This is a genomic window from Flavobacterium tegetincola DSM 22377 (assembly GCF_000425485.1).
GTDB classification, from domain to species: Bacteria; Bacteroidota; Bacteroidia; order Flavobacteriales; family Flavobacteriaceae; genus Flavobacterium; species Flavobacterium tegetincola.
The window spans coordinates 1-57,671 of record NZ_AUDN01000020.1; the positions used below are offsets into that span (position 1 = coordinate 1).

Sequence of the window (57,671 nt, forward strand, 5' to 3'; positions counted from 1 at the left end):
AAGGTGTTTTGGAACGTTTTTGGAGCGTATACAAGTATTCTTGGACTTGCTCTACATCCAATTCGGTTGGGATTTTACCAAAGTGCAATGCTATTGATGCAACATGTTGGGCATAATTCCTGTAGGTACTGTCGCTCCTGCCTAAAATGGACATCGCTCGTTCAAATCGGTGAAGTAATTCTGCAAATTCAGGAACTTGAGCAACGGCTCGACTCAGAATTGTGTTGGATCCAACTAACTCATCTGCTTTTTTTTGTCATTGTAATTAATTTTTAATTAGTTTTACAAAGGACTAACATTTTCAGGTAATACGCTACCGAAGGTTTAGTTCAACACGTGCACTAGACAAGTCGCAGACTTTAATTTCTTGTACAAGCGCCATCATTCTTCCGTGCAGCGTGCCGTCAATACTGTGCAATAAATACTCTTGCAAAGACAAGCGAAGCAATTTTTTAACACGAGAAGCGGCGCCAAATTCGCTGCCATTCTCGCGCACGCGTACCATCGAAGTCTTACTTTTTATCGCTTTTCCATTGAAACCGCCACCACTTTTTCGCGCCACAGCAACACCTTTTCGCATATAAAAATTGATACCGCCCAAAGTGCCTTCCAACTGAATGATTCCTTTTTGCTTTGCCATACTTGTCGAATTTTATTACAGGAACTAAGTTACTACTAAATAGTGATGTAAGATACTTTTATAGCGTATATATAGCGTCTTTATAACATGTGTGGAATGTTAATGCTTAATAGCAACTACTCAATAGCATACCAGATGTCAACCTGAAATTCTTTAACGTTCCTTAAACAACTGTTTGTTTCCACACTTCGTATTTTTGCAAAAGGAACTGCAGAACCACTGCGGCAGTGTCAAGCGATAGCAACCTGAAAATCGTCCGATAGAATGGTGTTCTGACCAAATCCCAAACGTTGTTTAATTAAAATTTACAAACAAAAATGAATTCAAGTACTAAAAATATCCTTTCGCCTTTTACTTTTCCTGTTTCAGGTATTGAAATAACGAGTCGCATTGTAATGGCTCCAATGACCACCTATTCCGGAAACGACGACGGGACAACCAACGATGCAGAAATTGAGTATTACCGCGAACGCAACCAGACGGCTGGATTATTACTTACCGCTTGTGCGTACGTAACTAAACAAGGAAAAGCATTTCACGGCCAGATCGGAGTAGATACGGATGTAATGATTCCTAGTTTACAACGAATCGCAACGACTTTAAAAGAAAACGGCAACAAAGCCGTACTCCAAATCCACCACGGAGGACGAATGTCGGCTCCCGAAGAATTGGCGGACGGCCAATCCATCAGTGCTAGTGCGGTTGCTGCAGAACGCGAAGACGCTCAAGTACCAAGAGAAATGACATCGACTGAAATTGAGGAAACAATTGCCGCTTATGGAGAAGCCACGCGTCGTGCAATCGCGGCCGGTTTTGACGGTGTGGAAATCCACGGTGCGAATACCTATTTAATTCAGCAATTCTTTTCGCCGCATTCCAACCTTAGAACCGACAAATGGGGTGGAAGCTTACAAAACCGAATGAATTTCCCACTAGCGGTAACAGATGCTGTTTTAAAAGCAGCAGCACTTGCGCCACGACCATTTTTGGTGGGGTACCGTATTTCGCCAGAAGAAGCGGAAAATCCAGGCATTACAATCAAGGATACACTGCAATTGGTGGAAGCGCTTGCAATGAAAAAACTAGATTATCTGCATGTTTCGGTAATGGATTTCTGGGGAGGTTCAATACGGGACACGACTGATGCAACGCCTAGAACACAGCTTATCGCAGCGCAAGTGGGTGCCAAACTTCCGGTGATTGGTGTTGGAAATATCCACACACCAGAAGAAGTAACCCGCGTTTTGCATACTGGAATTCCTTTAGTTGCAATGGCAAGAGAATTGTTGATGGACCCAAAATGGTTAATAAAAGTAGAAAACAATACAACGGATCAGATAAAAACCGAATTGGATCTCAACGACCAATCGGCACTTAAAATTCCAGATCCACTTTGGGAGCGACTCATTTCCAACGGAGATTGGATGCCAATTAAAAAATAATGCAGTAATTCCTGTCTCATTCATGCGACCTTTCATGTTTCTAAGATCGGTACCGCAGTGCCATGCATTGTAATGGTGTATCATTTTAAAAATTTTGCAGTTTCGCATCAATTTTTAAAATGAAAATACAGTGTTATTTTGCGTATTTTTAACGCAGGCTCACGTCTCTTTTTGCAACAAAAAACAGCACTAATTTTTGTGAACAGTACACATAAATAATCCATACGGTCAGTCACTTACTTCTGGCCGTATGTTTTTAGTTTTGAAAATCATATGAGAATAATTTGAAGTGAAGTGGAGCAACTGTTGACGCAAACGCTCATCCATTTCATTTTTTCTTTGTCAAATTATTTTAGCTTTTGCATTTGCAACTTTCGTATGATTTGTAACACTTCAATAAATCTTTAAGTAAAGTATTGGATACGAACATGTTAATTTTTGAAAACCAATATTTTAGAGTTGCACTATTTCACGGCACCGTTTATAATTCCGGATGGATTACATTTATACCACAACCTAGTAGAACGGGAAAAAACTTTCAAAAAGGAGGTTCTCTATTTTTCACGCTTTACATTTATTTGATGATCTCCATATAGTTTTCAAACTTGTAAGATCTATTAGAAATTACATACAATTTAACGGGCTAAATTTCGTAAATTCGTGAAACGGTACTGTCTAAATATTTTTTACAGATTACTGACCTTTTTGCAACATAATTTTAGCCTACATATTTAAAGTTATCCTTGTGAAATTTCTACAGGAATTGTTTTAAAATAGTCTTCACTACCAAAGAAACAAGCGTCAAATTAGACACTTTTCTACAAAATCGAATTATAAACACAAAATAAATACTACAAGATGAACTACAAAAATATTACAGTCGCAGGAAGTGGCGTTTTGGGATTTCAAATTGCCTTCCAAACCGCTTTTCATGGTTTTCAAGTCACAGTTTATGATATTAATGACGCCGCTTTAGAACGTGCCAAAGCTAAATTTGACGGTCTGAGCAAGGAATTTACCAAAGATTTGAATGCGACACCAGAACAATTAAAGCAAACATTTGATAATTTAACTTATTCGTCAGATTTAGCGGAAGCGGTAAAAAATGCCGACTTACTGATTGAATCGGTGCCTGAAAATCCAACGATCAAAATTGGCTTTTACGAAAAACTAGCAAAGGTCGCTCCTGCAAAAACGGTATTTGTAACCAATTCTTCTACCATGTTGCCTAGTGAATTTGCAGACGCAACGGGAAGACCTTCGCAATTTCTTGCATTGCACTTTGCCAACAGTATTTGGAAACACAATACCGCAGAAATTATGGGACATCCCGGGACCGACCCAAAAGTTTTTGAGGATATTGTTGCGTTCTCCAAAGCTATTGGAATGCTGGCTTTGCCTCTAAAAAAGGAACAACCGGGTTACATCATCAACTCAATGTTGGTGCCTTTCTTTTATTCCGCTACGGATTTACTATTAAGCGAAGTGGCCGATGCGCACACAATTGATAAAACATGGATGAAAGCAACCGGCGCTCCTGCAGGTCCATTTGGAATGGTAGACGTCGTTGGGATTACTACTTTATACAATGTTATAAAAATGAATGCCGAAAAAACAAAGGACCCAATTAGAATCAAAACGGTAGCCTTTTTAAAGGAAAACTTTATAGATACCAATAAACTCGGCGTTGCCACCGGTGAAGGATTTTATCAGTATCCAAATCCTGCCTACAAAGAGGAAGCATTTTTGAAATAATAGAAGAAACAAATACGGTCAAACTGCAAAGTGTTGACCGTATTTGTTTCCTTATATGGTTAAGCAGCTGGTGTTGAGGTTGCAATGCTTAACTGATTTTTTAATGAAGTAGTAAAGCATTAAAATGAATTGCCGCTTTACTTTTTATAAATTTACGTAAGAATTATAAATTGCTATTTGTTATGCAAATAAAATTACTTTCAACAAGCCGACTTTTTCTCTTCTTTTCGTTCTTTACGACTTCGGTGGTATGTTCCCAACAATTAGACCCCGAATTAAAAAAATTGATTACAAAAGGTTTGGAAAAAAGCCATAATGTGCAAATTAAAAATTTTGACGCTGCTCAAGCGCGAATCGACCAGACCAAAGCGAAATCGGTATTCCTTCCCAAAGTAACGTTCAACGGAAGTTACACCCGACTGGACGACGACATCACCTTTGACGACAATACTCAAAATCTTTTATTGGCAACCCAGAAGCTATTGATTAAAGAAGCCACCGGTATACCGTTTAACAGTGCTTTTCCAGATGGATTTCCGCTAGAAGCTGTTCCCAATTTGCAGAACAAAGACATTTTAAAATCATCTGTTGATGTGGACTGGGTTTTATTCACGGGACTGGAAGCACGTAATGCATTCAAAGCAAGTAAATCCAAAGAGGCATCGTTGCAGTATTTGGCTTTGGCCGAAAAGGATAAAATTGCACTGAATATTATTGAAACTTACGACAAACTGGCTTTAGTATATGCATCAAAAAAAGTACTGACGACTTCTGAAAACTATCTAAAAGAGCAAGAGTTTTATGTCAAAAAAGCAATTGAAAACGGATTGGCAACACCTATTGGTCGTAAGAAAATAGAATTGGCACAATTGCAACTCGCAGGTAAAATGTTAGAATTCAATCAGAACAAACAGTTGCTTATTGAAGTCTTGCACCAACTTACCAATGAAAGTAAAGAAACGCTGATGCTGCTTGAACCAACTTTGCAACCCTTCGCTATTGAAGGTTCTGGCAAAACAGAGAAAAGAAATGAAATTAAAGCATTGGAGGAAGCTGAAAAGGCAACGTTATTTAAGTCCAAGATGGAAAAAAGCAGTTTCATTCCCAAATTAGCACTAAAAGGACATTATGAATTTCTAGAAAACGATTTATCGTTGTTTGACCCCAGATGGTACATTGGTGTCGGCATCAAGTGGAATGTTTTTGATGCAAACGAATCGCGGCTGAAAAGCCAACAGTCGTTGATTGAAGGCCAGAAATACCGCCAACAAGTAGAAGAAGCAGATGAAATGATTGCTTTAAGCGTGGTCAAAGCCCAATTGGAATACGAAGCAGCGTTACAAAATACGGACATGATTCAAAAAGAAATTGAGTTAGCAGAAGAAACCTACGAAATGGTAGACAAGCAATACCGCAATGCATTGACGTCAATAAAAGAAGTTTTAGATGCGTTAAATGAAGTGGAAAAAGCCCACTTTAAATTGCAGCAATCTTATTTTGAGCAAAGAAGAGCGGTTGCCAATCTTCTTTTTGCAAAAGGAGTTCTCGCGTATTAATCACCTGAAAAAAGTTTAAAAATGAAAGCTATTCTAAAAATAATTCCTTTGACCATCCTAATAGGACTTGCAACTTCATGTGGAAAAGAAACCATAACAGGTTATCAGGGAAAAGTAAAGTTTGAAACCATTGCCGTAAGTAGCAAACTTGCCGGTAGAGTTAGTAAATTGTACGTAAAAGAAGGCCAAACCGTTCAAAAAGGAGATACGCTTGCTTTTATAGATATTCCCGAAGTCAACGCGAAAATGATGCAGGCGGAAGGGGCAATTACTTCGGCTCAAGGCCAATTGAATATGGCGAGTAAAGGTGCCACGGCAGAACAGTTGAGTCAAATTGACGGTCAGATTGACGCCGGAAAAGCCCAATTGAATTTTGCGCAAGAATCCTTCAACCGACTGAATGCAATGTACAAAGATTCACTCGTTAGTTTACAGCAATTGGACGAAGTAAAAATGAAACTGGAAATGGCAAAAGCACAAGTTTCCTCATTGAATGCCAAAAGAAAAGAAATAGGTTCAAGTGCTCGAAGCGAACAACTAGACCAGGCCAAGGGACAATTGAACCGTGCCGTTGGGGCAAAAGAGGAAGTGCTTTCTGCGGAAAGTGAAAAGTATTTGATTGCTCCAGCTGACATGACCATCGAAACAATCTCCTTGCATGTGGGCGAACTTTTAACGCCAGGTTTCACACTCTTCAATGGGTATGAAAAAAACAGCATGTACTTTAGATTTACCATTCCCGAATCAAAAATATATGATTTTAAGGTAGGGAATAAGGTTACGTTGGTCAATCCATATACCAAAACAGAAACGGCAGGCGAAGTAGTAGTCATCAAGCAAATTGCAGCGTATGCCGATGTAACAAGCACTGCTCCTTTGTATGATTTATCAGAATCCATTTATGAATTAAAGATACTTCCTACGTCAAAAATAACCGACCAGTCGTTCTTTCTAAACGCCACTATTCTTCTAAAATAATAACAGTATGAATGATTTTATCAGATTAGTCCGGGTCGAATTTTCACGCATTTTTTCCAATAATGTCTTGCTTGCCATCTTTATTGGAGCGCCTATTTTTTATGGAATCATATTTGGATATGTGTACCAACAAGGAAAAGTGGTTGATTTGCCTATTGTGATTGTGGACCAAGACCGCAGCCCGACTTCTGATAAAATCATTGACGCGTTTTCAGACAATGAAGTCTTGTATGTAAGCGATATTCGATATTCGCCGGGAAATATCCTAGCAGATATGCCTGTAAAAGAATATGCCGCGGTAATCACCGTACCTTCTAATTTTGAAGCAGATATCTTCCAAAAACGGCATCCCGAAATACGCGTTGATTTGAATATGGCCAATATCGTAAACGCCAACACAGCGAGTAAAGGGATTCAATCAGTACTGATGACCCTAAATGCTGGTATTGAAATCGAAGGATTAAAAAAATCAGGTATTCCTGCTGTAAAAGCCGCCGCTACTTACGAAAGTTTTAAGATTAATTTCAATAAACTCTATAATTCTAGTGGCAACTATGTTACTTTTATGCTACCGGGAATGCTTGCGGCAATCATGCAGCAAATTATCTTTCTAGCCATGGCACTGGTTTTTGCCCGAGATTTTGAAGACAATTATTTTGGCAGTTTGGTGCAGGAAAGCAAACTTTCATTATACCATATTGCTGTAAAAGCGACGCCGTTTTTCATCATGATTCCAATCATGTGGGGGATTGTAAGTAGTTTTATTCCCTATTTTAAAATTGAAGCAGACGTATTCAATTTCCCCATGCTGCTTTTGGTGTTCCTGTTGACTTTGGCATCAATGTGTATTGGAATGCTGTTTTCGTTGGCCATTCCAAGCCAGTTGAAAGCAACGGAACTTTTGATGGTCATTTCAACTCCCGCATTTGTACTAAGCGGATTTACATGGCCCACATCAGCGTTTCCAAGTGCAATTGCGAATGTGGCCCAATTTATTCCGCTGACGCAATTTTTAAGTGGATTCAGAAAAATTGCTTTTTACGGCGGTAATGTGGCTTCCATAATGCCCGAAATCAATAAATTATTGCTGATTATTGCGATAACTTTTATCGCGATGGTAACTTTACTACAATTTAAAATAAATAAACATACCAAGAAGTTGCAAGTAGTGGAAGAACCAATAGAGGAGCAGCAACGCTAAATAAAAAGATAATGGACACCTTGCAACTTGATGTATTTCAGTTTCAAAAGTGTACCACAAAGTCACGCATTTCCCGATGTTAAAGTTAGGTTACTTTTTTAAAATCGTTTTTATTGTAGCATTTATCGTATATATTTGAAAAATCAATAGCGACAAACAGATAATTTTTCTAAAGCTGAAGGGCATGAAAAATGATTAATTTTAATTTACAAAGCATCCATAAATGAGAATCTATTTACTACTTGGCATCGTATCCACATTTACTATCCTTTCTTGTAAAGAAAACCCATCAGAAAAAGCGACGGAATCGGTTGTTACTGTAACGGAAGAAGCTGCGCCAACTTTTCAAAATAAAGCGCATCAATTGGTATACGATATGACTCAGAAAGTAGGAGATTACATGCAACTTAGGGATAAGAAAGATGTGGTGTATACTTACTCTTATAAAACGCCGGATGGTATGGAAGATGTAGTAAAAGAACAATACCTCTTTGACGGAGAATTATCATATGGTGCTTATCAAAAACACGAGCGAACGCTGACTCAATATCCTGGACTTATAGAGCAAGGTTACGATGGAACTACCTATTGGCTAAAGCATGAAGGCGTAGCTATTACAGATGCTGAAGCTTTGAAAAAAGTGGCCTTTAATCGTCCGACCAATTTTTATTGGTTTACAATGATGCAGAAATTGACGGACCCCGGACTACAATACGAATATATAAAAGAACAAAAAATAGGTGATGCTACGTACGATGTGGTCAAAGTGAGTTTTGAAGCAAAGGACAACAAGCCTACAGATATTTACCAATTGTACATCAATAAAAAGACCCAGTTAGTGGACCAGTTTCTTTTTACCGTTATGGATTTCGGAAAGGCTGACCCATTATTGATGGAGCTAGAATACGAGAATATCGAAGGGTTGTTATTGCCTACAAAACGCAGATACAAAGCCTCCAACTGGGATGCAATGGTAACTGCTGAGCCTTGGATAGTAGTAAATTGGTCCAATGTGAAATTTAATAACGGATTACAAAAAGCAGATTTTATGCAATAAATGGTTGATGCAATTTGAGCATTTGGCTTGTATCGTTAAATACATTTTAGCGCAGACTAGACTATGAATTGCTCAATTGTTTTTAAAATTGACAGCAAGATTAATCGAAATTCGCAATTAAGAAGAACAGTTATTAGCTGCAGTGTTAATACTTGTATTTTGAAATAAAAGACCCGCTTTTTAGTAGAGTTTTGCTTACAAAATAGTTATCTCTAATTCAGATTTTATAGTGGAAGATTGTATTTTACTAAATTCCGCATTGCTTACTTGCGCATCTGTATAGAAATGTCCTTTTAAAAATGCACTGAATACTCTTCAGTTAAAGGAAACAGTTTACAAGTGTCAAATATCAATCAATGGAATTACAACACTATTTTTCTGTGAAATTGACCATCAATTCTAGTTTGAACAAATTAAATTTCTTACATTTAAAGATAGAAGTCGCTGCTGTAGTAGAGGTGGATTCGTGTACGTTTGTAGTACAGATAATTAGGTCCATTACCGAATACATTGCAATCTTACAGAAGCATTAAATATATTTAAATGAAAAATAATCTCGGAACTATTTCACTAATTATCGCCTTTTCGGGATTGGTGTTGCTTGAAATACTGTTGCATTTTCAATTTTTAGTACATCCAGGTTGGAACATTGCACGAGCTGGTTTTGAAGCGGCAACCATTGGTGGTGTAGCCGACTGGTTTGCAGTTCGGGCATTATTCCATGAAATTAAAATCCCATATATCAGAAAGCATACCAATATTATTGTCAAGAACAGAACTAAATTGACCGAAGGTATTGTGGATTTGGTAACCAATAAATGGCTTTCTCCCGAAGTAATAACGGAAAAATTAAGTGAAGTAGACGTGGCTTCGGCCATTTTAGAATTTTTGCAAAACCCAAACAGTCAGCAAAAAACGGTAAGTTTTATTCGTGAAATGGCGTTGAAATTGACTGCAGAAATGGACAGTCCCGAATTTGTAAATGCCGTTCAAAAAATAATCAACAAACAAATTGCAGCCATTGATTTGGCACCTACTATGGGCGCTTTTTTGGAAAAATCAATTCACAATGGCGACCATAACAAGTTGTGGGAATTGGTCATTGAAGCCAGCGAAAAATCATTGAATAACGTAGAAAGCAAGGAATTAATTCTCTCAAAATTAGAAGAAGCCATTCAAGAATACGGTGAAGAAGGTTTCTTTAAGAAAGCAACTTTATTTCTGGCAAAGAAAACCGGTGGCATCGATCTTGATAAAATTACCGCTGAACTACTGTTTAAAACAAGCGAATTATTAACCGAAGCCAAAGAAAATCCACAACATCCGATCCGAATTAAATTTGACACTTGGATGCTTGAATTTGCACAAAAATTATCGGAAGGCGACGAAAGTGCCATCAGCATCATTGACACACTCAAACTAAAATTGATTGCTTACTTGGAGACCGAAAATACGCTGGCACACTTGATGTCCAATTGGAAAAAGTCCATTTCCAAACAACTGGAAAATAATGAAACCGGTTTAATGCAGTTTTTAATAACCCATTTAAACCGCATGATAATAGACTTGCAACAAGACAAGGAAGCGCAAGATAAGATCAACCATTGGATTACCGAATCGGTTTCAGAACTGCTGACAAAATTTCATGGCGAGATTGGAAATATGGTGCGTACGAGTTTAATCAAACTGGATAATGAAGAACTAGTTGCTCAAATTGAAGGCAAAGTGGGTAGCGATTTGCAATACATCCGACTCAATGGTGCCGTGGTTGGCGGATTAGTTGGGATCATAATTGCTTCTATAAAATTACTGCTGAATTAAAAGGCCGAAATCAAAAAGTATAAGGTATTCTGAAATAGATTGTAATTTCATTCAAACTGTAGTAAGTTGGCAGTCTCAAAATGCACTAAAATTGCCAGCAATGAAAAAAGTATCTGTTCTGTTCTTATTTTTTACATTCGCAGTGCTGCAAGCGCAAGTGGTATTTGAAACAGCGCTGGAAACTGCTTTTCAAAAACGCAACAGCAAAACAAACCCGTATTCATTGAATATTTTAATTCAGATTGTTCGGTATGCAAGCGTTTGGGGAAATTGCTTCGCGAAGATAGCGAAGTGAGCGAATACTACAATGCGAATTACATTAGTTATGCGATGAACACCTATAACGAATTGCCTGCGCAGGAGCACGCTTTTTTGAAGAATGCGCATCTTAATTTTAACAGTGTTCCGGTGTTATTGTACTTCGACAAAGATAAAAAGTTCTTGCATTATAGTACTCCAGAAATCAATGCCGAATTTATAATTTCGGAAGGGAAAAAAGCGTTATTTCCAGCCTTTAACGCTGCAGGCTTAAAGTCGAAATACGAGGCAGGAGATCGAACCGTTCGTACACTGTACGCGTTCAGTAGTTTTTTGGTCATCCAAGAAAATACGCAACTTCTTAATAAAGTGACCCAAGAATTATACGACTCTTTTCGTAAAGGAGAATTGCCAACCAAGAAAAGTTACATCATCTTGAAAAACGTGGTACAATCTTCAGATAATGGGTTTTTTCAATATTGGATCAACAATTTGAGTGGGTTAACTGGTTTTGAAAGCGGAATTAAATCGGGTACAGAATTCAGTTATTTGCAAACCATTGTTTTAAAAGAGGTAAGCGATCCAAATAGTAAAAACTGGGACGAGGCAAAGAAAAATAAATACAAAGAGTACATTGTCAAGTTGAAAATGTCTGAAAATCCTGATGTGTTTTTTGAAATTCTTTAAGGAAAGAATTCAACCTTCAGTATGATGTAATTCTATCAAATTCATGCGGTACTAAAACACTTTATAGTAGGAAATCGATGCAATACAAGTTCATCAGTTGGAAAAATGGATGGGTACCTTATAAGTTATTTCAGAAAAGGTATAAGACAGTCACAGGGTGATTGTTATTATATTGCAGTTGGTAGAAATAGTTGTAAATAGGTCTAATTAGAAGCTTTTTCACAACTATTTTCACACTAAAAAAGTTTAAAAAACACCTGACCGAATACAATTATGAAAAAGATATTACTGAAGTTTAGCGCTATTTTATTAGTCGCTGTGACTTCTTGCAAAGATAAAACAACAGACGGCGCTGCGAAAGTAGACAAGGAAAATACCAAAGTTGTGCTTCCCGAAAGAGTGGAACCTAAAGATCCGACTTTTGTAATGGCGTTTACTAAGGATTGGCTCGCGGCAAATAAGGACGATTCACAGAAAATGAACTTAGTGTTAGCTGCCAACCGTACGGACGCTAAAAATATTACTACGATGGATTCTATTATAATTCCAAAGGATTTTTCGGGTGATATTGCTTACTATATGCCGTTTCCGCTTGAAGTGAAAGCATTGCAAAGTGTAGATAAAATTATATTTTTCTCCTATCCATCGCAGACTTTTGCAACGTATGAAAAGGGTGCATTGATCCACACTGGGCCAACCAATATGGGAAGCAAGAAACATAAAACGCCAACGGGACTGTTTTTCAGCAACTGGAAAGCAGAAGAAACCATCAGCACGTTTGACGACGAATGGAAATTAAAGTGGAATTTTAATGTCGAAAATTTAGAAGGAGTGGGATGGCATGAATATTCGTTACCTGGATACCCAGCTTCACACTCGTGCATGAGATTGCAGGAAAAAGATGCAAAAATACTGTACGATTGGGCAGATCAATGGGTATTGGCTGATGCAGAAACCGTAAAGGTGAAGGGAACGCCCACTGTAATATTTGGTTCGTATGATTTTGAGGCTCCAAAACCTTGGCTCAAATTAGTTGAGGATCCAAAAGCTTTGACCATTACAGCAGAAGAACTGGAAGAAGTAGTTTCACCCTTCCTGACTGAAATTAAAGCGGCTCAGACCAATAGAAAAGCACAAAAAGAAGTCGCAACTAATAAATAATGTTCTACCTAACAAGAAGCCTTTCAGTTGAGAGGCTTTTTTTTTAAGTTACCTTTTGTTCAGGATTGTGTAAGTAAATTGTATACCTTAGAGCTCTTTTTAATAGAATAACTACTCCAAAAGCATTTTTAAAAATGTCTGAAATAATAGAGGACCGTCAGATTTTTTCACTTTTAGAAGTCGCCAAGAGTGTTCAGAAAACCATAACTGAACGCTATACATCGGCCTTTTGGATCAAAGCTGAATTAAACAAGCTGAATTATTACAGTCATTCAGGACATTGTTATCCTGAATTGGTAGAGAAAAGAGACGGAAAGGTAATTGCACAAATCAAGTCCATCTTGTGGCGAGACGATTTCTATAAGGTCAATCAAAATTTTTTGAAGGTGCTTCAAGAACCTTTGAAAGAAGGAATTAAAATTTTGTTTTTGGCTAAAATCAGTTTTGATGCAACCTATGGACTATCCTTACAAATTATAGATATCGATCCCAGCTTTACGTTAGGCGATTTGAATCGTGAAAAACAGGAAACGATTGACAGGCTAAAATTAGAAGGGATTTTCGAGTTAAATAAAACAAGAAAAATGCCTTTGTTGTGCAAGCGCATTGCCATAATTTCCGTTGAAACGAGTAAAGGATATGCTGATTTTTTAACTATTTTGGACCATAATGAATGGAATTATAACTTCTTTCATTTACTTTTTCCTTCCATTTTGCAAGGTGAAAAGGCGGTTGCTGGAATTTCTGCACAATTGAAGCGCATTGAGAAGGTCTTACCTCACTTTGATGCGGTAGTAATTATTCGAGGCGGCGGTGCAGATATAGGATTGTCGTGTTTTAATAATTATCAGTTGGCGAAAGCCATAGCTACGTTTCCAATTCCCGTTTTAACAGGTATTGGTCACGCGACAAATCTGACGGTGAGTGAAATGGTTTCGTATCAAAATGCAATTACTCCTTCAAAAATAGCGGAGTTTTTAATTCAGAAATTCCATCATTTTTCGGAACCACTAAAGAGAGCACGGCAAACTATTGTGGATAAAGCAAAATATTTGATTATTTTGGAACGATCCAAATTGCAATCTGAGCTTAAAATGCTTCGTGCGGTAGCGCAAAATAAAGTCGTTCAAAATCAGCAAGCAATTTTGGTTTTCAAAAATCAGATATTGTTGCAGAGTGATGTGCTTCTTAAAGCAAATAATCAAAAGTTGGATTCCATCCAAGAAAAAATTATAACAACGGCCCAATTTCGTATTGCAGAAAACACGCAAATTTTGAAGCAAGCAACTCTAAAATTAGAAGTGGCAACCCAATTAAAAATAGAAAAAGAGCGTTTGTACCTAGCCAATTTTACACAAACAATGCTGTTGTTGGATCCTTTAAATATCTTGAAAAGAGGGTACAGCATCACGAGACTCAATGGAAAAATCATAAGCAATGTTGCAGGTTTAGAGGAAGGCGCTCGTATTGAAACGCAATTGCAACAAGGCACACTAATAAGTACTGTAAATACAAGTAAAAATGACTGAAACACCCAATTACACAGCAGCTTTTGAGGAACTGAAATCCATCGTTTCTGAAATGGAAAGTGGTGCAATTTCCATAGACGAATTGTCGGACAAATTAAAGCGGGCTACAGAATTAATTAAAATTTGCAACGCAAAATTGACAGCAACTGAAGGCGATGTAAAAACGATCTTGAAGGAATTGGAACAATAAGATTTTAAGGAATTAGAATTATCTTTAAAATCCGCGACTGGTGTGAAAATGAATCAACCTTGTAGCCAGTGTAAAATTACACAAGTTGCATGATACACATTTAGGAAGGTTTTGAGCTTAAAAATAGGTAGAAAATTAGTAGTACTTTTTTGTTTATTTCTTTAGTGCAATCAAATCGTTTTCTACTGTACATAGCATTGGATATGCTCACGGTATTTGGGGATTTTTAGTAAAGGATCATGCGATTTATACTTGACATGTTATCGCATACATCAAGCAAGATGTTTGCCGAGATGAAAGTGTATCGGTCTGTTTAAAATAGTTGGATGCAATACATAAAATCCATGAACAGAGTCAAGTAGTGCAAAAAAAATAGGGCTTGCTTTAATTAAAAAGCAAAACCCTATTTCACAACAATAAATAACCAACTTTATTTTATGGACGGGAGTTTATTTCCAACCACCTCCAAGTGATTTGTACAGGTTCACATGTGCCAAAAGTTGTTCTTTTTTAGTTTCAACCAATTCTAATTTGGACTCTAATGCATCGCGTTGCGTTAGTAATACCTCCATATAATCAGCTCGAGCCGACAGGAATAGTTTATTGGTAATGGCAATAGAATTGGTTAGCGCTTCCACTTGCTTTTCCTTCTGGTCGTAGCTCTTAGCTAGATTTGCAATTTTAGACATGCCATTCAAAACTTCGATATGTGCGTTTAAGATGGTTTTTTCATAGTCGAAAATAGCTTGCAATTGTTTGTCATTTGCATTGTAATAGGTCGCTTTAATAGCGTTTCTGTTAATTAACGGTGCTACCATATCGCCGGCTAAACCATACATTACAGAAGCAGGAGTCTCTGTAATGTATTTTAAATTAAAGGATTCTAAACCTAATCCTGCTTTAAGTGTAAAATTGGGATAGAAATTAGCGCGAGCTGACTTGGTATCTAATTTACGGGCTTGCAATTCAAATTCCGCTTGTCTGATGTCTGGACGATTTGCCAATAACTGTGAAGGAATACCCACATTGATGTCATCGATTTTCTTTTCGATGAAAGTATCGGAATTGCGAACGATGGGTTGCGGCATTCTACCTAATAGAAAATTGAGTTGGTTTTGCACCTCCACAATTTCCTGTTCAACAGCATACAATTCGCCCGTATTTTTATATACTTCTGCTTCTAAACGTTGTACACCTAATTCAGTAGCTTTTGCAGCTTCTTTTTGCAAGCGAATCGTTCGTAAACCGGTATTTTGAAGCTCTAAATTTTGTTTTAAGATAGAAAGTTTACTGTCTAACGCTTGAAGTTCGTAATACGAATTGGCAATTTCAGCAATCAAGTTGGTAACCATAAAGTTTTTTCCTTCCACAGAAGAAAGGTATTCCATGGCGGCTGCTTTCTTAGCATTTCGTAATTTTTTCCAAACATCTAATTCCCAAGTTGCAAATGCACCTACTTTGTAATTCGTCAAAGGTTCTGGAAATTCTTTTCCGTCTTTGATTTCAGTAGTAGCATCGTTGGCACCTTGGCTGGTGTATCTTCCCACTTTTTCAACTTCACCTGCCGCTTGAATGCCTAGAAAAGGAAGGTATTCACCCTTTCTGGTTTTTATTTCATTTCGCGCTATGTCTACTTGTTGCAACATGATGTTTAGCTCTTGGTTGCGTACCAATGCAGAGTCAATTAAAGTAGTGAGGTCCTCATCGTTAAAGAAGGATTTCCATTGAATTAATGCAGTGCTTGTTGTATCGTTTGTTGTAGCATTTGAAAACGTATCGGGTAAATCTGTTTTTTCACTTCGAATAGTCCGTGTTGGAACACAACTTTGTAATACGGAAACCGCAAGCAACACTGCAAGTGCAGACTGCGGTATTTTATAATTGAAAATCGGTTTAATCATTTTCATTTTTTTTCAGTAATTGTTTAATTTGTTTGTTCATTGCTTTAAGTTTGGCTTTTAACGAACCTTCTCCATCACTTTTTCGCATCAGTTCTTCTGAAACGGGTTCAAATTTTTCATCTTTGATTAAGCTTTTACCTTCAGACATTTTTGCAAATACATAATAGAGTCCTGGAATGAGGATGACACCAAATAAAGTTCCTATCAACATACCTCCAAGTGCCGAACCACCAATAGTACGGTTACCAATAGCACCTGCTCCAGTAGCCATAACCAGCGGAATTAATCCTGCAATAAAAGCAAAAGAAGTCATCAAAATAGGACGGAAACGCATTTTAGCACCTTCAATAGCGGCTTCTAAAATTGTGGCGCCTTGATTTTGTTTTTGAACGGCGACTTCCACAATAAGAACGGCATTTTTACCTAAAAGTCCGACGAGCATAATGACACCAATTTGGGCATACACATCATTTGACAGTCCCATGAGTTGCAAAAGCAAGAAGGAACCAAAAACGCCCACAGGTAAAGAAAGTAGTACTGCAAACGGAAGTAAAAAACTTTCGTATTGAGCAGCAAGTACGAAGTAAACAAAGATAAGTACGATTCCAAAAACATATAACGCATCGTTACCTCGGTTGGCTTCATCATACGATAAACCTTCCCATGCAATGTCATAACCATGAGGTAATTTCTCTTTGGCGACTTCTTTAATCGCTTCAATCGCATCGGCACTTGTAAAACCTTTAGCAGGAAGTCCACGGATAGAAGCCGAATTGTACAAATTGTACCGCGTAATTTCATTAGGACCTAAGGTTTTTTCCATGGTCATGAAAGAAGAATACGGAACCATTTCTCCAGCTTCATTTTTCACAAATAATTGTTCTAAATCAGAAGGGAGTTTGCGGTATTCTGGAGCGGCTTGGGTATATACTTTAAAGAAATAACCATATTTAATGTACCCTTGTTCATAGGTACTACCAATTAAAATATTTAAATTTTCCATGGCACTTCCAATAGAAACGCCTTTTTGCATGGCGGCTTTATTGTCAATATCTAATTTGTACTGCGGATAATTGGCAGAATAAAAAGTAAAAACACCAGAAAGTTCTTTTCTTTTGGCTAGCTCGGCAAGGAAATCATTGTTGATTTTATCAAACTCGTGGTAATCTGTTCCGTTGGTTTTATCTAACAAACGCAATGAGAAACCACCAGATGAACCAAAACCAGGTACTGCAGGTGGTTCGAAATATTCAATTACAGCTCCTAAGTCTTTGGATTTTTCTTCCAATTCTTCCATGATTTCATGAACCGTATGTTTTCTATCGGACCATGATTTTAAGTTAATCAAACAAGTACCTGCATTAGAACCACGTCCTTCCGTCATGATTTCATATCCGGCAAGAGACGACACTGACTCTACTCCTTCTACTTTTTCACAAACTGCTTGCAATCTTTTGGCTACATCATTTGTTCTTTCCAAAGTAGCTCCTGGAGGTGTTTGAATAATGGCATAAATCATTCCTTGGTCTTCACTAGGAATAAATCCTGCAGGCAAAGTGGCATTGGTAACATAAGTTCCGACACAAAAAGCAATTAAGATTCCAAAAGTAATTACACGACGGCTGACTATGTATTTTAATAACCCAACATAGCGGTTGGTAAGTACGTCAAATTTTCCGTTGAACCAATCAATAAATCGGTTGATAGGCGTTTTTTTACGCGGTTTTCCATGCGGATTTTGAAGCAACATAGCACACAAAACAGGTGTAAGCGTCAAAGCTACTACAGCAGAAATGATAATAGAACCTGCCATTGTGATGGAGAATTGTCTATAAAAAACACCAACCGGACCCGACATAAACGAAATAGGAATGAAAACAGAAACCATCACCAAAGTTATTGCGATAATGGCACCACCAATTTCACCAAGGACTTCTTGAGAAGCTTTGAAAGGGGAGAGGTGTTCCTCGTGCATCTTGACGTGGACTGCCTCGACGACGACAATGGCATTATCGACCACAATACCAATAGCCAATACAAGCGCGAATAGGGTAATTAAATTGATAGAAAGTCCAAACATTTGCATGATGAAAAAGGAACCAATTAACGAAACGGGAACGGCAATAATTGGGATTAAAGTCGAGCGCCAGTCACCCAAAAATAAGAATACAACAATAGCCACTAAGATAAAAGCATCTCGCAAAGTATGCAGTACTTGTTCAATCGAAGCATCCAAGAAATTGGAAACATCGTAACTCACTTTATATTCTACTCCTGGAGGTAAGTCTTTACCAAGGTCGGCTAGTTTTTCTTTTACTTCTTTAATTACATCGCTACCGTTACTTCCAAATGTCTGTTTTAAAACGATTGAAGCGGAAGGATTTCCATCTAAATTAGAATAAATATCATAAAATTCACTCCCTAATTCTACATCAGCAATGTCGCCTAAAGTAATGGTTTCTCCTTCGGAGTTTGCTTTGATAATGATACTTTTATATTCATCAGGTTCACTAAAACGGTCGCGGTACGTAAGCACGTATTCTAAAGATTGCGACTTTTTACCGGAACTTTGTCCTAAACGACCTGGACGTGCCAAGATACTTTGTTCTTGCATGGCTTCCATGACTTCGGTGGCCGAGATTTTATAGGCTCTCATTCGATCTGGTTTCAACCAAACCCGCATCGCATATTTTCTACTTCCTAGAATCTGGGCACTTGCTACACCTTTAAGACGCTGAATTTCAGGAATCATTTTAGTATAAGCGTAGTTGTACAAGAATTTTTCGTCGTTGTTTTTGTTTTTACTGAACAAGTTGATGTACATTAACATACTTGGCTGAACAGGAGTGATTACAACTCCTTCTCTTTGAACCAAATCAGGCAGTAAAGGCATCACTTGATCGACCCTAGTTTTGACCCTAACCACAGCGTCATTTGGGTCGGTTCCTGGTTCGAAAATGATACGTAAAGTTCCTTCACCAGCACTTGTAGCATCTGAAGCAATGTACCGCATTCCTTCCACACCGTTAATGGCCGTCTCAAGAGGAATTAAAGTAGATTTAACAAGTACATCTGAACTCGAACCTGGATAAGCAATGAAAATATTAACGGTTGTAGGGGCAATCTCGGGAAACTGTGAAATAGGCAATTGTTTGATTGCTAACAACCCCATGAATACGATTATGACCGAAATAACAATTGCTAAGACGGGTCTTTGTATAAATTTTTTAAACATGATTTATTTTTTTAAAGGGTAATTTACTCAGCATAAACATCTAAACGCGCCATTACTTTTTTAGGGTCTTCGAGTTTGTATTTAATGATGTCTTTGTCTTTTACCAAGCGAATTCCTTCTAGTAAAATTTTATCTCCTGTTTTTAAGCCGTTTTGCACAACAAATAAGTTAGGTAAACTGGTACCAACTGTAATTTCTGTTTGATGTACCGCATTTTTACTGTCAATTACAAATACATAACGTTTGTTAAGCACTTCAAAAGTCGCTTTTTGTGGAATAATCATAACATTTTTTAACGGCACCGTCATCAAAATTGTTCCTGTTTCTCCGTGACGCAATATGTTTTGTGGATTGGGAAACGAAGCTCTAAAAGCGATATTTCCTGTTTCGTTATTAAATTCTCCTTCAATAGTTTCTACGGTTCCCGTTTGATTAAAAACCTGACTGTTGGCCATCAATAATTTCACTTTTTCTTTTTCACCTTTTTTAGCAAGCATCATATAATTAAGATATTCTGCTTCAGAAACATTGTAGTACACCCACATTTGACTGTTGTCTGATAAAGTGGTAAGTAGTTCGCCTTCTTCTAAGATGCTTCCTTCTCGTGCTAACAAATGATCCACTACACCATTAAAAGGTGCTTTAATGTTGGTAAAACCCAAGTGTGTTTGTGCCAATAAAACTTCGGCTTTTGCTTTGTTGACTTTCGCTTTTGAAAGTGCCAATTCATTTTCCGAAACTACTTTGCTATCGGCTAATAGTTTAGTGTTTTTGTATTCAATGGTAGTAGCATCCTCTTCTGCCTTAGCTTTATCTAGTTCAGCTTGATAGATATTACCCATAATTTTGAAGAGATTTTGGCCTTTCTGAACTTTTTGACCTTCATCTACAGCTATATGTTCTAAATATCCTCGTTCCATTGAACGCACTTCAATATGGCGAATGGAGTGTATTTGACATACATATTCTTTGGTAATTAAAGTATCCATTACAATTGGAGTAGATACTTCAAAAATGCGTTCTTCTTTTTTTTCTTCTTGGTGTTCCTTACAACTAAGGATAGATAATGAGGCCATAAGACCTATGAAAATTGATATTTTTTTCATGATTGCTTTTGCTTTTTAAAACGAAATTTTTGGATTTTATCAAGTGTAGATTAAAAATCAACACAAAAATTTTACCTAGATAAAGAGTTATCGTGAGGATAATACTCTTTAAAAGGTGCATTTTAATACTTTAAAATGGCTGCAAAGCAATCAATCAAATTCTGAATACCTCGAAAATAAGGTACAGCGAAGAAGCTGTTTTTGATTGAAAAAAAATAGGGTGTAAAGCGGAAGTACAGCTTTTTGGTACAGGTAAGATTAATTGCAGTCGCTGTTTATGGTATGAGCATGCAACATTAATTAAAGTTGAAATTTTCTTACTGCTGAAATGCTCCGTGTCATCTTCATCATTTTCAGATAAAAATTCATTTTTAACGAACTGATCTCCCGATGAATTATTTTTAGAATACACATTTTCTACTGCTTTACTGGACTGAAAGTTACTGAAGTTAGCAGCTGTAATGGCAAGAAATGGTGCAGTTGAAACCGCTTGCGTAGAAACATTCGCCAATAGTGAATTGCAGCAAATAAGGAGTGCAATAACCAACAAAGCTATATGTTTAGACGGTTTTTCCATAAAGGATGCAAAACTATGTACTGGAATCAGTATCAACAAACACTTACTACTAAATGTTTGTTAAAGTGAAAGAGGTTTTGGTAACGGGTGGAGAAATGGATACTATTTTATTTTTAAGACGAGGTCATTCTATTAGAACCAAGAATTTATTTTAGATGGAAAGGATAGTGTATTTAAACATTTTTTTAATGGGACAGTGCAATTGGCATTAATATAAACATAACATCGTTTAATAAATACTGCTCCTTCGCAGACTTCCAATCCCTGCGAGGGTTAATACCGAAAATAATAACGGATTGTAGTCCTGTAATCATAAGCACTTCCAACTTTAGTAGTAAAATTTCTTTCTTAATTATAGCAAATTATGCGAACGACCATTCCAGTACTATGAATACTCAAGAAATACTAATCTCTCAAAACGGAGATGAAACTCTCAAAATAGATGCAGTTTAAAAGAAGAAAGGGTTTGATAAAATCAACTCAAACTGCTTTGCTTTTTTGAAAAAACCAGCAGTACAATTACGGAGCATAATTCGACTGTTTTTAAACACAGTGAATTAGAGGAAAATGTGGCATTTTATAAATTTCGACTATTTACTTCGCGTGATGATATTCAATTGCTACTACCGAAGTAAGTGCAGCTGTAATTTGCAGTACGTTAAATTAAGTTTTTACTTTTAACTTACACTCTCAGCTAAATTAGTATATCCAGAATAAACTATCCCTGTTTCAAGAAAAATTTTACAATTAGCGTTTGATCGTAATCAATTCATTTTCTACCGCGTATAGCATCAATCCAGCCGTGTTTTTTACACCCGATTTAACAAATATATTATTTTTATGTCCTTCAATTGTTTTGGGCGATAGGAACAACAACGCTCCAATTTCATTGGTTGTTTTCTGTTGGGCTATCAAGTGAATGATTTCTAATTCTCGTACCGTAAAGAATTCCTTTACCGTCAAATTAATTTTTGGAGTGTGATCATTGATTTGACTTTTTAGATAAATCAACTGTTCTTTTGAAAAATAATAACCTTCTCGCAGTACTTGATTAATAACAGCCATCAACTCGGTAGGAAGCAGTCCTTTTGGGAGATAGGCATTGAAGCCCATTTTTAATACATTTCCAATCTGATTGTCCTGAAAATGAGTGGATATTAATAAAATGGGCAACACGTCGCTGACTGTTCGCAAATAGGAAACAACGGTATTTCCCGTGCCATCCTTTAATTGGTAATCAATTAGAATCAAGTCGGGTAAGTTGCTACTATCATAATAAGCTAAGGCTGTTTTGCAATTGTGAAATTGGTTTCTAACCTTTAAATTAGTATTGCTTTCCAGAAACTGTGAAAGCAATGTGACTGTTAGTACATCGTCGTCTATGATGTCAATTGTATTTTTCATGAATTAATTTTTAAAAGCATTAGGTATTTCAATCCGCTATCTTTTAGGCGTTTGAATTTGAAATTCGCTTTCAGATATTGATTTCTAAACGCAATGTTTTTGTGCCCATTACCACCCAATTCAGCAGTAGACGGCAAAGTTGCTTGCAGCACACAGCAATCTTGGTAAACAAAGAGCAAAAGCCCTGGTCTTTCATAGATGCTAATTTTTACATGGCTGACTTTTGAATGCTTGAATGTGTTTTGAAGCAGCTCTTGGAAAATTCGGAACAGGTTAATTTTGTAATCCGCTGTCATGTTCGAACCTAAATTGATACGGTTTTTATAAAGTTGGTACGGAAAAGAAGCAGCATATTTATCGGCTTCAGAAGCGATCAATACATCTATAGGGCTTTCATTTACCATAGGTGGACTTACATCGTGAATGATCCGGCGGGTTTTGGATACCAACTCTTTCAATTCTGAAGCGGTAAGCTCCTGTTTCATTTCTACCTTAAATTGCATGCGTAATAATTCGCCCATAAAGCCATCATGCATGTCTCGGGCAATCCGTTCTCTTTCATCCTCTTGCGATTTAATGATGGAGTGACTTATCTCAAATTGATTTTTTAATTCGCTGTTTTTTTTATCGATTTCTAATTGGTGCGATTTGGCTAAAGATTTCATATACAAGGTATAAAAACCGGCAATCAGCAGTAGGATGAAAATCAAAATGAGTGCGAGCCAAAATATTAATATTTTGGGATTTTTCCATATTTCCATGAATCAACGAATAAAAATAAATGAAATAAAACACAAAGTAAAGAGTAGGCAATCCATAATATAAAAATTTTGTGATCCTGGATGTTAATCAGAAAGTTGAGTACTAAAAAGTAGATAAAAGTAAAAGAGAAATACAATATAATACTGAAATTTAAGCGAAGCAGTCGCGGGGACAAGGTAAATTTATAACTCGAATACAGAGCACAAAGGATAAAAAAAAGCGAATTAAAAACGCGGGAGAGTACAAATACAGATGCCGTTGGATTACGATAGATGATGGATACATCCATATGACACAATAAGATTCCTGCAAATACAAATCCATTTAAAATCCGACTGTTTACTAGTGTTTTGAAGTAGAGATAAAACAATACTAATTCAAGAACACTGAACAAAGGAATAAGCATTAAAGTTTCCCTATGGACATAAGCTCCGTAAAGATTAATAATTTCTGAAAAAGCACATAAAATTAAGTAATAAAAGAATAAGGATTGATTCTTGGTAGAAAGGATACTTCTCAACAAGCAAAAAGTACCCAATACTATAGTAATACTACTGGTACATAACGATATGTTTTTTAGTACGGTAAAAGCAATCATTTAGTTGGTATCGACAGAAAGCGTATATAAACCAAGTTTTTCTATTCGACCGTAAGGCGGACACAATCGGGCTAAATCATAGTAAGAGGTTTGGTCTGCTTCACTGTGATTTTTGATAAATAAATCCGGTGTATAGCCCGTGCTGTCCTCATTTTCTACTTTCATGCCAAAATGAGCAGTATAGTTGTGGTTTAGCAAAAAATCATCTTTGCTGATGAGAAATGCATTAAAAAGAGTGTGCTCATCAATCCACTTTCTTAAAATTTCTTCATCTGCCCAAGCAGTTGCTCTTTTTATAGCTTCTGCTTCCTCTATTTCATAAGGATGGGATAATCCATCCCTTTTTTTAAGATCAATTGTAAAAATAAAATCTTCTATACTTTCAAGTTTTAGCAGTGTTTCACTTTGATCATTGAAGTCAGAAATAACATGCATAACGACATTTTCTTTCAGAGTGTCTTCGTTTATTTTGAGTCCAAAATAAATGTGAAACTGCTCTTGGCATGCTGACATTTTGGGCACTCTAACTTCGAAATCGGTGTACTTACTGATCGTTTCAAAAAAACGTTGCTTGTCTTTTTTCAAGTCATTCCAATTTGAAATGCTACTGACGATTGACTTTAACTCTGTATTCATTGTTTATGTTATTTAGATGAAAACCAAAAATAACGATTTATTATGGGATAGGGAAAACCCTGGTGAATTAAAACGTAAGAATACCCTTGTTATCAAATGAAATTACTGTCGTTAATTTGAAAATAAGTTTTTAACGTTAAAGACACGCAAACAGGGATGCCGAAAACTGAAAATAGAGTAAGCAAATAATATAAAATTTAAGAATTATGGGAGCTATTAAAGATGCCATCAAAATGGCTAGTACCACCGATGAAGAAGTGAAAAAAGAGTTGAATCTTCAATTAGACAACATGACAGCACTTGCTAAAGCAAAAGCAGATTATTTTAATTTACTGTTGAGAGAAAAGCTTAGTAATGCTGGTTCAGGAACTAGTAAGGACATTCCAGTAAAATTTATAATTGACTATACTTCTCAAACGCATGCATATGCATCTAATAGTAGTACTTCAATAGCTACAACAATTACAGGAGCTATTTCGGATTTTGTGAGTGGTGGTAAAGAAAATGTAATGAACGGAGTTGGCGCATTAATGACCAAAGCGGTAGAGACATTATTTGGAAGCTCCGATGGAAGTGAAGATGAAATTCACTTCACATCTGTTTTTGCGGAAGGTAGAGCATTAGTACGCTTGGACTTGATGGCATGGAAACGATTTACTAAAGTACAAAAGTTGTCCACTTCTGCAGAGCAAATTAGTGCTTTTGTAATGTGTAAATCTACTATTGATGCACAAGTATTGGACTATAACACTTTTATCCAGCTCTATCAAAAAAATCTATATGAAAAAGCATCAGGTATAAATGCAGAACAAATAGCTAAAGAGTTGGATGAGATTGATGAAATTTATAAAAAGTTTTTAGCTTTTCAGAAAAATGACAGCAGTCTTAAAAGAGGAGGAGAATCCAGCTTACAACTTCCTACAGCAGAAGAATTAGCGAAAGCACTTGGTGAGGTTAAAAAGTCAGAAGCCTCTTTAGGGTGGTAAAACTTATAAACACAAAGAGTACCCCTTAAAAGTGGGGTACTTTTAAATTAAAAACATTATGGAAAACAACAACACATTACGAATTAGCATTTTCTTTGACGGCACAGGAAACAACGCAAAGAATGCGTACGAAAGAGAAAAAAAAGGCAACGTAACTCCTAAAACGGGAGGAAGTTATGATATTTCGCCTACAAATATTTACAGGTTGTTTTGCAATCTAGAGCAAAATCAAAATGACACTAAGAAGGCACTTTATATAGAAGGAATAGGCACCTTTGAAGGTTTGGTTGACTCCACCATGTCCGCGGCAACCGGCTTTGATATATGGGATGGGTATGACGCATCAGCTAAAACCAGTAAGGCTTTTCAAGCAGTTGAGAAAGTGATAGCGGACTTCAATCCTTTACCTTCAACGGGAAACGTTTGCTTAAAATTTGACCTGTTTGGGTTCAGTAGAGGGGCTGCACTTGCCAGAAATTTCGCCAACATTTTGCAATCAGATCAAATAAAAAAAGACCGTATCAAAACAATTTTAAACGATAAAAACCAGAAGCTTGAAGCGATTGAATTTGGATTTATTGGCTTATTTGATACAGTAGAGAGTATAATTTACCCTCCAAAAGTCGTACATTTCAATTTAGATTTGGCCGCAATTAAGGCAGACTGCATCTTTCACTTAGCAGCACTACATGAGTGCAGAGAAAACTTTCCGCTTACAAGCGTCATACAGAATAATAGTGGTACTACTTCTCCTAATCTTGATGAGCAGGGAAGTAGATGCAACACAATAAACAATACCTATGAATTGTTTGTGCCTGGAGCACACTCAGATGTTGGCGGCGGTTATAACGCCTGTCAGGACGAAAATGCTACAATAAATGATGATGCTACGTATACTAGAGAAGGAGCAAAAAAACTAGTTGAACATATTACTGAGGTAAACCCCGTTTTTCTGCCGCTGCTTTCGAGTATTCAATATGAATTTGAAACTTTAAGTGCAGGCTTTAATGCAATAAGTAAAAGGAAAAATGTACATGGGCACCTGCAACTTTTATATGCAAAATTAATGGCAGTAACGGCTCAAAAATTTGGAGTTCCATTTGATTTACAAGTCTTTGATGTAAACCATACAATTCCAAACGATCTTATTCCGTACTATGAAAAATTGAGCGACAGCTCTCAAGCACTAATTGAGAGTAAGAAGTTTAAGGCATTACATCACGAATTAACCCCAGAATTGGTGCAGAAGTATGTGCACATTTCCGTCTCTACTCGTACAATTATGGGTAAAGAAGAAGAGGTGGAAACAGGGCCACTGCTCAAATCGACCACCGCTGCTAGGGGTGGAGTTTATATTGTAAACCGACCAGCTAACGACTGGAAACGTAAAATCATTAGTTTATAAAGTGCCTATTTAAAATTCGCAATTAGGTGAAAAAAGCGATAACTGTAGATTGATTGACAGGTAGTTCATCATCCTACTGCAAATCATAGTAGTTCATTTTTAGTTCCTGCAAAGGAGTATTTGTGAAACTTCGTGGCAAAAAACAGCCCAGCAGAGGTGGGGTTAAACCAGAAAGGACTTGCGAAAAAGCAAAGCCATCTCACTTTTCTGATCAAAGCAACTGTGTTAACTAAAATTTTCACATTTGAAAAAGAGGAATGCCTTTAAAATTGTAACCCTTGTAGGCTTCCAAACCCTGCGAGGGTTAATACCTAAAATAATAACGGGTTGTACTCGTCTAATCATAAGCACTTCCAATAACAGCTTGCACTTCTTTATAAAACCTTGAAGTAGGTAATATACATTTAATAACATTTAAATTGCATTTTTAAACATTATTGTCCAGTAAAAAGTAAAATCGGACCGTAATCTTTTGTAAATTTAAAAAATATTTAAGAACTAAAGGCGTAGTTGCGAATGGTTTACAAACGGTGTATGTGCCGGAATTTGTAGTAATGGGAATTAATTTTAATACGAGAAACAATGGCTAGACAAGATGTACTCAACAAAGCGGAATCGCAAAACGGAACGTTAGAATCACCAGCAAACAGTAATAAGACGGCGTATGGTTTGTGGTACCAACCTTCTTTAAACGGACAAAAATGGTGTGCCATGTTTGTGAGTTGGGTGTTTCACCACGCAGGACATCCGTTAGGACACATTCAAACCAAAAACGGCATCCACCACTGTCAATCTGCTCATAATTATTATAAGGAAAAAGGCAAACTTACATCCAATCCGCAACCCGGAGATATTGTAATTTACGACTGGGAAGGAAATGGATATGCCGATCACATTGGGATATTTATCAAATGGACCACTGCAGCTCAAACAGCAATTGAAGCATGGGAAGGAAATACCTCAACGTCCAATAACAGCGACGGCGGCGGTGTGATGAAACGCATACGTTCAAGAAATCTCATCAAGTCTTTTATCAACCCAGGCGTCTACTCCGAAACGGCCGTTACTCCAGTCGCTCTTGCATTGGCTAATGGAGCGAGAGGTTCACAAGTGACTCAAATTCAGAAATACCTGTACGATATAGGCTATACAATAGAAATTGACGGTTACTTTGGCAACCAGACTGAAACACAACTAAAAGACTTCCAGACCAAAAACGCCATGGATGCAACAGGAATTGCCGATGCTGTCACGATTGGAGCTTTGCAAGAAGAGGCGAATGCAGTAGGAGTAGCCAAATCTAAATTTATTTCCGGAAGTTACCTCCGCCGTGGTAATGTAGGTTTTATGGTAACTGAATTACAACGTGCTTTGAATGCAAAAGACATAACATTAAACGTACCGATTACAGGTAGCTTTGATCTTGGAACGTTAAAGGCTGTAAAAATATTTCAAACTAAAAACCGTTTGCAAGTAGACGGTATAGTAGGTCCCAAGACTTTTGAAAAGTTGGGAATCATTTGACCTTCAGCACTTATTTAGAAACTATTAATGCGTTTGTCTTATGGAAATGTCAAAAATATTGGAAATTTTGGTTGCCTTGGCCTTATTTTATTTTCTGTTCAGTTCTTTAGTGTCAGTAGTTTTTGAATGGTATTCCTATCAAACACAAAAACGAGGCAAGTTTCTCTACCAATCCATTATAAAGTTGCTTAACGATCCTGTAAATCAAAGTTATGGTGCGACACTGTATGCGCATTTTTCCATCGACCGGTTAAAAAAAAGCAAAGATTTTTACCCTCCTTATATTTCTTCGGATCTGTTTGCCGATGCGTTGATTGATGTAATTGGTTCGCAATCAGACCGTGTTTATTTTGATAATCCATTTGCTTCAAGCAATAAAGAGGCTTTTTTTGAGGTAAAAATGCAAGAGCAACGAATTACCGAGCCATTTGTCCGTTTTGGAGAAGGTCTAGCGTGCATGCACTACAGTCCGCTCAAAAACCAACTCCGTTTTTACTTCGAAAAATCGAGCACGTATGCCGAATTGCATTTCCAACTCAAAACCTGGTATGACGATTATATGTCGCGTGCCAGTGGTTGGTATAAAAACAAAACAAAAACATCTTTGTACATCATCAGTTTTATGGTTTGCGTTGGTTTTAATTTGGATTCAATTACCGTGGTTAAAAAAATCAACCGCGACGATGCCCTTCGAAAAAAAATGATGGTTGTGGCAGAACGAACGGTGGACCGCGAAAATAAATCAACGGATGCGACTGCCGAAAAAAAACAATCATTTGCCTATCCCACCGAAGATGCCTCAAATTTTACAATGGATTCAGACAAAAAACGTGGGGATGAGGTCCTCAACGAATACCTTAGAATAGAGCTGCAGTTGCGGGAACTAGAAGACAATGCTCTACCCATTGGTTATTATGGATACAATAGTTTTCTCAATATTTTCAGTAGTTTATCCTCTTTTTTATGGTGGTTGTTGGGGTTGCTTATTTCAACTTTGGCTTTGAGTTTTGGAGCTCCCTTTTGGTTTGAAGTCATGGCGAAAGCAATTAACATCAGAAGGTCTGGGGTAAAACCGAATTGATACACGTGCAGTAGTTGATACAGCGATGTTGCGACTTCTGTAGCTCCTTATCAAACAGGAGTAGCGAAAACATATTCTGCATAAAGAAGATGCCCTTTGGCAATAAACACTAATAAATGAAGAAGGATGACAAACAGATTCAACACGCACATTCATGTCTTTAACGGACAATGTGCACCAAAGGATTTTTTGCAAGTGGGACTTTCGGTAGGTGATGGTATTTCGACTTTTGTAAAGTGGCTTATTCAAACCAAGCCCGTATCGTGGGTAATTGTAAAGCTGGGTTATTTGATTCCCACAAAAATGCTGCAGTTTCTAAAAATTGGTGTAATGGCCAGTCAGGAAGAGGTGTTGCAGTATGTGCTCGACAACTACAAGCAATCGCACTATGCCGATGTAAAATTTATTCCGTTGACCTTGGATATGGATTACATGACCGATTCCAAAAACAAACCCAACCAAGATTATAAATCGCAGATTTATGAAATGACGCAATTGAAGAAAACCTATCCCAATAGCATTTTTCCCTTCTATAGCATGGACCCTAGAAATCAGGAAAGCATGCAGCTCAAAGAGTTCAAGCACTTGTATGAAACCAATACTTTTTCGGGTTTAAAATTGTATCCACCCAATGGTTTTTTCCCGTTTGATCCACGGCTAGACCCCATTTATGAATATGCCGTAACGCACAATATTCCCATCATGACGCATTGTACCCGCGGAGGAAGCTATTTTATAGGCAAAAAAGTGTGGTCTTTGATACCCGATGTGCCACCGTCGTTAAACCCGAGCCATCCTGAAATGCAAGTCATTTACAAACGAATAGCCGCCTATAAAAAGACTACTGATACATTTTTCAAAGAAAACGGACGTATTTGCAACTTGTTTTCACATCCGTCCAATTACCTTCCGGTTTTGGACAAATACCCTACGCTGAAATTGTGTATCGCTCATCTGGGCGGTGATGTTGAGGTACTGGGTTCGAAAAATAAAAATGCGAAACAACTAAAAATACATACTAAGTCGACCCAGTTAGAAGAAAACGCGACTTCATGGTACCACTTTATTTTGGAGCATATTATTACTCCTTACCCCAATACCTACACTGATATTTCCTACACGTTAAGCGATACCGCATGTATGAAGGTGTTGTACAACGACTTGCAAAATGGAAAAGTAAATCCAGAGCGGCTTCTTTTTGGTACGGATTATTTTATGATCCAAAAAGAGTTTACAGAACTCGAAGCCATCGGCACTGCCGAAAACGAACTCAAGCAGTATTTTGAAGCCATGATGGGGTCGAATAACTTTACCTACTTGAAACGGTGAAGTCCTTGCTGTTGTGCTGTTGTTTAGAAAGGAAATACAAAATAGCAGCAATTCTTGAATTTTTTTTTACAAATAATCTCCGATTAAAAAAAGAATCAAATGATGCAGCGTCGTTGGCTTGAACTAAAAGTAAAGCCATTGCTGGAGACCGCTGGAGCTTCAGTCCTTTAATTCTACGGTAGATAAGGAGCCACACGACGATTGTTGTGATAATGTGTCGACCCAAATCGTCTAGGACAAAAAATGCCGCGGGAATCAGATTTCCTTAGTCCACGGAGCAATTTCCGAATGGCAAGATTACTTTTTGAGTTCCAGATCGCGTTTTAAAAAATATACTTTAGTGTATTTTACTTTAGCTTGCAAAAAATTAATAACCGCAAATTTCACAAATTAGTGGGTACCCATTACTGTACTATGTGGTACCACATTGTAGACTTTTAGTCTATTTTTAGGTTCCAGATCGCGTTTAAAAAAATATACTTTAGCGTATTTTACGTTAGCTTTCAAAAATTAAATAACCACAAATTTCACAAATTAGTGGGTACCCATTGCTGTACTATGTGGTACCACCTTGGGGACTTTCAGACTATTTTTGGTTTCTAGATCGCGTTTTAAAAAATTTGCTTTAGCGTATTTTACGTTAGCTTTCAAAAATTATATAACCGCAAATTTCACAAATTAGTGGGTACCCATTGCTGTACTATGTGGTACCACCTTGGGGACTTTCAGACTATTTTTGGTTTCTAGATCGCGTTTTAAAAAATTTGCTTTAGCGTATTTTACGTTAGCTTTCAAAAATTATATAACCGCAAATTTCACAAATTAGTGAGTACTGATTGCTGTAATTTGTGGTTGGAAATACGTGGTACCACCTTGCAGACTTTCAGACTATTTTTGGGTTCCAGATCGCGTTTAAGAAATATACTTTAGCGTTTTTTACTTTAGCTTCCAAAAATTTCATAACCGCAAATTTCACAAATTAGTGGGTACCCATTGCTGTAATTAACTCGTTTATAAATGCGGCAGTTCATTTTGCAAAAAATGCTGTGTCAAGAAAAAATTAAAATAAAAAAGTGACACAACTTTGTGTCAAAGTTTTATGATATAGAATTTTTGACACAAAATAACGTTTGTACTTAACAACAGTAAATAGTAGTTCCGATGAAAATTTCAAAAGCAATTCGAAATGCATTTGGAGTCACACAGATGCAAATGGCGGTGTATTTACAAGTAACGCGAAGCCAACTCACGATGTATGAAAACGGTAAACGCGACTTGCCGTTAGCTGCTTTGGTCAAACTTTCCGAGATGGAAGTATTTCTAAACGTGTTAGAAGCAACACCGAATAGTACGTCAATGCCCTTCGAAGACGTACAATTGGAAAAGGCGGCCGTAGTTTTAGAAAAATATTTAAATGAAGCCGCCTTTCAATTGCTGGCTTTACAGAAGCAACTGGACACAATGCAAAAAGCCTACCGTCAAAATGGTCAATTACTGCAATGCATAGCCGCTTTAGAAATCAAAAACACAGCGGTACCTGGTGTTCCAGATAGTGGTTTGCAGCAGATGAAACGTACCGCAACTGATAAAATAGATAAGAATGGTTTGCACCATCAAGCAAGGCTTTACTTAAAATTGAAAATGCAGATATTGCACGACAAGCAAAATTTTATAAATAATTTAACTAAAAATAGTCTAAATATATAAAGTATTCTTAAAACTTTGTGAAGCAAATACTAAAAGAGTTGTTGTTTCGGTTATAGCGGTATAAACTTTTTTAAATCTTTGCTTATGGCGTATTCTGTTGCACAAATCACAACCGTTGCAGATTGTGATTTATTATTGTCGTTGGCTGCTAAAGAGAAAGCAGACCAAAATTTTAAAAAGCTTTCGGAAGAAAGACTTACCCTGAACTACAGCACCACTTCCATTGAGATTGATGCTGACCTGCAATCGGTAGCCACCGAAATTGCAGCGACTGAAACTGTTATTGCAACCTTGCCGGAAGGCAAAAGTAAAGAGGAAGCAATAAAGAAAAAAACAAAGCTGGAGTACCGCAGGTTTTTATTGAACAACAGAAAAGAAAGTTACGGCGTTTTGGCGTTACTTGAAAAAGAGTTGGATTTAAATCGAGTTACAGTAGAAATTAGCGAAATTGATGCGTTTATTACTGCAATCAATGCGCGTAAAGCGGAGATGTAACCGTTTTGTTTTTTGGATTGAGAAGAGCCTTTCGAAAGAATGGCTTTTTTTATGCCCTTTTGGGATTTAGGATTTCTGGCACGGCGACTTAGGATTTTAATGTAGCATTTTGGAAACCTAGTGCAAAGGTTGATGCATTGAGGAAACATGAGCGGTTGCTACTGGGACGTGTTGTAAAAACTGATTCTTCATTTTTAACGCACTGTTTTTTAACAAGCAGTGCCGTATTAGGTAAAGACTTTGATAATCATTTGACATAAAGTAAAAAATAAAAGTAGCAGAATGTGGAAAACCGTAAAACAAATCGTTTTACGGTTTTTATATTTGGAGCATAAATAAGCAATCAAGAGTAAAAATACTTATTGTTAAAATCGTTTAAAAATGGTAGGTTTGGGAAAAGAAAATTACAACATACATGTTCGAACAAACATTTAAAAATATAGACGACCTTCTTTACAAAGATTCGGGTGCAGACAGTGAATTAGATTATATAGGGCAAACCTCTTGGGTAATGTTCCTTAGATATTTAGATGAATTAGAACAAGACAAAGCCGACCAAGCCGAATTAAAAGGAGAAGCATACACTTTTATATTAGAAGAGGAATTTCGATGGCCAAATTGGGCTATGCCTAAAGATGCCGAAGGAAAACTAGACCATCATAGTGCTATGACTGGACCTGATTTGGTGCAGTTTGTAGATGGAAAACTGTTTCCTTATTTGGCTAAGTTTAAGCAAGAAGCAGATTCTGCCAATACTATTGAATATAAAATTGGGGAAATCTTCTCGGAATTGAAAAACAAAATTCAATCGGGTTATAACTTGCGTGAGATTTTGGAATATGCGGATAGTCTTCCTTTTCGTGCTTCTACGGATAAGCATGAGTTGAGCCACTTGTATGAAACCAAAATTAAAAACATGGGGAATGCAGGTAGAAATGGTGGACAATACTATACTCCTCGCCCATTAATTCGTGCTATGATAAATGTGGTTGACCCACAAATAGGTGAAAAAATATACGATGGTGCAGCAGGTTCGTGTGGTTTCTTGGTGGAAGCGTATGACTATTTGTACCAACGCATGGAAAAAACAACCGATAACCTAAAAACACTACAAGAAGATACCCTTTACGGAAAAGAGAAAAAGAACTTGGCTTATGTAATTGGGATTATGAACATGATTTTGCATGGTATTGAAGCACCCAACATTATACACACCAATACACTAGGCGAAAACATACGCGATATACAAGAAAAAAACCGTTATCATGTTATTCTTGCCAATCCACCGTTTGGAGGAAAAGAACGACCAGAAGTGCAACAAAACTTTGACATTAAAACAGGAGAAACGGCTTTCTTGTTTATGCAACATTTTATAAAGAGTTTAAAAACAGGTGGTCGTGCCGCTATTGTTATTAAAAACACCGTTTTGAGCAATACCGACAATGCTTCGGTAGCGTTGCGTAAGTTATTACTAGAAGGTTCTAATTTGCACACTATTTTAGATTTGCCAGGTGGCACGTTTACAGGTGCAGGAGTTAAAACAGTTGTCTTGTTTTTTCAAAAAGGAGAACCTACTAAAAACATTTGGTATTACCAATTGAACCCAGGACGCAACATGGGAAAAACCAATCCTTTGAACGATAAGGATATGGAAGCTTTTGTAAGCCAACAAAAAACAAAACCCGAAACCGAACAATCGTGGAATTTAAAAGTAGCCGATATTGACGAAACTACTTTTGACCTAAGCGTAAAAAACCCAAACACACCCGAAGAAGCTGCCCTAAGAAGCCCAGAGGAAATACTAGACGAAATGGTGTATTTAGACAAAGAAACCAAATCTATTTTGAATTCAATTAAAGAGCTGATATGATGATTAAATCAATAGAAAAATCAAATTCAGAAAGCTTAGTAAAGGAGTTATTATTAGCGAAGAAAGAATTAATTTCTTCAAAAAAAATAATGGATAAAAAGGATGGGCACATTTATCCTATAAAAGATATACCATTCGAAATATCAGAAAATTGGCAATGGGCGTTTCTATCAGATATTTCAATTATTCAAGAAGGTCCTGGAATTAGAAAACATCAATATCAAGATGAAGGAATTCAATTTATTACAGTAACAAATATTTTAGAAGGTTCCGTTGATTTGTTAAAATCACAGAAGTATATATCTTTAAAAGAATATGAAGAAAAATATAAACATTATACTATAAATAAAGGAGATATTGTTACTGCTTGTTCAGGTGCTACTTGGGGTAAGTCTGCAATTTATGAGAATGATATACCATTAATGCTTAATACAAGTACTTTAAGGTTAAGGTTTTTCAATGATTTAGGAGATAATAAGTATTTATACTATTTAACTAAATCAAATTATTTTAAATCAAATTTAGCTTTGCATTTAACAGGACAACAACCGAATTATGGATATTCTCATTATTCTAAAATTCCTGTACCTATTCCACCACTACAAGAACAACAACAAATAGTAGCTATTTTAGACCAAGGCTTTGAAGCCATTGACCAAGCCAAAGCCAATATTGAAAAAAACATAGCTAACGCTAAAGAGTTGTTTGAAAACACCCTGCAAAAATTATTCGACAAAAAGGACTGGGATTTAAAAAGACTTGGAGAAATCGCTACATTTAAGAATGGTATGAACTTTACTAATAGCAGCAAAGGTCAATCCATAGAAATTGTCGGAGTAAAGAATTTTAAGAACAACTTTTGGGTTCCTATTCATGAATTAGAAAATGTCATTCTTGATGGAGAAATGAGTGAATTGTATCAATTAAAGAAAGGCGATATATTAACTGTTCGGTCAAATGGAAATCCTAAATTAATTGGAAGAACACTTTTAGCAGATGAAGTAAGTAGTATTGTATCTCACTCAGGTTTTACAATCAGAATTCGATTGAATTCAAACACTATACTTCCCACATTTTTATGTCACTTTCTTAAAACTGCCAAAACAATAAAAGAACTCGTTGACAGTGGAAATGGTGTAGGTATTAAAAGTTTAAATCAAGTCTCGTTATCTTCATTAATGATACCTTTCCCAGAGTCAGAACAAGAACAACAAATTATCGTCGATAAAATAGAGGAGATATCTATTCAAACAAAACAGATTGAATCACATTACAAACAAAAACTAAACAATTTGGAAGACCTAAAAAAATCGATACTCCAAAAAGCGTTTGCAGGAGAGTTGACAAGTCCTGAAAGGACGCAGTATAGTAAGGATGGACGTAGTCCTTCCGATGAAACACAAACGAATAAAAACCCTGAAAGGGTGACATAACTATGGGGCAGTCTTTAGTAAAAAACTACGTACACATAGTCTTTAGCACCAAACATAGGGAAGAATTAATTTATCCGCCCTACGAACAGGAGTTGCATGCCTATTTGGGAGGTGTCTGTAAAGAGTTAGATTGTGCAGTATTGATAGTTGGTGGCTATACAGACCATGTTCATATACTATGTATGTTGTCTAAAAAAATGGCTTTGATGACCTTGGTACAAAAAGTAAAAGCTCATTCTAGTAAATGGATGAAAACGAAAGATAAGAGATTGGAAAATTTCTTTTGGCAAGATGGTTATGGAGCATTTTCTGTAAATCCAAGTGAAGTAGATGTTGTGGTAAATTATATTAAGAACCAACATGAGCATCATAGTAAGAAGGACTTTAAGAAAGAGTATAGAGCATTTTTAAAAAAATATGAAGTTGAATATGACGAACAGTATGTTTGGGATTAATTATTTCGCCCTTTCAGGGCTTAACACACTTATCTCACATTCGGCAGGACTTCGTCCCACCTTATCAAATAACATCCTTTCGGGATTAAACCACTAATTATGAACGAAGCACAAACCAAACACGATTTAATTACACCTGCTTTGCAAGCGGCAGGTTGGGGTATTGTTGAAGGCAGTCGTTTGCGTTTGGAGTTTCCCATTACTAAAGGTCGCTTAATTGGGCAAGGCAGAAGAGCCACACCACTTTTTGCAGACTATGTTTTAGAATATAAAAACAGAAGAATTGGTATTGTAGAAGCTAAGAAAAGAGATTTATATTATACTGATGGTGTTGGTCAAGCCAAGGATTATGCGGAGCGATTGAACATTCGCTACAGCTATGCTACCAATGGTTTACAAATCTACGAGATAGACATGGATGAAGCTGCAGAAGGTGAAGTCCCAAAATACCCAACTCCAGACGAGTTGTGGGAAATGACCTATCCTACTCCAAAAGAAACTTACAAAATAGAAATAGCCAATTGGAAAGAACGCTTGTTCGAAATTCCTTTTGAAGACCGTGGTGGAACTTGGCAACCGCGATATTATCAGCAAAATGCTATTGCTAAAGTATTAGAGGGCATTGCTGAAAAGAAAGACAGAATGTTGCTAACCTTAGCCACAGGAACAGGAAAAACAGCCATCGCTTTTCAGATTGCTTGGAAACTATTTCATGCCAAATGGAATTTAAAACGAGATGCTACTAGAAGTCCAAGAATATTATTTTTAGCCGATAGAAACATACTAGCCGACCAAGCCTTTAATTCGTTTGGTGCTTTTGATGTTATAGATGAAAACATAAAAGTTCGTATTAGTCCGAAAGAGATAAAAAAGAAAGGGCATGTGCCTACTAATGGAAGTATCTTCTTTACCATATTTCAAACCTTTATGACCAGCAAGCAAAAGGAAGAAGAGGTAGAAGAAGAAATGGACTATTTAGAAGTAGCCGAACCTATGGAAGTGTATAGCAGTTCTGATTTTAATTTTGGGCAATATCCACCAGATTTTTTTGACTTAATTATTATTGACGAATGTCATAGAGGTGGTGCCAATGACGAAGGTTCATGGAGAGCCATTATGGACTACTTTTCTCCTGCGGTGCAATTGGGTTTAACGGCAACTCCAAAACGGGACGTTAATGCAGATACTTATAAATATTTTGGTGACCCAATATATACTTATGCTTTAAAAGATGGTATTAATGATGGATTTCTTACTCCTTTTAAGGTAAAAGAAATCCAAACCAATTATGATGAATATACTGTAACGGCTGATGATGTTATTATAGATGGTGAAGCCGAAGTTGGTGATACGTTTACTTATCGTGATTATGGTAGAAAAATTATCATTCAACAAGTAGAAGAATACCGCGTTAAAAAATTCTTGGAATTGATTAATCAAAATCAAAAGACTTTGGTTTTTTGTTCTACTCAAAAACATGCTGCCTTGATTCGAGATTTAGTTAATCAATTTTCGACCAGTAAAAGCATCAACTATTGTCATCGTGTGACTGCGGATGACGGAGCAATGGGAGAACAACATTTACGCGATTTTCAGGATAATGAAAAGAGTATTCCGACCGTTTTAACGACTTCACAAAAATTAAGTACAGGAGTTGATGCACCCGAAATTAGAAATATAGTTTTATTACGTCCTGTAGATTCTATGGTTGAATTTAAACAGATTGTAGGTCGAGGTACAAGGCTTTTTGATGGTAAAGATTATTTTACGTTGTTTGATTTTGTGCAAGCCCATCAGCATTTTAAAGACCCAGCTTGGGATGGAGAACCTTTAGAGCCAGAAACACCACCTGAAGGAGGGAAATCTAGAGTTTGCAAAGTGTGTCAAGTAAAACCATGCGTTTGCGAAAAAGAGGAAGTGGAAGATTGCGAGGTTTGCAAAAATTACCCTTGTGTTTGTGATATTCCTGAAAGCAAAATAATACGCGTTAAGCTATCCGACAATAAAGAAAGAGAAATAGATTCGACTGTAAAAACTTCTTTTTGGAGTCCGAGTGGAACACCTATTTCATCCACAGAATTTATACAACAATTGTTTGGAGATTTGCCAAGTTTCTTTACCAATGAAGAGGAATTGCGTAAACTTTGGAGCTTGCCAAGCACTCGAAAAAAATTACTCGTAGAGTTAAACGAAAAAGGCTATACCAATGAACAATTGGAAGAATTACGACTTCTAGTTCATGGAGAAGAAAGCGACTTGTTTGATGTGCTAAACTACATAGCCTACAGCAAGGACTTACTGCCAAGATTAGAGCGAGCTACTAGAGCAAAAGTCCAGTTAGGAGATTACAATCTGAAACAACAAGAGTTTTTAAACTTTGTATTGGAACAATACGTGAAAGAGGGTGTTGATGAATTGGATGATGTAAAACTTACCCCTTTATTGGTTTTAAAATACAAAGCGATTGCGGACGCTAAGAAAGAACTTGGTGAGATAAAGAGTATTAGGGATGCTTTCATTGGGTTTCAGAGATATTTGTATGGAGATAGAGTAAATTAAATAATTAGAGTATGGCTGTAATTTTACGAATAACAAAAAGCCATTGTAGAAAAAGTAAATGCTTTACTGGGTTTATGTGATCGTTTAGCGCAAGAAGTGCAACACAACCAAGAACTTAATGAGCAGTAATTGAAAAGTGTTTTGAGGGAGGTTTTTAAGGGATAGAAGATTTTTATTAAAAGGAATAAATATGGATATAAAAGATTTTAGAAAATTAATTGAAACATCAGATTATAAAGACAAATTAAATAGTTTACAATTAATAATTAACTATCCGCATTTAAATTCTGAAATAGAATTAAAAGGAATGCAGTCCATTTATAAATTTATAAATGAGCAAGTAATTGGTTGGAATAAAATAGAAAAAATACCACCTTATTTTCGTGCTTCCAAATTACATTTCGAAAATTTAAAATCTTCCATAATAAATTTAGCAAGTTCAAGCATCAAGGAATATTCCTTTGAAAATGACTTACGAAATTTTCAAAATAGTATAGTTAGTACCTCTAATAATAATAGAAGAGAATTTATTTTTATTTATGATGCACCAGAAACTGACTTTTTAATATCAGTCTTTAATAAAAAAAGCACATATTTTGATGGGTCTCTTGATTATATAACAGATACAAATTTTAACCATAGAAATGATCATAACTACTTTACAGGTTTATTATTAGCTTATGAGTTTAAAAACCAAGGAGAAACGGAAATATTAAAAAGGAGAAATAATGAAAAAATAAGTTTATCACAAATAAGAATAAAGTACAACGATTATATTGTAGAAGCAGAACAACAATTAAATAGCAATATTTCTGATGCTAAAGATAATTTAATACATCATTTTGAAACTGTAGATAAGTTAAAAGAGGAAAAAGACAAAAATTTTAAAGATTGGTTTGGTGGCGTTCAAAGTGGTTTTGATACTTTCTTTACTAGTTCTACAGATTCAATTAAAGAGAACGAAGATTTATATAGAGAAAAACTAAGATTAGAAGCTCCTGCAAAATATTGGAAAGATAGAGCCATTGAACTTAAAAAAGAGGGAAATAAATATTTAAATTGGTTAATTCGAACGTCTGTAGTAGCTGCCGTTTTATTATTTACCTTATTAATGCTATTAGGAACAACTTATTTTGAAACAACATTTAACGATAATTTAAAAGGAATTAAATGGTCAATAATCTTAATAACAATAGTTTCATTACTGGCTTTTACTATTAAAATATTATCTAAAATGACATTTAGTTCATTCCACTTATCAAGAGATGCTGAAGAACGAGAACAGTTAACACATTTTTATTTAGCATTAAAAAAAGACACAAACATTGAGCCAGCAGAGCGTCAATTAATATTACAATCACTATTTAGTAGAGCCGATACAGGACTTTTAAAAGATGATTCGTCACCAACAATGCCTACTAGTATTATTGAAAAATTTGCTGGAGGTAAATAATTATTAAATTATGACAAATTTTCAAAGAATTGGTAGTAGTAGTAATGCCGTTGCAGGAAAAAATTTCGAGTATGCTGCAAAAATCTATTTAGAGAACGTATTAGGTAGAAAACTTACGTTAAGCAAAATAGTTGAAGTTGGAATTTCAGGGATAAAAAAGTGTCATAAATTTGATATTGGCGATGACGAGACAATTATTGAATGTAAAACGCACAGGTGGACGATAGGGGACCGTGTTCCAAGCGCTAAATTGACAGTCTGGAATGAAGCTATGTATTACTTCTATTTAGCACCTAAAAATTTTACAAAAATCTTTATTATCGAAAAACATCGTAGTGAAAAGAGAAATAAGACTTTAGGACAATATTACGTTGAAAAATACAAGCATTTCATTCCAGATGATGTTGAAATTTGGGAACTTGATGAAGGAAATAATTGTCACGAAATAATTAAGCCAAAGACTATGATTCAGTCAATATATTAGTAAACGAAAATTAATCCAAGGCCGAAACAAATTGTAAATGTTAAACAAGCCGCGAACGTACAATTTGTAATTCCTGTTTATCAGCAAAATTACGACTTCTAAAAATTTAGGATGCTACGAATTACGGCATGATATAATTACGGTAAAAACAAATGAAAGAGGCAGGCATTTTATTAATAGAATCGTATTTATTCACGAAGTATTTTACAGACCCAATGTGTAGCTACTCATCTTCTAGAATTTGAATCCCTATTAAGTCTATTATTAAAAATTTGAGGTAGAAATTAAAAGCTGCAATTAAAAAAAACAATTCGAGTAAATTGGACACTGGCGGAATTCTCATTTATCTAAATCAAAAATTCAATATTAAAATGATGTTCAGCTAGAAGAGGAATGACTTACTCAAGAACATATGGCACTATTCTATTGGTAAATTAAAGTCGACTATCAACGAGCATATTTTAAACAGATAGGCTGCAAATGAATTAGTTGAAGAAGGAACTCTTAGAATAATCGGAATTTCCGATTATTCTACAAAACCAACTAATTATTATAATTTCAGTTACTTACAGCGTAAAGTCCCAACAATGTACACAGTTTCGTATTTGGGCTAGCCAACGTTTAAAAGAATACGTAGTAAAAGAATTTACCTTGAATGACGATCGATTCAAGTAGGGCACATTAATGAACTATTTCAACGAATTGCAACAACGCACTCATGAAAGACGATTGTTGGAAAAACTCTTTTATCAAAAAATAATAAAGACATGAAATATATCCTGACCAGAGACGTCCTTAAATCCGAATGCTCATGGCTTAAACGTGATTTTATTAAAGGAGAAGTATTGTACTTGTATGACGGTGCGACTTACAATTGCATTAGTAAGCGTGGATTTGCATTTACTGAAGAATTGGATACTGTTCCCTTTTTTGAGATTCCACAAGATGCGGTTACGACATTAAGATATGATTTGCAGGGAAATCCTATTGGGCCGTTTGATTTATAACAGTGCGAAATAGGAGGCGATGGCTTTAAGGGTTTAGGTTTTATAGGGCCGTATTCTTTGACAGCGGTACGTAGGTATATTTTAACCCTCGAAGGGTTTGGAACCCTGTGAGGGTTATTAGTGTACATTAAAATTCGAAGTAGCAAATTGAAACTATTTTGTATCGGTTATAAAGGAGGAGGGTAGGTACGCGTTGCAACCGGGTATTATTTGGAGCCTATTCCAAATGTTTTTTCATAATACGAATTGGAACAAATCGAACCTGTCGGAATTTCCGAACAGTTCAAAGAGTCGGTCATTGGTACGTTTGAAAAGATTTAGAACCTTATGATTGTGATTTCGTTATTTTGATGCGTTGAATAAATGGTTTGATCACCGTAGGACTGATTTGAGTTTTTAAGGACTACTGATATTGAATTGTATCCTAGTATAATTATTGTTGTAAGATCGGAATAGGGACGTAGTACAATTGAAACGGTGTTGTATTTGCATGTTCAATAAAAAACCCGCTATTGCGGGTTTGTATGTAGATGAAGTAGTTTACATTCTGTATTATTTTGACCCCGACTGGATTCAGACCAGTAACCTTTAGTGCATCGCTTAATTTAGACCGCCTGCTTAGAAGGCAGATGCACTATTTATTAAGAAGCTTTTCTAAGTAACTTACTTTGTCCTTTTCAGCTTGTAGTAATCTTTCGTATAATTTCTCCTTTTCTTCAAAAAGTGCCATCATCTTATCTAACGGATTGAAAGTCGGCTGAATATTAATTGCATTGATTGTTGAGGTATCATTACTGGTAAATGTATTAGAAATAATATTTACCGCCTGTTCTTCATCAAAATTCTGAAATGCCACTACTGGAATCTTCAAGGAGGTTGAGATTTGCGTAAGGATTGTGGTATCAATCACATCTTTTTGTTCCAATATAGAGATCTTTTTTTGGTTCCAATCGTCTCCCAGTGCATAAGCCAATGCTTCTTGCTTGATGCCTAGCATTTCTCTGAAACGCTTTACATTTCTTCCTTGGTGTATTTTTTGTTTCATAACGAATTGTATTTTCTAAAGATTCAAAGATAACGCCATTTGGATTAAAATCTGTGTATCAAAGATAAAAAAAGATCCACTAAGAAAGCTGGTTTTGTCTATTAAAATAATCGGTTGTTTTTATCAGCTGGAATAAATTCCAGCCCTACAATATGAGGCGAGCCTATGGCTCTAGAAGGGTTTCGTGTTAGTCTCGTAGAGACGGTGCATTTTGTAGCATCGGATTTTAATACGTTGTAAATAAAAAACGGTGCATTTTGTAGCAATGGATTTTAATGCGTTATAAATAAAAAATGATGCAATTTGTAGCAATGGATTTTATAATGGGTCGAGCCTACGGCTCTATTTATCTGGTTGTTTTTAACAGCTGGAATAAATTCCAGCCCTACAATATGAGGCGAGCCTATGGCTCTAGAAAGGTAACGTGTTAGTCTCGTAGAGACGATGCATTTTGTAGCAACGGATTTCAATCCGTTGTAAACAAAAAACGAAGCATTTTGTAGCAATGGATTTTATAATGGGTCGAGCCTACAGCTCTAATTATCTGGTTGTTTCTAACATCTGGAATAAATTCCAGCCCTACAATATGAGGCGAGCCTACGGCTCTAGAATGGTAACGTGTAAGTCTCGTAGAGACGGTGCATTTTGTAGCAATGGATTTCAATCCGTTGTAAATAAAAAGCGATGCATTTTGTAGCAATGGGTTTTAATGCGTTGTAAATAAAAAATGATGCATTTTGTAGCAATGGGTTTCAATCCGTTGAAAATAAAAAACAATGTATTTTGTAGCAACGGATTTTATAATGGGTCGAGCCTACGGCTCTATTTATCTGGTTGTTTCTAACAGCTGGAATAAATTCCAGCCCTACAATATGAGGCGAGCCTATGGCTCTAGTAGGGTAACGTGTTAGTCTCGTAGAGACGGTGCATTTTGTAGCAATGGATTTTAATCCGTTGTAAACAAAAAACGATGCATTTTGTAGCAACGGATTTTAATGCGTTGTAAATAAAAAACGATGCATTTTGTAGCAATGAATTTTAATGCGTTTCAAACAAAAAATGACGTATATTGTAACAACGGATTTCAATCCGTTGGATATAAAAAACCATGTATAATTTAGCAAGGGATCTCAATCCGTTGAAGATAAAAATAATTATATTTAAGTTCCATAGGAACGACATATACAAACAAAAATTATGGCAAACACCTATCATCAGCTATACATACAAGTAGTTTTTGCTGTAAAGTATAGAGAAGCAGTGCTTCATAAAGATTGGAGAAGAAATGTTTTTGGCGTGATCGGAAATTTAATAAATGAAACGGGCTGCAAAACTATAATTGTAAATGGAGTAGAAGACCATGTACATTGCTTTTTGGGATTGAAACCAACCGTTTCTATATCTGAATTAATGAAGACAGTAAAAGCAAAATCATCAAAATATATTAATGACAATCGTTTTTTATTAAATCGATTTGAATGGCAGGAAGGCTACGGTGCATTTTCATATAATCATTCACAAATAGAAAAAGTGTACAACTATTTAGCGAATCAGGAAGAGCATCATAAGAAAGAAAATTTTAAAGAAGAATATTTGAATTTTCTAGAAAAATTTGAAATACCCTATGATGAGCGATATATATTTGCCGATTTACAGTAGAAACGAAACTACGGCTCTAGAAGGGTATCGTGTTAGTCTCGTAGAGACGATGCATTTTGTAGCAACGGATTTTAATCCGTTGAAAATAAAAAATGATGCAATTTGTAGCAATGGATTTTAATCCGTTGAAAATAAAAAATGATGCAATTTGTAGCAACGGATTTTAATCCGTTGTAAACAAAAAACGATGCAATTTGTAGCAATGGGTTTTATAATGGGTCGAGCCTACGGCTCTATTTATCTGGTTGTTTCTAACAGCGGGAATAAATTCCAGCCCTACAATATGAGGCGAGCCTATGGCTCTAGAAAGGTAACGTGTAAGTCTCGTAGAGACGATGCATTTTGTAGCAATGGATTTTAATCCGTTGAAAATAAAAAACAATGCATTTTGTAGCAATGGATTTTAATGCGTTGTAAATAAAGAACGGTTCATTTTGTAGCAATGGGTTTTAATCCGTTGAAAATAAAAATGATGCATTTTGTAGCAACGGATTTTAATCCTTTGAAAATAAAAAACGGTGCAATTTGTAGCAATGGATTTTAAAATGGGTCGAGCCTACGGCTCTATTTATCTGATTGTTTCTAACAGCTGGAATAAATTCCAGCCCTACAATATGAGGCGAGCCTATGGCTCTAGAAGGGTAACGTGTTAGTCTCGTAGAGACGATGCATTTTGTAGCAACGGATTTTAATCCGTTGTAATTAAAAAACAATACATTTTGTAGCAATGGATTTTAATCCGTTGAAAATTAAAAAGAATGCATTTTGTAGCAATGGATTTTAATCCGTTGAAAATAAAAAACAATGTATTTTGTGGCAACGTATTTCAATCCGTTGTAAACAAAGAACGATGCATTTTGTAGCAACGGATTTCAATCCGTTGTAATTAAAAAACGATGTATCATGTAATGTCAAATTTTAATCCGTTGTATATAATGAACGACGCATCTTGTAGCAATGGATTTCAATCTGTCGGAACCTTGAACTTGAGCATAAGAGTGGAATAAGCAATAAAAATCAAAATAAGTAAACTAAAAATACTAACTTTAAAACGGCAAAATAGGGATTGTATTTATGAAGCAAAAAGTATTTCTTTCTAGTGTTCAGCGTGAGTTTACCCAAGAGCGGGAAGCGGTGTACCGGCATTTGCTTGTGGATCCGGTCTTGCACTTGTTTTTCGAACCGGTCTTGTTTGAAAAATTACCGGCAAACGGCACTCAAGCGAGTGCCGTGTATTTGAAAGAAGTGGCACAAGCGGATGTTTTTTTGATCTTAATTGGAACAGATTATGGTTTTGAAACGCCGTCGGGTATTTCACCTACCGAATTGGAGTACGATCGGGCTCAAGAGCACCAAGTATTTTCATTAGCTTTTATAAAAAACGAAAGTGAGGAAGGACGGCATCCGAAGGAAGAAATTTTGTTTCATAAAATTCAGAACAATTTATCCTACAAGCGTTTTGGCAGTAGTGCTGAACTGGTTATGGAAGTTACAAAAGCTTTGGTTGCCATTTTACAACAAAAAGGCATTTTAAACAGTATTGATTTTGATTCGGAGGTGCATCCTACTGCATCGTTTGAAGCTATTGACGCAGATAAAGTAGCCCATTTTATCAATTTGGCACGCTACAAAAGAGGTTTTCCGTTGCACGAAGGAACTGCTTTGCCCAAGGTACTTTCGCATTTGAACTTTCTTTCGGAACAGAAAATAACCAATTCCGCTTTGTTGGCTTTTGGCACAAATCCGCAACAGTATTTTCCTACAGCAGTGGTGAAGTGTGCTCATTTTCATGGGGTACATGTGGCCAAACCTATTCCGGACCATCGTGTTATTAAAGGCGATGTTTTTACACAGGTAGATGAAGCAGTTGATTTTATTTTATCAAAAATTGCACTTGCGGTGGGACTGCGTTCTGAAAGCAATCAAGCCCCCTTACAATATGAAATTCCAAGAGCCGTTATTGCTGAGGCTATTGTGAATGCGGTGGCACATAGAGATTACCAAAGTAAAGGCAGTGTGCAACTGATGCTTTTTGCCGATCGTGTTGAAATCAGTAATCCTGGTGCACTTCCGCCAGAACTGACTTTGTATAACTTGAAAAACGACCACGCCTCGTATCCCAAAAATCCGCATTTAGCAGAAGTGCTTTATCAAGCTGGCTATATTGAACGTTTTGGAACGGGAACGGGGGAAATTTTACGCTTGTGCAAAGAAGCAGGATTGGTAGAACCTGTATTTGATTTGGGAGCAGGTTTTAAAATTACGATTTGGCGTCCGGAAGTCAGCAGTTCACAAGATAAAAAGAACCGCACCGACCAAGTTACCGACCAAGTCACCGATCAAGTTACCGACCAAGTGAACGCGTTGATACAAAGATTGATTTTGATCACCGATCAGGCGTATTCGCGCCATGAATTAATGGAGATTTTACAACTGAAGCACAATCCAAATTTTAGAGACAATTATTTGAATCCAGCCATTCAGGAAGGATACTTGTGCATGACGCTACCCAATAAACCGAACAGCACCCACCAAAAATACCAATTAACCGAAAAGGGACAGCAATTAAAAACACAGTTAGAAAAGAAAGAGGACTAACAGCGATTGGGATGATGTATAATGTTTAACGATCAGTTCGCTCTTGTTGAACGGTTGATCAAATGAGGCATTAATCAATCTTTCAATCCTATCCTTTTAAACTTTTAACGCCCCACGTTTCTGTGTTATTGCATTTTTTATATACTTTATTAGTAAAGTGCTGCACTTAGTTTATATAGGTGAATGGTACTACTGTATCCTATAAAGTACAGTTCTTCTAAAACATCCTTTTAATCAGGTTTTTAAGTCGTTTTCGGAATAGATTATTCTCTGCAAAGAAGCCAACTTTGGGTTTCAATCTTAAAACGCAAAGACAATGAAAAAGCAAGTAATTAATTATGAAACAAAACTTTGGGCGTGTTATGAAATTAAAAATCCCTTTGAAGTCCTTGACGCTTTCATTGACCATGCCCGTACCGACTATTACAAACAAATAGTAAGTCAAGCGGTACTTCATGCAGAAAAACAGGAAGTGTATAATAAAGACTACCCAAGTCAACTCTTCATTTGCCATGCTGCTTTGCGCTCTTTTTTAAGAGCGTGCTCCCGATTGCACCACAAAAGCAAAAAATGGCAGGTAAAGCAAACCACCTCAGATTGCAAGTCTGTTCTGCATCAAGCTTCATTAACTAAGGAGGAATACAATAATCCATTTAAAGTATTTCAAAATGCGTTTACCAAAAACTCCATACACGAATTAGAAAATAAATTAGCTGAAATAGTCTTTTTAGCAGTACTGCCTCAACAAGTTGACTACATCACGGATCTAAGCACGGCCTACATTCATATCGTAAAACTGCTAGATGCTGCCCAACTTATACGGGAAAGAGGGCTTGAAAAGCGCAAAAAAGAAACAACTTCATTCGAAGTATTGCAACAAGAATACAATGCGCCAAAAGAGCAAGAAATCTCGACCTTAACATTGGAAAACAGCAGTGAAGAAGACAAAATGAAGCAGGAACCACAAGAAGAAAACCCAACAATAGAGGAGGAGCAATACAACAATCAAAACCAAATTACAACGCTGATTACAGCTAAAGTAGCTACCTATGGTATTTACTGTTTTGAGCAACGTACAATAAAGGAATGCTCTACACGTTTGCAGTCCAAGGCAAAGCAGTCCAATTCCACCCACTATTACTTGCTAGTTATAGTGCCAACCCTACCGCAAAATGCCACAGCCGACCTTGCTTATCTTATCAAAATACAAACGAGAGGACGTTGTACCGTCACTTTACTAATCCATACTGTAAGAGATTTGCGACGAGACAAAACCAACCAAGGCTATTTTTTCCAACAGCTAGTATTTGAAGGAGTAACGTGGTTCGAAGATTGGAGCAATACCACCCCACTCAATCTTGCGGATGCCACTAAAAGTCAGTTTAAACATCTAGAAAAGTATTGGCGTAACCGGAAAATTATACTAGAAGGTTTGATGGATGCAGCAGAAGCAATAGATCAGGACGGTAGCGATATCCTCAAAATCAATTTCTTACACCAAGCACTCGAACAGCTGTGTTTGGGGCTTATACATACTTTTCTGGGTTACCGACCGCACCATTTTGCTTTGGGCTATCTTTTGGACTTGTGCGACCTTTTTACCCCAATCGCTTCTCAATTTTTTCCGAGAAAGACCAAGCAAGAACTGAATGTAGTAGAACCTTTATTTCGCTCCATTCATGATGTGCGGTATTTAAAATCTTTAGGCAAAAGGACATCCCAGTTACCGACTATCCAACAGCGTTACCTGGCATTTTATGAGCATGCAAGTCGTGCAGTTGATCTTGAACTGCTGCGGTTGCAGGAAGTGAATTGAGTGCTCACACAATACTAATACTCAATTAGTGCTGACATGAACTTACTATATCAATGAAAATCAGTTTCAGGTAATAATGAAGGATGGTACTATCTGTAATGATTAATTTAGAGAAAAAACAAAACTGAACCATCAAACATTAACAACCATCATTTTAAACTGAATGCAAAAAAAGTATGAATTATGGAAAATCAAGAATCTACCACAACATCAAACTTTAATGAGGAATTAAAGAAATGCTTTTTTTTCAAGACGTTAATTCCGGCCTCTAATGAAAGCAATATGCATCAGGCAATCGTAAAATTTGACAGCTACTCGCATTTACTTTATGCCGTCAAGGACTTATTACAAATAGCGGTACATACACTTCATAATGACGGCAGTGAAAATTCAGGTCTGATAGAAGATCCAGCATTTCACCTAACCAGCATATTAGAAATTGCAATTCAACTGCTACCCTGTCCAGAAGGCGAAGCGCTCGATTTACTGCACCAATTCTATTTAGAATTAGAAAAGAATCAGAAACAAGAGGAGAATTTAAAAAAATCCCAAAACTTATAAAATAGTAATCAAGAAAAAGAATAAAAAAAAACAGGAAAAAGAGTCGCAAAATCTAGAAAGATATTTCTCAATGCTAGCACCAGCATCAGCAATCCGTAAAGATATATTCAACATTCAAATTGATGTAGGAGGCTACTCCGACCTATTCTTTCTAATCATCGATTTACTCAAAACAGCAATGCTCGCTTTAGAAGGCATGGAGAACAGTAACGACAAGTGCATTGAAAAAGAAATATACATAAGAGGTTTATTAAATATAATCGAAAAAATGATTCCATTAGAGGAAGCAGAACTTTTAGACATCATGCATCAAAAGTACCTCGCAGAAGTTAAACCCTCGAAGGGTTCCAAACCCTGCGAGGGTTAAATTATTTTAAATCAAAAAATCAACCCCCACAAAAAACACCAACACACCGCAAACCCACCAGATCCAATTCATTAACCATAATCATTTCCTCCTCAGAAGTTTTATATAACGCAACACCTAAAAAAGCCAGTCTAAAATCTGGAATAGGAGGTAAGTTAGAAATTAGAAAATCAAGTTGGGAAGTTGTTTTATGCTCCTTAGATAACAATATTTTTTCGGCAGAGTAAGACTGCCAAGTTAAGGTATTAATATCATAATCGACAACAAAATAATGCAGACCCAGATGAGTACCTTCGTTTTTAAATATAGATTTGTTAAGTTCAAAATCTTTTAAACAATAAGACAATCCTAATGATTCTGCTATCGGAAGCTTATTAAGCAGATTGTCCAAAGATTGATCTGGCGTAAATAAAAAATCTAGTAAAAGCCGCATTCCTTCAACCGTATTAAGTCCGCGTTTAACACTGCGACTACCATGATTAGATAAATAATCTTCCGCTTTAATCTGAGTCAAAACCGAAACTAATGCACTGTGCCACTTCCTTTCCAAAAGCTTAGGTAAAGAAGTTATAACAGATTCACGTATTAATCTTTTGACGGTAGAAAGGTTGCCAAATTCAGTTCCATTGTGGCGTACAGGCTCCATTGAAGGCATGTTTTTTATCGCATCACGCGTAAATCCACCACCCGCTTTCCGTACCAAATCTTGTCCGTCACTAGAATAAAAATTTAATCCTCCAATAGTACCTGTAATTCGAAATTTTCCAACTTGTCTTGCCATAACCTACCATTTAAAAGATAAATATAACAAATAGTCGAATAAGATTTTATTTAAATTATTTATAATCAGTGTGTAACAAGAAAATTATTTTCAATATTGGTTATCCGTCTAAAAAAAAATATTAAGTAGAAAAATTCAATCTGCGATATTTAAATAACACAGCGACCTTTGAGCCCATCTTTATTTAATAACAGAAAAACAAAGAATAGCATATAGATGGTAAAAATATACTAAAGCCCACCGTATGGCGTATATAAAGTATGGATTAAATATACTTCATCAGTAAAATAATCATGCAACAAGCATAGTAAATTAAGCAATTAAACTAAAAATCTTCCTAAAAATTAATTGACAAATGTCCTCAACCCTCGAAGGGTTCAAAACCCTTCGAGGGTTATCGTCTTACAGTAATAATTAAAAGATTACTTACCAATACAATACGTTATTTTCCTTGCTATATCTAGTTTTTTCGTGTTTGTGTAGTACAAATCAAGTACTTCTGTAACCAATGAAGCGGGAATAAAAGAAAGTAAAAATAAAATATATTTACTGATTAAAATTTGCAAAGGACATGTATATATTCAGCTTTTACTGCATAGGCATGAACTTTATTGAGGTGTTGAAACTTACAAATGTAAATACTTACGATGATAGATTATCTTATTTACGAGCTAAAACAGGAGTTCATTTAGATTTTAAATTAAGAAATCATTCTTTTGAAATACTTAAAAAATACAATAAGAGTTCACTAAACTCTTATATTTTTCCTCTATTGCTAAATGAAAATATGACCATAAGTCAAATTAAAAATAGAAGTCACAAATTACTGGGCCAAATTAATCCGGCTTTAAAAGAAATGATGGCAGTTGTAAAAATTAATAAGAATATAACTTTTTATACCGCTAGACATACATTTGCTACATTTTTAAAATTTGAAAACACACCAATTGACGCTATTAGCGAAATGCTTGGACATACTGATTTCAGAACAATACAAGCTTACTTGAATAAACTTCCCAATAAAAAGCTTGATAAAATTATCGATGATGTTTTTGAAAATTCTAAATTTTTTAAAAATAGTTAGATATGTAATCTGGGTAATTATTTTTAGCTACATTAAAATATTGCTGTGGTAATCATTTCTAATCACCGCATCTACCTGCAATTATTACCGCCATAGCAGCAATTTAATATCTCTTTCTTTTTTCATAAGCAAAAAGCATTATTTACAATTCTACTTTACCGCAATAACAGTAAAATATACTTACTTTCTATTAAAATATTTAATACAGCGAGTAAATTGACTACTTTTACCGCTTAAACAGTACAAATGAGCAATCTTGATTTAGGTACTTTAATAAAAGACCATCGAAAAAAAGCAGGACTTACGCAGTTGGAATTGGCCAATTTAGCAGGAGTAGGGAAGACGACTGTTTTTGACATTGAAAAAAATAAGGAATCCATTCGCTGGAATAGCCTAATGGCTGTTCTTCATGTTTTGAATATTAAAGTCGAATTTAAAAGCCCTTTAATTAAATAGTTATGAGAAAAGCAATTGTATTGGTTCATGGAAAAAGAGCAGGAGTATTAACCGAACTAGCGTCCAATGCGTATCAGTTTGAGTACGATAACGACTACGAATGTGATGCCGTATCGTTAACGATGCCAACTTCAAATAAAAAGTACGATTACAATTCGTTTCCTCCCTTTTTTGAAGGTTTACTTCCAGAGGGAATTATGCTAGAAGGCTTATTACGAATTGCAAAAATTGACCAGAAAGACTATTTCTCGCAACTTATTGCAACAGGAAATGATTTAGTTGGTGCGGTAACCGTAAAATTGTTGGAAAATGAATAGATGTCTCATTACCTACGAACTATGCGGAACCGCTAAATACAGCGAAAAAGGACTTCGATTGATAGCACCTAAACTGACTCATTTAAACGATTTACCTTACACGGCATCCGAGCTTCGCCAAGAAGCGGTTAATAGAGCAAAAAATCTTTCTATACAAGGAGTTCAACCTAAATTGAGTGCCACGATTTCGGTAGTTGACCAAGAGTTTAAAATTGTAGATCAGTTTGGAACGTTTATTATAAAACCGCAAAACGATTTATTTCCACAATTGCCAGAAAACGAGGATGTGACTATGCGAATGGCGAAAGTGTTTGGTTTGGAAGTGCCTTTCCACGGAATGCTTTATGCAAAAGATGGAAGTTTGTCTTATTTTATTAAACGCTTTGATCGTTATGGTAAAGGAAAAAAACTTGCAACAGAAGATTTTGCTCAATTAACGGGTAATTCACGAGATACAAAGTACAATTTTACAATGGAAAAATTGATTCCAGTATTGGATGAATTCTGTTCATTTCCTGCCATTGAAAAGGCAGATTTTTTTAAAAGAATATTATTTTGTTACGTAACAGGCAATGAAGACATGCATTTAAAAAACTTCTCGTTAATTACCAAAGATGGAAAAACAACACTTACACCCGTTTATGATTTTTTAAATTCCACAATATCATTAAAGAATCCACAGGAGGAAATGGCATTGACTTTAAAAGGCAAAAAAAGCAATTTTAGACCTTCCGATTTTTTAGATTATTATGCAAAAGAACGGTTACAATTGAACGATAAAACCATAGATACTATTCTGTTGCAAATGGGGAGTGCATTGCCAAAATGGACAGAGCTTCTTGAATATTCGTTTCTTTCTGAAGTCATGAAGGAAAAATATTTTAATTTGTTAGAAACCAGAATGAAATTTTTTAAGTAGTGGAGTTTTCGCACTTTGATTTTCTAATGCATGATTTTCCTAAAAACATCCTCCAAATCATAATTATACAAACCTTCTAATCTTAACTGATCATCGCTTTTGTCATCAGTCATATCCCAGATGGATGCATTAATACCAAGCTTTCGCATATAAGGTATTTTATCGTACATAATACTAGCAGCATTTTCACTCATGTCAGGAATAATAACTACTTTATGTCCAATTAAACATTGTAGTTTGCCATTTGTCAAACCATTTATACCTCCGTACGCTATCCAATTGTACTGTGGTAAGTTAATGTGTCCAACAATCGCTGTTTTCTCACTTTCCACAAGAACAACCTTATCGACTCCTTTGAATTTATCATAAATAAGATGTTCACCAAATAAACAGGAATGATAACCATCTTCATTTTTATAGGGTACTTTAAATTTATTGGTTCGTTTTCCATTTGCATCATAATAGCAGACCTTTGCTTTTTGAATTTGCAACTCTGAATTGATGTTCCAGAATATAGTTCCGCCATCGGGTGTTGATCCAATTCCATAAACTTCCTTTGCATCATCTACTTTTGCATTACCGTATTTAGCTCGTAAATACTTTAGTAGTTTGTTTTCAGGTTGAATGTAGTAATGTTCCCATAGAACCTCTTCTGGAATGTAATTTTGCAATTTTGCAGTTGGTTTTGCAATGCTACCTTTCGCAACTGCAAAGGATTGGTTCTGTACCATTATTTCCGCTGACTCGAACTTTTTTGAAAATTCATTCCAGCTATACTGGTTTCCTTTTTCATCTTGATATAATTGTGGAGGCAAGGTCGCAATTCCACATGAATGGCAATAACCGTAAATTACAGGCACATTTGCAAAAGAGGAAAATTTCCCGTCATTATTGCTTTTATTGCAGCACGGTGTAACGAGGTTTAATTCTCTTTTGCTACTGTATTTATAGTCCTCTATTATTTTAATTAAGTTCATAAAGCATAGGTATTGTATCTGCAACTTGCAACTTGGAAAACTTTATTTTAAGTTGTTAAAAAACTGAATAACAATGTTTTAATTTTGTAATTCTAATTAGTTGCAGTTGCAAGTTGCACATTGATTTTGCTATAAAGCCGTGAAACTTTAGATTTGTGCATTCCAGAAAAGTCTACAACTTCTTTTTGAGTTTTATTATTTTTAATTGCAAACCGAACGAAGTCATCTGGTGTTATATCTTTTAATCCATCTTCTTTTAATTCCTCTAAAATAATTTTGAAGTTTGTAAAATAGAAGTCATTTAATAGAATGGCAGTTTCAACAGTTTGACATGTTATAACTGTTGCAAAACTGGATGTTTCTGCGTGATTAATCAAATGAACGAGTAATACGAACTTGGAAATGCTTATTTGCATTTTTGCAATGTATTCGTAGGTGTAGTCAGTCTGCTTTTTTTGAAGATAAATAAGGCTTTGTACATATTCAAGTATCCTCTTTTCTGCATCTTGTGTTAATTTTATATTTACTGAATCAATTTCTGTATCACTCTCAATCTCATTTCGGTAATTCAACAAGTTGTTAAGTGGTTTTGTATAAGAATTTAAAACATCTTCATCTATTTTTTTATTTGAAACCACATCATTGCTTGTTAATTTTGTAGTAAATAAGAGGCGGTCAATAAGTCCGCTTTCCAAATTTCCATCAGCAAAGAGTTTTGGTACAAATTGACTTTGAATTGAACCCATAAGCGATGGGCAAGATTTTTCAATGCGATAACTCTCAGTAGTTTTTCTTGAAATATCTACCATTTTATTGGTATTGCCTTGGAGTAAAAATGTTCTCCATGCAGCACCTTCATTACTGTTTTTATTTGACATTTTTTGAACCAGGCCGAATAGTTCATCAACAAATACACCAATTGAGTATGGGTTTTTATAATGTACAAACAATGCAGCTTCGATGGTAGCATCTTGTAATAAATACTGTTTTCGCTTAATTGTAGCTGTCGGATCTTCTTCTTTTAATCTATTAAATTCATGATAATTTTCGTCATCATGTTTTTTTAACAGATCTGTAGCAAAATCCATTGGGGGAGATTTACTATCACCTCTACTTCCCACGATAGCGAAATACAAATTCGGATAGTTTGTATAGGACATAGCTGTGATTGAAAAAGCTAATCCCGCAGCATTACAGTAAGCAAACAGGATGGAACTCAAAAGATACTCTTTCGGAAATCGCTTGTATTTGAAAGCGTCTTCAATGATATTTTGAATAGGTTTAGGCAATTTTGTAATGATTTGATCAAGCTGCATTCTTGCAAAATCTTTGTTACACATTGATGCTCGATCAATATGAGTTGCTATTTGATTAAGTGTTGGTTCCATTATTTTGATGATTATTGACGATTAATTAAATAAATGATTTGTTTTGTATCCAGATCATAAAAAGGTTTTGCACCGTTTGATTGTGACGGCATGTTTAAAACGGCATGATAGCGAGAAGTTAAAAGGTTTTTGACGTCTTGCAAATCTTTTTTAGTAGCGGGTTTATTCTCTTCTCGTATGAATAGGGAAGTGGCAAGATTAACTGCTAAAGTGCCAACTGCGGCATTTCCCACACCTGCTAAACTCATTTTATCAATAGTTGTTTTCGTAGGTTTCTTCCTATCGATTGATGGTAGGTTTAAACCTGAATTTTTTCTGATTGCAAAGGCTCTAGTCCTGCAACTATTGCTGCAATACTTTTGTTTCTTTCTTCTATTCGGTTTGTATTCTTTGCTACAATACTGACAGGTATATAAATAATTTTCCATTGTGCGTTATTTTTACGTTAGATTGACGGTTAAAAGATTCTATTATTCGATAAATATTTATCTAGTTCAAGGTTTAAATCTGTTGTATTTTTTTGAGTGCCGCTTTTAACCCATTCCAAAATATCTGCTTTTACAAAGTAGAGCTGCTTTCCTTTTTTGATGAATGGAATTTTGTTTTTATGCACTAAACCATATACAGTTGGTACTGCTTTGTGAATAAGCGAAGCAGCTTCAGTTATTCTAATAAATGGCGGTTCATCTTCTGTCGTAGTAACATTGATGGTTCTGATAATGTTTTCAGAAACTTTTTCAGAAATACTTCTAATTAGCTCTTCGAAGAGCGCGTTGAAATTGGTCATAATTTTTATTTTACTTGTTAATTATGGCGCAATCTATAATGAAAAAATCCCTAAAGAAATACTTTAGGGATGGCTTATGGATGGCTTACGGATGCTTTAAATTGTTGTAAAACAGTGCTTTAATGAATGATATTTGTAGTTATTTTTTCGGATACATTGTTTTGATTTGTTCAGAAATAATAGTTGCTCTATGTTTTTTTAATGTTTGTTTTGTCAAAGGCAAGTCATAATTAGTAATTTTGACAAATATATTATCGATTGTGGTTACCATATTTTTTAAACTGCCCTTTCTTAAAATTCCATTAATAACCTTGTGATAAGCTACATTTTTTGACGAACTTCCGTGAAAAATGGATATGTCTTTAATTTCTCCGATTAAAATTATAAGTTTAAATTTTTCAGTAATTGGTATTTCGTTTTTTTCAGCTAAACAAAGGTTCAAAACGAGTAATTGCTCATCACTTTCGAAATCTTGAGATATCTTTTTACTTGAAACTTTTTCTTCATTCAATTGTAGTTCCTCTTGAGGATTTTCTCTAATTATTGTCCAATTTAAATTTCCATAATCATTTACGTTTTTTATGGCAAAAGGAATAAATTTGTCTGGATAAATTTTAGAAAATATGGCTCTGTA

The 57,671-nt window shown here is 35.8% G+C and carries 52 protein-coding genes and 1 pseudogene (1 of these 53 running past the window's edge); 37 read left to right on the top strand and 16 right to left on the bottom strand.

Annotated elements, in window-relative coordinates:
- Together H602_RS18150 and H602_RS18155 are read right to left on the bottom strand one after the other, a co-directional pair.
- A partial coding sequence (locus H602_RS18150) for a phage integrase N-terminal SAM-like domain-containing protein (protein WP_342663474.1) occupies positions 1-220 on the bottom strand: 220 nt, incomplete at its 3' end.
- A gap of 93 nt (positions 221-313) precedes the next feature.
- A complete protein-coding gene (locus H602_RS18155) occupies positions 314-640 on the bottom strand; it encodes a hypothetical protein (RefSeq protein WP_051224169.1) in 327 nt (108 codons plus the stop codon).
- A gap of 317 nt (positions 641-957) precedes the next feature.
- Between H602_RS18155 and H602_RS0104010 the strand changes: the two genes are divergently transcribed.
- The 13 genes from H602_RS0104010 to xseB all read left to right on the top strand — a co-directional run bounded on the left by H602_RS0104010 (position 958) and on the right by xseB (position 14,275).
- Entirely contained in the window at positions 958-2,082 is a 1,125-nt protein-coding gene (locus H602_RS0104010; protein WP_026976850.1) for an NADH-dependent flavin oxidoreductase, read from the top strand.
- An 858-nt stretch (positions 2,083-2,940) separates the two neighbouring features.
- Positions 2,941-3,837 carry a 3-hydroxyacyl-CoA dehydrogenase gene (locus H602_RS0104015; RefSeq protein WP_026976851.1) on the top strand — a complete coding sequence of 299 codons (897 nt, stop codon included), beginning with the start codon at positions 2,941-2,943 and terminating at the stop codon, positions 3,835-3,837.
- 182 nt (positions 3,838-4,019) lie between these two features.
- Positions 4,020-5,393: a TolC family protein gene (locus tag H602_RS0104020; protein WP_026976852.1), complete on the top strand. Its 1,374-nt coding sequence runs from the start codon at positions 4,020-4,022 to the stop codon at positions 5,391-5,393.
- Positions 5,394-5,414: 21 nt separating this feature from the next.
- Positions 5,415-6,371 (top strand): HlyD family secretion protein, encoded by a 957-nt coding sequence (locus H602_RS0104025; RefSeq protein ID WP_026976853.1) that lies wholly within the window; start codon positions 5,415-5,417, stop codon positions 6,369-6,371.
- 7 nt (positions 6,372-6,378) lie between these two features.
- On the top strand, positions 6,379-7,572 hold the full coding sequence (locus H602_RS0104030) for an ABC transporter permease (RefSeq protein WP_026976854.1): 1,194 nt from the start codon (positions 6,379-6,381) through the stop codon (positions 7,570-7,572).
- Between the two features lie 223 nt (positions 7,573-7,795).
- Complete coding sequence (locus tag H602_RS0104035; RefSeq protein WP_026976855.1) at positions 7,796-8,629, top strand: DUF6503 family protein; 834 nt, start codon at positions 7,796-7,798, stop codon at positions 8,627-8,629.
- Positions 8,630-8,985: 356 nt separating this feature from the next.
- Positions 8,986-9,162, top strand: a complete 177-nt coding sequence (locus H602_RS19825; RefSeq protein ID WP_157504900.1) for a hypothetical protein — start codon at positions 8,986-8,988, stop codon at positions 9,160-9,162.
- A 10-nt stretch (positions 9,163-9,172) separates the two neighbouring features.
- Positions 9,173-10,450 (top strand): DUF445 domain-containing protein, encoded by a 1,278-nt coding sequence (locus H602_RS0104040; RefSeq protein ID WP_026976856.1) that lies wholly within the window; start codon positions 9,173-9,175, stop codon positions 10,448-10,450.
- Between the two features lie 100 nt (positions 10,451-10,550).
- Positions 10,551-10,745 (top strand): hypothetical protein, encoded by a 195-nt coding sequence (locus H602_RS0104045; RefSeq protein ID WP_026976857.1) that lies wholly within the window; start codon positions 10,551-10,553, stop codon positions 10,743-10,745.
- The gene (locus tag H602_RS0104050) at positions 10,673-11,395 is read left to right on the top strand and encodes a thioredoxin domain-containing protein (RefSeq protein WP_342663475.1); all 723 of its coding nucleotides are present in this window, start codon (positions 10,673-10,675) and stop codon (positions 11,393-11,395) included. Before H602_RS0104045 ends, H602_RS0104050 begins: the two co-directional genes overlap by 73 nt.
- A gap of 273 nt (positions 11,396-11,668) precedes the next feature.
- Entirely contained in the window at positions 11,669-12,556 is an 888-nt protein-coding gene (locus H602_RS0104055; RefSeq protein ID WP_026976859.1) for a L,D-transpeptidase, read from the top strand.
- Positions 12,557-12,690: 134 nt separating this feature from the next.
- The gene (xseA, locus tag H602_RS0104060; protein ID WP_026976860.1) at positions 12,691-14,085 is read left to right on the top strand and encodes an exodeoxyribonuclease VII large subunit; all 1,395 of its coding nucleotides are present in this window, start codon (positions 12,691-12,693) and stop codon (positions 14,083-14,085) included.
- A complete protein-coding gene (gene xseB, locus H602_RS0104065; RefSeq protein ID WP_026976861.1) occupies positions 14,078-14,275 on the top strand; it encodes an exodeoxyribonuclease VII small subunit in 198 nt (65 codons plus the stop codon). The genes xseA and xseB overlap by 8 nt, the downstream gene beginning before the upstream one ends.
- Before the next feature lie 449 nt (positions 14,276-14,724).
- Here xseB and H602_RS0104070 read toward each other — a convergent pair whose 3' ends face one another.
- From H602_RS0104070 to H602_RS0104100, 7 genes are all read right to left on the bottom strand, one after another.
- Positions 14,725-16,176 carry a TolC family protein gene (locus H602_RS0104070; RefSeq protein ID WP_342663471.1) on the bottom strand — a complete coding sequence of 484 codons (1,452 nt, stop codon included), beginning with the start codon at positions 16,174-16,176 and terminating at the stop codon, positions 14,725-14,727.
- The gene (locus H602_RS0104075; protein ID WP_026976863.1) at positions 16,169-19,411 is read right to left on the bottom strand and encodes an efflux RND transporter permease subunit; all 3,243 of its coding nucleotides are present in this window, start codon (positions 19,409-19,411) and stop codon (positions 16,169-16,171) included. The genes H602_RS0104070 and H602_RS0104075 overlap by 8 nt, the downstream gene beginning before the upstream one ends.
- Positions 19,412-19,434: 23 nt before the next feature.
- Complete coding sequence (locus tag H602_RS0104080; protein ID WP_026976864.1) at positions 19,435-20,517, bottom strand: efflux RND transporter periplasmic adaptor subunit; 1,083 nt, start codon at positions 20,515-20,517, stop codon at positions 19,435-19,437.
- 154 nt (positions 20,518-20,671) lie between these two features.
- Complete coding sequence (locus tag H602_RS0104085) at positions 20,672-21,094, bottom strand: hypothetical protein (RefSeq protein WP_026976865.1); 423 nt, start codon at positions 21,092-21,094, stop codon at positions 20,672-20,674.
- A 747-nt stretch (positions 21,095-21,841) separates the two neighbouring features.
- Entirely contained in the window at positions 21,842-22,498 is a 657-nt protein-coding gene (locus H602_RS0104090) for a response regulator transcription factor (RefSeq protein ID WP_026976866.1), read from the bottom strand.
- Entirely contained in the window at positions 22,495-23,163 is a 669-nt protein-coding gene (locus H602_RS0104095; RefSeq protein ID WP_169516020.1) for a sensor histidine kinase, read from the bottom strand. The genes H602_RS0104090 and H602_RS0104095 overlap by 4 nt, the downstream gene beginning before the upstream one ends.
- A 695-nt stretch (positions 23,164-23,858) precedes the next feature.
- Positions 23,859-24,494: a hypothetical protein gene (locus tag H602_RS0104100; protein ID WP_026976868.1), complete on the bottom strand. Its 636-nt coding sequence runs from the start codon at positions 24,492-24,494 to the stop codon at positions 23,859-23,861.
- Positions 24,495-24,700: 206 nt separating this feature from the next.
- On the opposite strand from H602_RS0104100, the gene H602_RS0104105 reads away from it, so the two are divergent.
- The 15 genes and pseudogenes from H602_RS0104105 (at position 24,701) to H602_RS0104175 (ending at position 42,282) form a co-directional block, all read left to right on the top strand.
- Complete coding sequence (locus tag H602_RS0104105) at positions 24,701-25,480, top strand: hypothetical protein (RefSeq protein ID WP_026976869.1); 780 nt, start codon at positions 24,701-24,703, stop codon at positions 25,478-25,480.
- 58 nt (positions 25,481-25,538) lie between these two features.
- A complete protein-coding gene (locus tag H602_RS0104110; protein WP_026976870.1) occupies positions 25,539-26,885 on the top strand; it encodes a T6SS phospholipase effector Tle1-like catalytic domain-containing protein in 1,347 nt (448 codons plus the stop codon).
- A 582-nt stretch (positions 26,886-27,467) separates the two neighbouring features.
- A complete protein-coding gene (locus tag H602_RS19270; protein WP_051224173.1) occupies positions 27,468-28,409 on the top strand; it encodes a peptidoglycan-binding protein in 942 nt (313 codons plus the stop codon).
- A gap of 40 nt (positions 28,410-28,449) precedes the next feature.
- Positions 28,450-29,490: a hypothetical protein gene (locus H602_RS0104125; RefSeq protein ID WP_026976871.1), complete on the top strand. Its 1,041-nt coding sequence runs from the start codon at positions 28,450-28,452 to the stop codon at positions 29,488-29,490.
- Between the two features lie 126 nt (positions 29,491-29,616).
- Complete coding sequence (locus tag H602_RS0104130) at positions 29,617-30,819, top strand: amidohydrolase family protein (RefSeq protein ID WP_026976872.1); 1,203 nt, start codon at positions 29,617-29,619, stop codon at positions 30,817-30,819.
- Between the two features lie 1,161 nt (positions 30,820-31,980).
- Positions 31,981-32,526 carry a helix-turn-helix domain-containing protein gene (locus H602_RS0104135; protein ID WP_026976873.1) on the top strand — a complete coding sequence of 182 codons (546 nt, stop codon included), beginning with the start codon at positions 31,981-31,983 and terminating at the stop codon, positions 32,524-32,526.
- A gap of 84 nt (positions 32,527-32,610) precedes the next feature.
- Positions 32,611-33,021, top strand: a complete 411-nt coding sequence (locus H602_RS0104140) for a hypothetical protein (RefSeq protein WP_026976874.1) — start codon at positions 32,611-32,613, stop codon at positions 33,019-33,021.
- Positions 33,022-33,436: 415 nt separating this feature from the next.
- A complete protein-coding gene (locus H602_RS0104145) occupies positions 33,437-34,891 on the top strand; it encodes a class I SAM-dependent DNA methyltransferase (RefSeq protein ID WP_026976875.1) in 1,455 nt (484 codons plus the stop codon).
- Positions 34,888-36,324, top strand: coding sequence for a restriction endonuclease subunit S (locus tag H602_RS0104150; RefSeq protein WP_026976876.1), 1,437 nt, complete (start codon positions 34,888-34,890; stop codon positions 36,322-36,324). Before H602_RS0104145 ends, H602_RS0104150 begins: the two co-directional genes overlap by 4 nt.
- Positions 36,325-36,326: 2 nt before the next feature.
- A complete protein-coding gene (gene tnpA / locus H602_RS0104155) occupies positions 36,327-36,779 on the top strand; it encodes an IS200/IS605 family transposase (RefSeq protein ID WP_026976877.1) in 453 nt (150 codons plus the stop codon).
- Positions 36,780-36,878: 99 nt separating this feature from the next.
- Entirely contained in the window at positions 36,879-39,338 is a 2,460-nt protein-coding gene (hsdR, locus tag H602_RS0104160; RefSeq protein ID WP_026976878.1) for an EcoAI/FtnUII family type I restriction enzme subunit R, read from the top strand.
- Positions 39,339-39,528: 190 nt separating this feature from the next.
- Positions 39,529-40,791 (top strand): DUF6161 domain-containing protein, encoded by a 1,263-nt coding sequence (locus tag H602_RS0104165; protein ID WP_026976879.1) that lies wholly within the window; start codon positions 39,529-39,531, stop codon positions 40,789-40,791.
- Positions 40,792-40,801: 10 nt separating this feature from the next.
- Positions 40,802-41,275: a hypothetical protein gene (locus H602_RS18170; protein WP_035758884.1), complete on the top strand. Its 474-nt coding sequence runs from the start codon at positions 40,802-40,804 to the stop codon at positions 41,273-41,275.
- Positions 41,276-41,818: 543 nt separating this feature from the next.
- Positions 41,819-42,034, top strand: a pseudogene (gene rhuM / locus H602_RS20510) (RhuM family protein); the annotation flags it as partial.
- An 8-nt stretch (positions 42,035-42,042) separates the two neighbouring features.
- A complete protein-coding gene (locus H602_RS0104175) occupies positions 42,043-42,282 on the top strand; it encodes a hypothetical protein (protein WP_026976880.1) in 240 nt (79 codons plus the stop codon).
- Between the two features lie 634 nt (positions 42,283-42,916).
- Here H602_RS0104175 and H602_RS0104180 read toward each other — a convergent pair.
- Positions 42,917-43,327, bottom strand: a complete 411-nt coding sequence (locus H602_RS0104180; RefSeq protein ID WP_026976881.1) for a helix-turn-helix domain-containing protein — start codon at positions 43,325-43,327, stop codon at positions 42,917-42,919.
- 1,197 nt (positions 43,328-44,524) lie between these two features.
- Between H602_RS0104180 and tnpA (H602_RS0104185) the strand changes: the two genes are divergently transcribed.
- The 5 genes from tnpA (H602_RS0104185) (at position 44,525) to H602_RS0104215 (ending at position 50,328) form a co-directional block, all read left to right on the top strand.
- The gene (tnpA, locus tag H602_RS0104185; protein ID WP_026976882.1) at positions 44,525-44,986 is read left to right on the top strand and encodes an IS200/IS605 family transposase; all 462 of its coding nucleotides are present in this window, start codon (positions 44,525-44,527) and stop codon (positions 44,984-44,986) included.
- Positions 44,987-46,060: 1,074 nt separating this feature from the next.
- Positions 46,061-47,584, top strand: a complete 1,524-nt coding sequence (locus tag H602_RS0104200; protein ID WP_035758888.1) for a Fic family protein — start codon at positions 46,061-46,063, stop codon at positions 47,582-47,584.
- Positions 47,585-47,900: 316 nt separating this feature from the next.
- Positions 47,901-49,400, top strand: a complete 1,500-nt coding sequence (locus H602_RS20170) for a hypothetical protein (RefSeq protein WP_211224029.1) — start codon at positions 47,901-47,903, stop codon at positions 49,398-49,400.
- A 183-nt stretch (positions 49,401-49,583) separates the two neighbouring features.
- On the top strand, positions 49,584-49,961 hold the full coding sequence (locus H602_RS0104210) for a hypothetical protein (protein ID WP_026976884.1): 378 nt from the start codon (positions 49,584-49,586) through the stop codon (positions 49,959-49,961).
- 70 nt (positions 49,962-50,031) lie between these two features.
- Positions 50,032-50,328 carry a hypothetical protein gene (locus tag H602_RS0104215; RefSeq protein WP_026976885.1) on the top strand — a complete coding sequence of 99 codons (297 nt, stop codon included), beginning with the start codon at positions 50,032-50,034 and terminating at the stop codon, positions 50,326-50,328.
- A 19-nt stretch (positions 50,329-50,347) separates the two neighbouring features.
- On the opposite strand, the gene H602_RS0104220 is transcribed toward H602_RS0104215, so the two are convergent.
- A complete protein-coding gene (locus H602_RS0104220) occupies positions 50,348-51,109 on the bottom strand; it encodes a hypothetical protein (RefSeq protein ID WP_026976886.1) in 762 nt (253 codons plus the stop codon).
- A gap of 601 nt (positions 51,110-51,710) precedes the next feature.
- Here H602_RS0104220 and H602_RS0104225 point away from each other — a divergent pair.
- The 4 genes from H602_RS0104225 (at position 51,711) to H602_RS0104240 (ending at position 53,885) form a co-directional block, all read left to right on the top strand.
- Positions 51,711-52,193: a tyrosine-type recombinase/integrase gene (locus tag H602_RS0104225; protein WP_026976887.1), complete on the top strand. Its 483-nt coding sequence runs from the start codon at positions 51,711-51,713 to the stop codon at positions 52,191-52,193.
- A gap of 246 nt (positions 52,194-52,439) precedes the next feature.
- The gene (locus H602_RS0104230) at positions 52,440-52,649 is read left to right on the top strand and encodes a helix-turn-helix domain-containing protein (protein WP_026976888.1); all 210 of its coding nucleotides are present in this window, start codon (positions 52,440-52,442) and stop codon (positions 52,647-52,649) included.
- Between the two features lie 2 nt (positions 52,650-52,651).
- Positions 52,652-52,966 carry a HipA N-terminal domain-containing protein gene (locus tag H602_RS0104235; RefSeq protein WP_026976889.1) on the top strand — a complete coding sequence of 105 codons (315 nt, stop codon included), beginning with the start codon at positions 52,652-52,654 and terminating at the stop codon, positions 52,964-52,966.
- Positions 52,959-53,885, top strand: a complete 927-nt coding sequence (locus H602_RS0104240; protein ID WP_026976890.1) for a HipA domain-containing protein — start codon at positions 52,959-52,961, stop codon at positions 53,883-53,885. The genes H602_RS0104235 and H602_RS0104240 overlap by 8 nt, the downstream gene beginning before the upstream one ends.
- Before the next feature lie 23 nt (positions 53,886-53,908).
- Here the strand turns inward: H602_RS0104240 and H602_RS19275 are convergent, their stop codons facing one another.
- From H602_RS19275 to H602_RS0104265, 5 genes are all read right to left on the bottom strand, one after another.
- A complete protein-coding gene (locus H602_RS19275; RefSeq protein WP_051224178.1) occupies positions 53,909-54,862 on the bottom strand; it encodes a DUF6371 domain-containing protein in 954 nt (317 codons plus the stop codon).
- A gap of 92 nt (positions 54,863-54,954) precedes the next feature.
- The gene (locus H602_RS0104250; protein ID WP_026976892.1) at positions 54,955-56,250 is read right to left on the bottom strand and encodes a DUF3987 domain-containing protein; all 1,296 of its coding nucleotides are present in this window, start codon (positions 56,248-56,250) and stop codon (positions 54,955-54,957) included.
- An 11-nt stretch (positions 56,251-56,261) separates the two neighbouring features.
- Positions 56,262-56,678 (bottom strand): hypothetical protein, encoded by a 417-nt coding sequence (locus H602_RS0104255; RefSeq protein ID WP_026976893.1) that lies wholly within the window; start codon positions 56,676-56,678, stop codon positions 56,262-56,264.
- A 29-nt stretch (positions 56,679-56,707) separates the two neighbouring features.
- Positions 56,708-57,037, bottom strand: a complete 330-nt coding sequence (locus tag H602_RS0104260; RefSeq protein ID WP_026976894.1) for a helix-turn-helix domain-containing protein — start codon at positions 57,035-57,037, stop codon at positions 56,708-56,710.
- 139 nt (positions 57,038-57,176) lie between these two features.
- Positions 57,177-57,671, bottom strand: the 3' end of a protein-coding gene (locus tag H602_RS0104265) for a hypothetical protein (RefSeq protein WP_026976895.1). 498 nt of this gene lie beyond the right edge of the window; 495 of the gene's 993 nt are visible here — the last part of the coding sequence; its start codon lies beyond the right edge, outside the window; its stop codon occupies positions 57,177-57,179.

What these genes read in the sequence shown, in the direction of transcription:
- H602_RS18155 (WP_051224169.1), bottom strand. Translation starts at nt 640, where the DNA reads ATGGCAAAGCAAAAAGGAATCATTCAGTTGGAAGGCACTTTGGGCGGT.
- H602_RS0104010 (WP_026976850.1), top strand. Translation starts at nt 958, where the DNA reads ATGAATTCAAGTACTAAAAATATCCTTTCGCCTTTTACTTTTCCTGTT.
- H602_RS0104015 (WP_026976851.1), top strand. Translation starts at nt 2,941, where the DNA reads ATGAACTACAAAAATATTACAGTCGCAGGAAGTGGCGTTTTGGGATTT.
- H602_RS0104020 (WP_026976852.1), top strand. Translation starts at nt 4,020, where the DNA reads ATGCAAATAAAATTACTTTCAACAAGCCGACTTTTTCTCTTCTTTTCG.
- H602_RS0104025 (WP_026976853.1), top strand. Translation starts at nt 5,415, where the DNA reads ATGAAAGCTATTCTAAAAATAATTCCTTTGACCATCCTAATAGGACTT.
- H602_RS0104030 (WP_026976854.1), top strand. Translation starts at nt 6,379, where the DNA reads ATGAATGATTTTATCAGATTAGTCCGGGTCGAATTTTCACGCATTTTT.
- H602_RS0104035 (WP_026976855.1), top strand. Translation starts at nt 7,796, where the DNA reads ATGAGAATCTATTTACTACTTGGCATCGTATCCACATTTACTATCCTT.
- H602_RS19825 (WP_157504900.1), top strand. Translation starts at nt 8,986, where the DNA reads ATGGAATTACAACACTATTTTTCTGTGAAATTGACCATCAATTCTAGT.
- H602_RS0104040 (WP_026976856.1), top strand. Translation starts at nt 9,173, where the DNA reads ATGAAAAATAATCTCGGAACTATTTCACTAATTATCGCCTTTTCGGGA.
- H602_RS0104045 (WP_026976857.1), top strand. Translation starts at nt 10,551, where the DNA reads ATGAAAAAAGTATCTGTTCTGTTCTTATTTTTTACATTCGCAGTGCTG.
- H602_RS0104055 (WP_026976859.1), top strand. Translation starts at nt 11,669, where the DNA reads ATGAAAAAGATATTACTGAAGTTTAGCGCTATTTTATTAGTCGCTGTG.
- xseA (WP_026976860.1), top strand. Translation starts at nt 12,691, where the DNA reads ATGTCTGAAATAATAGAGGACCGTCAGATTTTTTCACTTTTAGAAGTC.
- xseB (WP_026976861.1), top strand. Translation starts at nt 14,078, where the DNA reads ATGACTGAAACACCCAATTACACAGCAGCTTTTGAGGAACTGAAATCC.
- H602_RS0104070 (WP_342663471.1), bottom strand. Translation starts at nt 16,176, where the DNA reads ATGATTAAACCGATTTTCAATTATAAAATACCGCAGTCTGCACTTGCA.
- H602_RS0104075 (WP_026976863.1), bottom strand. Translation starts at nt 19,411, where the DNA reads ATGTTTAAAAAATTTATACAAAGACCCGTCTTAGCAATTGTTATTTCG.
- H602_RS0104080 (WP_026976864.1), bottom strand. Translation starts at nt 20,517, where the DNA reads ATGAAAAAAATATCAATTTTCATAGGTCTTATGGCCTCATTATCTATC.
- H602_RS0104085 (WP_026976865.1), bottom strand. Translation starts at nt 21,094, where the DNA reads ATGGAAAAACCGTCTAAACATATAGCTTTGTTGGTTATTGCACTCCTT.
- H602_RS0104090 (WP_026976866.1), bottom strand. Translation starts at nt 22,498, where the DNA reads ATGAAAAATACAATTGACATCATAGACGACGATGTACTAACAGTCACA.
- H602_RS0104095 (WP_169516020.1), bottom strand. Translation starts at nt 23,163, where the DNA reads ATGAAATCTTTAGCCAAATCGCACCAATTAGAAATCGATAAAAAAAAC.
- H602_RS0104100 (WP_026976868.1), bottom strand. Translation starts at nt 24,494, where the DNA reads ATGAATACAGAGTTAAAGTCAATCGTCAGTAGCATTTCAAATTGGAAT.
- H602_RS0104105 (WP_026976869.1), top strand. Translation starts at nt 24,701, where the DNA reads ATGGGAGCTATTAAAGATGCCATCAAAATGGCTAGTACCACCGATGAA.
- H602_RS0104110 (WP_026976870.1), top strand. Translation starts at nt 25,539, where the DNA reads ATGGAAAACAACAACACATTACGAATTAGCATTTTCTTTGACGGCACA.
- H602_RS19270 (WP_051224173.1), top strand. Translation starts at nt 27,468, where the DNA reads ATGGCTAGACAAGATGTACTCAACAAAGCGGAATCGCAAAACGGAACG.
- H602_RS0104125 (WP_026976871.1), top strand. Translation starts at nt 28,450, where the DNA reads ATGGAAATGTCAAAAATATTGGAAATTTTGGTTGCCTTGGCCTTATTT.
- H602_RS0104130 (WP_026976872.1), top strand. Translation starts at nt 29,617, where the DNA reads ATGACAAACAGATTCAACACGCACATTCATGTCTTTAACGGACAATGT.
- H602_RS0104135 (WP_026976873.1), top strand. Translation starts at nt 31,981, where the DNA reads ATGAAAATTTCAAAAGCAATTCGAAATGCATTTGGAGTCACACAGATG.
- H602_RS0104140 (WP_026976874.1), top strand. Translation starts at nt 32,611, where the DNA reads ATGGCGTATTCTGTTGCACAAATCACAACCGTTGCAGATTGTGATTTA.
- H602_RS0104145 (WP_026976875.1), top strand. Translation starts at nt 33,437, where the DNA reads ATGTTCGAACAAACATTTAAAAATATAGACGACCTTCTTTACAAAGAT.
- H602_RS0104150 (WP_026976876.1), top strand. Translation starts at nt 34,888, where the DNA reads ATGATGATTAAATCAATAGAAAAATCAAATTCAGAAAGCTTAGTAAAG.
- tnpA (WP_026976877.1), top strand. Translation starts at nt 36,327, where the DNA reads ATGGGGCAGTCTTTAGTAAAAAACTACGTACACATAGTCTTTAGCACC.
- hsdR (WP_026976878.1), top strand. Translation starts at nt 36,879, where the DNA reads ATGAACGAAGCACAAACCAAACACGATTTAATTACACCTGCTTTGCAA.
- H602_RS0104165 (WP_026976879.1), top strand. Translation starts at nt 39,529, where the DNA reads ATGGATATAAAAGATTTTAGAAAATTAATTGAAACATCAGATTATAAA.
- H602_RS18170 (WP_035758884.1), top strand. Translation starts at nt 40,802, where the DNA reads ATGACAAATTTTCAAAGAATTGGTAGTAGTAGTAATGCCGTTGCAGGA.
- H602_RS0104175 (WP_026976880.1), top strand. Translation starts at nt 42,043, where the DNA reads ATGAAATATATCCTGACCAGAGACGTCCTTAAATCCGAATGCTCATGG.
- H602_RS0104180 (WP_026976881.1), bottom strand. Translation starts at nt 43,327, where the DNA reads ATGAAACAAAAAATACACCAAGGAAGAAATGTAAAGCGTTTCAGAGAA.
- tnpA (WP_026976882.1), top strand. Translation starts at nt 44,525, where the DNA reads ATGGCAAACACCTATCATCAGCTATACATACAAGTAGTTTTTGCTGTA.
- H602_RS0104200 (WP_035758888.1), top strand. Translation starts at nt 46,061, where the DNA reads ATGAAGCAAAAAGTATTTCTTTCTAGTGTTCAGCGTGAGTTTACCCAA.
- H602_RS20170 (WP_211224029.1), top strand. Translation starts at nt 47,901, where the DNA reads ATGAAAAAGCAAGTAATTAATTATGAAACAAAACTTTGGGCGTGTTAT.
- H602_RS0104210 (WP_026976884.1), top strand. Translation starts at nt 49,584, where the DNA reads ATGGAAAATCAAGAATCTACCACAACATCAAACTTTAATGAGGAATTA.
- H602_RS0104215 (WP_026976885.1), top strand. Translation starts at nt 50,032, where the DNA reads ATGCTAGCACCAGCATCAGCAATCCGTAAAGATATATTCAACATTCAA.
- H602_RS0104220 (WP_026976886.1), bottom strand. Translation starts at nt 51,109, where the DNA reads ATGGCAAGACAAGTTGGAAAATTTCGAATTACAGGTACTATTGGAGGA.
- H602_RS0104225 (WP_026976887.1), top strand. Translation starts at nt 51,711, where the DNA reads ATGAACTTTATTGAGGTGTTGAAACTTACAAATGTAAATACTTACGAT.
- H602_RS0104230 (WP_026976888.1), top strand. Translation starts at nt 52,440, where the DNA reads ATGAGCAATCTTGATTTAGGTACTTTAATAAAAGACCATCGAAAAAAA.
- H602_RS0104235 (WP_026976889.1), top strand. Translation starts at nt 52,652, where the DNA reads ATGAGAAAAGCAATTGTATTGGTTCATGGAAAAAGAGCAGGAGTATTA.
- H602_RS0104240 (WP_026976890.1), top strand. Translation starts at nt 52,959, where the DNA reads ATGAATAGATGTCTCATTACCTACGAACTATGCGGAACCGCTAAATAC.
- H602_RS19275 (WP_051224178.1), bottom strand. Translation starts at nt 54,862, where the DNA reads ATGAACTTAATTAAAATAATAGAGGACTATAAATACAGTAGCAAAAGA.
- H602_RS0104250 (WP_026976892.1), bottom strand. Translation starts at nt 56,250, where the DNA reads ATGGAACCAACACTTAATCAAATAGCAACTCATATTGATCGAGCATCA.
- H602_RS0104255 (WP_026976893.1), bottom strand. Translation starts at nt 56,678, where the DNA reads ATGGAAAATTATTTATATACCTGTCAGTATTGTAGCAAAGAATACAAA.
- H602_RS0104260 (WP_026976894.1), bottom strand. Translation starts at nt 57,037, where the DNA reads ATGACCAATTTCAACGCGCTCTTCGAAGAGCTAATTAGAAGTATTTCT.